We start from the raw sequence: 57,671 nt of genomic DNA, 5'->3' as shown, positions 1-57,671 counted from the left end.
GAGGCGCGCCTCCAGGCCGTCCAGGAACAGGGACAGCGCGCCCGGATAGGCGCTGGTCACCATCGTCGCGGCCAGCGGCGCCGCGCAGGCGCTGATGTGCGGGTGGGTGTCCGGGGCCAGCCGGGCGTAGGTGGCCGTCCATGCCGCGCCGTCGGCGGCGGCGGCCTCTGCGGGCAGCGCGTTCGCCGCCGCGTCCAGCGCCGCGAACCCGAGCGTGAGGTCGATGAACTGGTGGTAGTGGCGGGCCGCGAGCGCCGGCGGGAACCCGGCCTCGCGGAAGATGCCGAGGCCCGCCTCGACGGCGCGGATCTCGTTGGGCCGGCGGGTGACGCGGGACGCGGCGAGCAGCGCGACCTGCGGGTGCGCCACGTAGGTGGCGTGCAGGTGCTCGCCGATGCTGCGCAGCCGGTCGCGCCAGCCGCCGCCGGTGCGGGTGCCGGCGAGGGTGCGGCCGATCAGCTCGTCCGCGACGGCGAGCACGAGGTCGTCGGTGTCGCGGAAGTACCGGTAGATCGAGGACGGGTCGGCGCCGAGCGCGGTGCCGAGCCGCCGGACGGTGAGCGCGCCGTCGCCGCCCTGGCCGAGCAGCCGGATCGCCGTGGCGACGATCAGCTCGTGGGACAGCACGACCCCCGACCTGGTCGGACGGCGGCGGCGCTTGCGGGCGATGACGCGGTCGGGCTGCGGGGGAGTGCGGTCCATGGGGGCTCCCGGGGGCGGGGACGGGACGGCGACACCTTATGACAACACCATTGACCACAAAAGCGCACGCGCTATTTCATATGGACCCACCGGCCGCTCACCAGGGCGAACCGGTCAGTGCGTCGCCATCGCCACCGTCGTCCCGCGGGGCCCGTGTCCCCGCCCTCACGGATCGGGCAGCCCATGCACCCCACCCCCGCCCCGCCCGGCGCCTCCCTGAAACGGTCCCTCGGCGTCCTCGACGGCGTCGTCATCGCCGCGTCCAGCACCGCCGCGACCACCAGCATCGGCATCGGCACCGGCGTGATCGTCGGCGTCGTCGGGCTGCACGGGCCGATCCTGGCGCTGCTGGCCTTCCTGCCGGTGCTGTGCATCGGCGGCGCGTTCGCCCGGCTCAACCGGGTGGAGCCGAACGCCGGCAACGCCTACGTGTGGGTCGGGCGCGTGCTGAACCCCTGGCTCGGCTTCCTCGTCGGCTGGGTCAACATCGTCGGCACGATCGTCTTCCTCGCCTACACCACCACGGTCACCGGCTCGGCGCTGATACTGCTCGCCGGAGAGGCCCACGTGCACCGCCTCGGCGGGCTGGCCCTGGACCCCGACTCCAACCTGCAGGCCACCCTCCTCGGGATGGCGGTGCTCGTGGCGGTGACGGCGACGGCCATCGCCGGGGTGAACCTCGCCGCGCGGTTCCAGCGCTGGCTGCTGGTGTTCGAGTACCTGGTGCTGCTCGGCTTCTGCGGCTACGGCCTGGTCGTCGGCGACCACCCGTTCACCCTGGAATGGTTCAACCCGTTCGGCTTCCCGTCCCTGCACGCGCTCGCGCAGGGGATGGTGCTGTCGGTCTTCACCTACTGGGGGTTCGACGCGGTGTTCAGCGTCAGCGAGGAGGTCCGCGACCACCGCGACGCGTCCCGCGCCGGGCTCATCTCGCTGTTCACCATGCTCGCGCTGTTCCTGCTCGGCTCGCTCTCCTTCCAGCGGGTGCTGTCGGCCGACCAGATGGCCGACCACGGCGCGCAGGGCCTCACCTACTTCGGCGCGCAGCTCGCCCGGCAGCCGCTGGCCGTCCTGCCGCTGGTCGCGCTGACCTTCTCGGCCGTGGCGTCGCTGCAGGCCGGCGTCATCCCGACGGTCCGGGGCATGTTCGCGATGGGCCGCGACCGGACGCTCGGGCCGGTGTGGACGCGGGTGCACCCCCGGTACGGCACGCCCGCCGCCGGGACCGTGCTGATCGGCGCCATCGCCGCGCTGGTCGCCGGGTTCGCGCTGGTCATCCCGAAGGTCAGCACGCTCATCGAGGCGGCCGTCAACGCGATCGGCATCGTCGTCGCGCTGTACTACGGGCTGACCGCGCTGGCCGCCGCGGTCCGGTTCCGCGGACTGCTGCGCACCTCCTTCCGGGAGGGCGTGCGGGCGGTGGTGCTGCCGGTCGCGGGGGCGCTCACCCTGTTCGTCCTGGGCACGCTGCTGTGCGTGGACTTCGCCACCTCCACCGACCACTTCGCGCTGCGCGCCGACAACGGCTGGTTCGAGCTGTCGATGCCCGCGCTGATGCTCGGCTCGGGACTCGTCGCCGCGGGCTGGGCCAAGTGGGTGCGCCGGTCCCCGTACTTCGCCGGTGGACGCGGCACCGACGCCGACGCCCCCGACCTGCTGCCCGGACCCGCCGCCCGCACCGCCGAACCGTGACGCCCCGTCCCGCCCGCCGAAGAACCGTGACGCCCCGTCCCGCCGTTCCCGCCCGTCCGAGGGAGACCGCCTTCATGACCCGCAAGCCCGCCGACCTGCTGTTCACCGGCGGACCCGTGCTGACCATGGACCCGGCGCGCAGCCGGGCCACCGCGCTCGCCGTCACCGGCGGGCGGATCACCGCCGTCGGCCACGCCGAGGTCCACGACCTCGCCGGACCCGGCACCGAGGTCGTGGACCTGCGCGGCCGGCCGCTGCTGCCCGGCTTCCAGGACGCGCACGTCCACGCCGTCATGGGCGGCATCGAGCTCGGCGAGTGCGACCTCACCGGCACCGTCGACCCGGCGGAGTACCTGCGGCGCGTCCGCGCCTACGCCGGCGCCCACCCCGGCCGGGAGTGGATCACGGGGGGCGGCTGGTCGATGGAGAGCTTCGCGGGCGGCACCCCCACCCGCGAGGCGCTCGACGCGGCCGTCCCCGACCGGCCCGTCTACCTGGTCAACCGCGACCACCACGGCGCCTGGGCGAACAGCAGGGCGCTGGAGCTCGCCGGGATCACCGCGGACACCCCCGACCCGTCCGACGGGCGCATCGAGCGCGACGGCGCGGGCCGCCCCACCGGCATGCTGCAGGAGGGCGCGATGATGCTCGTCGGCCGCCTGCTGCCCGCCCGCACCCGCGCCGACCGGATCGCCGGGCTGCTGCGCGCCCAGGAGATGCTCCACGGCCTCGGCATCACCGCCTGGCAGGACGCCCTGGTGTGCGGCTCCGACGGCTACCCCGACGTGTCCGACGCCTACGCCGCCGCGGCCGGCGACGGGTCGCTGACCGCCACGGTCGTCGGCGCGCTCTGGTGGTCGCGCGCCCGCGGCGAGGAGCAGATCCCCGACCTGCTGGACAAGCGGGAGCGGCTCACCCGCGGCCGGCTGCGCTGCACCAGCGTGAAGATCATGCAGGACGGGGTCGCGGAGAACTTCACCGCCGCCATGACCGCCCCCTACCTCGACGGCTGCGGCTGCGCCACCGCCAACAGCGGCCTCAGCTTCGTCGACCCCGGCGCGCTGCGCGGGTACGTCACCGCCCTGGACGCCCACGGATTCCAGGTCCACTTCCACTCGCTCGGGGACCGCGCCGTCCGGGAGGCGCTCGACGCCGTCGAGGCCGCCCGCGCCGCCAACGGGTGGCGCGACACCCGGCCGCACCTGGCGCACCTCCAGGTCGTCCACCCCGACGACGTCGGACGGTTCCGCGCGCTCGGGGCGACCGCCAACATGCAGCCGCTGTGGGCCGCGCACGAACCGCAGATGGACGAGCTGACCATCCCGTTCCTCGGCTCCGAGCGCGCCGCCTGGCAGTACCCGTTCGGCGGCCTGCTGCGCGCCGGGGCGACGCTCGCGGCCGGCAGCGACTGGCCGGTCAGCAGCGCCGACCCGCTCGAGGGGATCCACGTCGCGGTGAACCGCGTCCTGCCCGGCGGCGGCGACGAGCCGTTCCTGCCCGAGCAGGCCCTCGACCTCGCCACCGCCCTCGCCGCCTACACCGCCGGCTCCGCCCACGTGAACCACCTCGACGACACCGGCTCGCTGCGCCCCGGCAACCGCGCCGACCTCGTCGTGCTGGACCGCGACCCGTTCGCCGGCCCCGCCGCGGCCATCGCCGAGACCCGCGTCCACCTGACCTACGTCGACGGCGCCCGGGTCCACACCGCCCCGGACGCCTGACCCCGGCGACGCGGAAGGCCCCCGGCGCGATGATCGCGCCGGGGCCTCCCGGTAGCACGCCGAGTCAGTATCAGGTGGGGGGACGACCCCCCACACCCCCCCGGCAAGAGACGCCTGACCGACGCCTTCCGCTCCGCTCCAGGCGCCGGTCAGGCGGAGGCGGGCTTGTAGACGGCGACGGCGCAGGCGCTGCCGAGGCCGATGTTGTGCTGCAGGGCGACGCGGGCGCCCTCGACCTGCCTGTCGCCGGCCTTGCCGCGCAGCTGCCAGGTCAGCTCGGCGCACTGGGCGAGGCCGGTCGCGCCCAGCGGGTGGCCCTTGGAGATCAGGCCGCCGGACGGGTTGACGACCCACTTGCCGCCGTAGGTGGTGGCCTTGTCGTCGACCAGCTTGTGGCCCTCGCCGACGCCGGCCATGCCGAGCGCCTCGTAGGTGATCAGCTCGTTGGCGCTGAAGCAGTCGTGCAGCTCGATGACGTCGACGTCCTCGATCGACACCTGCGCCTCGTCCATCGCCTTCCTCGCGGCGCGCTGCGAGACGCCGAACCCGACGACCTGGATGGAGGAGTGGTCGGCGAAGCTCTCGGCGGTGTCGGTGGCGATGTGGTGGCCGGCGATCTCGACGGCCTGGTCCCACAGCCCGTGCTCGTCGACGAACCGCTCGCTGACCACGACCGCGGCGGCGGCGCCGTCGGAGGTCGGCGAGCACTGCAGCTTGGTCAGCGGGTCGAAGATCATCGTGGCGTTCTTGACGTCGTCGAGCGAGTACTCGGTCTGGAACTGCGCGTACGGGTTGTTCACCGAGTGCTTGTGGTTCTTCCAGCCGATCCACGCGTAGTGCTCGGGGGTGGAGCCGTACTTCTCCATGTGCTCGCGGCCGGCGTTGCCGAACATCTGCGGCATCGGCGCCTTGTCCAGCTCCCACTCGCGGCCCGCGGTCATCGACCGCAGGTGGTGGTCGATGATGGTGACCTTGGACTCGCCGACGCCCGCGCCGAGCGAGCCCTTCTTCATCTTCTCCATGCCGAGCGCGAGCGCGCAGTCGGCGAGCCCGCCGCGGACGGCCTGCCGGGCCAGGAACAGGGCGCTGGACCCGGTGGCGCAGGCGTTCATGACGGTCATCACCGGGATGCCGGTCATGCCGGTCTCGTAGAGGGCGCGCTGCCCCATCGACCCGTACATCGAGCCGGCGTACGCCATCTCGATCTTGTCGTAGGGGACGCCGGCGTCCGCCAGCGCGTTGCCGACGGCCTCCTTGGCCATGTCGGGGTAGTCCCAGTCGCGGGAGCCCGGCTTCTCGAACTTGGTCATGCCCACGCCCACGACGAAGGTGCGGTTGGTCATCTCGGGCTCGCCCTCCTGATACCGAATCCAGTTCGGGGCCACGATAACCCGCCGGACCTAAGAAGCGTTCGCTTGCCTCCCGTTGATCGGGACGTCCCGGCCCGGCCGGGGGGACGCGTCGCAGGTCAGCCGTCCAGCTCCTCCGCGAGGGCCGCCGCGAACGCGTCCACGTCGCCCTCGGTGGTGTCGAACGAGCACACCCAGCGGACCTCGCCCGTCCGCTCGTCCCAGGTGTAGAACGCGAACCGCTTGCGCAGCCGCTCCGCCGCGTCCTTCGGCACGATCGCGAACACCGTGTTGGCCTGCACGTCCTGGGTGACCCGCACGCCGGGGAGCGCGCGCGCCGCGTCCGCCAGCCGCCGCGCCATCGCGTTGGCGTGCGCGGCGTTGCGCAGCCACAGGTCCCCCTCCAGCAGCGCGACGAGCTGCGCCGACACGTACCGCATCTTCGACGCCAGCTGCATGCTCGACTTGCGCAGGAACGCCAGCCCCTCGACGGCGTCCGGGTTCAGCACGACGATCGCCTCGCCCAGCAGCAGCCCGTTCTTGGTGCCGCCGAACGACAGCACGTCCACGCTCGCGTCGGTGGTGAACGCCCGCATCGGCACCCCGAGCGCGGCGGCGGCGTTGGCGATCCGGGCGCCGTCCATGTGGACGCCGAGGCCCCGCTCGTGCGCCGCGGCGGCGACCGCCGCGACCTCCTCGGGGGTGTACACGGTGCCGAGCTCGGTGCTCTGCGTGATCGACACCGCGGACGGCTGGCGGCGCTGGATGTTGCCGAACCCCGCCGCGTACCGCTCGACCAGCTCGGGCGTCAGCTTCCCGTCCGGGGCCGGAACCGTGATCAGCTTCAGCCCGGCGATCTTCTCGGACGCGCCGCACTCGTCGGTGTTGATGTGCGCCGACTCCGGGCACACCACCGCGCTCCACGGCTTCGACATCGCCTGGAGCGACACCACGTTCGCGCCCGTCCCGTTGAACACCGGGAACACCTCCGCCGCGGCGCCGAAGTGCCCCCGCACGACCTCGCGGAGCCGCGCGGTCACGGCGTCGTCGCCGTAGGCGGGCTGATGCCCCTCGTTCACCGCCGCCAGCGCGGCGAGGATCTCGGGGTGGACGCTGGCCTGGTTGTCGCTGGCGAAGCCGCGCCTGGGATCGGGAATGGCGAAGGTCATGCCCCCATTGTCCCGAATGCCGCGAGCGCGGGCACCGGCCGCCGGCTCAGGCGGGACGGTCGGCGACGTGGTCGGGGACGACCGGGGCGACGGGCGCCACCGCCGGTTCGGCCGCGGGCGGCTCGGCCGCGCGCAGCGCCGCCCGGGCGCGCAGCGCGTCCACCTCCTCGCCGAGCCGCGCGACGGTCGCCTGCAGGTCCCGCCACAGGCCCGTGCGCTGCTCCAGCTGCGAGAGCCTGGTGCGCAGGTCGCCGATCCGCCGCTCGGCCGCCTCGATCCGGGCGTCGTGCCCGGCGGTGTCGCGGCCGGTGCGGATCAGGCTGGTGGCGACCGCCGCCAGGTCGCGCTCGGTGTCGTCCATGCGCTCGTCGATGCGCGGCAGCAGCCGGTCGTTCAGCTGCGCGACCAGCGAGTCGAGCTCGGCGCGCAGCCCGCGCACCTCCTCATCGCGGGTGCGCAGCGCCGCGTCCTGCTCCCGGACGGTATCCTCCAGCAGGCGCACCCGCTCCCCGTGGACGGGCAGGAACCGTTCCAGTTCCGCCGACCGTTCCAGGTCCCGGCCGAATCTGACGAGCAGACCGGCACCGGCGCGCAGCCGGTGCTCCGCCTCGGTGGCGGCGCGGCGGACGAGACCCGGGATCACGGTCATGGCTCCCCCCAGGGGCTGTCGAGTGGTTCTCCTTAAACTCTAGGCGAACCGCCGGGAAACGGGAGATGTACTTCCGGTGTTGTTCACCGGTTTCGGTCCGGTTCCCGGGGTTTGAACGGTCGCGCTCCCGGGCGCCTCGGCGGGCGCGCCGCCCGTCCGCCGCCTGCGTCCGGGGCGGGCCGGCGGGGCGCCGCAGGCGCACAGGCCGCGGCGGACGATGAGCAGGGCACGGTCGGCGGTGTAGTCCGTCCGGTCGAGCGCCGGGCGCACCCGGTGACACGTCAGGCAGAGCATAGATCTCCATTCCCCCTCATCCGCGGGAGCGGCGCGCACGGGCCCGGCCCGCCGCCCCGTGCGCATTCCCCCCGGACGCGCTCGGGACGGCGAGGCCCACAGGATGGCCCTCGGCTCCCAGCGGGACGGAACGCTAGGCCCCTCCACGTTGCATGCACGTTGCGACCGACCGATCACGGACGGTGCCGTAACCTGCCCGTCCGGGTTCCCCCGAACCGGTTGCACGGCCCGCCCGATGGGCCGATCCTCAAACCCGTCGAGGTTGTCTCCGCAGGGGAAAGGCGCTGATGGTGGTGCAGAACCAGGTGGTCGCCGCGCGCCCGCCGATCGCCGAGTCGTGGCGGCGCTCGCGCGCCGCCGGCGTGGCCGCCGGGATCGCGGCGGCGCCGCTGGTGTTCGACCGCGACACCGTCGCCGACGCCCGCGGCGCCCACCCGCTCGACCCGCACCTGCCGCTGCTGCGCGACCTGCTGCGGCACGTCGCCGACGAGACCGAGCACCTGATGGTGATCACCGACGAGGCGGGGCGCGCGCTGTGGACGCAGGGGCCGCCCGCCGTCCGCCGGGAGGCCGAGCGGATCGGGCTGATGGAGGGGTTCTGCTGGTCGGAGGCGGCCGTCGGCACCAACGGCATCGGCACCGCCCTCGCCACCGGCCGCGCCGAGTACGTCTACGCCACCGAGCACGTCGCGCACGTCCTGCACCGCTGGTCCTGCGCCGGCGCGCCGATCACCGATCCCGACACCGGACGGATCATCGGCTGCATCGACGTCAGCGCCACCGTCGAGACGCTGCACCCGGCGACGGTCGCGCTGGTCGCCGCCGCCGCGCGGCTCGCCGAGGCGCGGCTGGAGGTCGACATGCGGCGCCGCGACGAGCGGCTGCGCGAGCGGTTCCTCGGGCACCTGCGCGGCGCCGGGGTGCTGGTCACCGCGTCCGGGCGGGTCCTCGCCGCCCGCCGCGAGGACTGGCGGGGCATGCGGCTGGCCGTGCCGTCCGAGGGCGGCGCCGTCACCCTGCCCGACGGCCGCGTCGCGCTCGCCGAGCCCCTCGGCGAGGTGTACCTGCTGCGGCCGCGGGCCGGCGCCGACTCCGGCGACGGGCGCGACCCCGCCGCGGACCGGCCCGTCCAGGACCGGCGGCCGCTGCTCACCCTCGCGCTGCTCGGCACCGACCAGCCGTCCGCGCGGCTCGACGGCGTCCACCTGCCGCTGTCGCTGCGGCACGCCGAGATCCTCGCGCTGCTCGCGCTGCACCCCGAGGGCCTCAGCGGCGACCGGCTGTCGTGGCACCTGTACGGCGACGACGGCAGCCCGGTGACGGTCCGCGCCGAGATCCACCGGCTGCGGGCGCAGCTCGGCGGCGTCGTCCGCGCCAAGCCGTACCGGCTGGACTGCGCGATCGACGCCGACTTCCTCACCGTCCGGCGGGTGCTGGACGAGGGCGACGTCGCCGGGGCCGTCCGGCTCTACGACGGCGAGCTGCTGCCCCGCTCGGACGCGCCCGCCGTGCGCGCCGAGCGCGACGAGCTGGCGGTGCGGTTCCGCCGGTCCGTGCTGGCCCGGGGCGGCGCCGACGCGCTGTGGACCTACGCCCAGACCGAGCAGGGCCGCGCGGACCTGGAGGCGCTGGAGCGGCTCAGGGAGGTCCTGCCGCAGGACGACCCGCGGCTGCCGGCGGTCGCCGCCCGCCGCGCCCTCCTGCTCGACGACTAGACCCGGAGCGAGCGGCCGGGGTCAGGGGGAGCCGACGCCGGCGTCGACCAGGTGCGTGCACTCGTTGTAGCAGACGGCGCTCAGCCCGCCGCCGTCGTGCCGCCACCGCGTCAGCGACGCGTTCGCGACCGGCTCCTTCTCCACTTCGAGCACCTGCTGCTCCGTCAGGCCCTCCACCAGGTACCGGGTCATCACCACGATCGCGTCGTGGGTCACCACCAGCGCCCGGCCGCCGGGGGCTTCGGCCTCCAGGTCGCGGTAGAAGCTGCGCAGCCGAAGCGCCAGGTCCGCCCAGGACTCCCCGCCCGGCGGCCGATAGTAGAACTTGCCGAGCCGCTTCAGCCGGTCGGCCTCGTCCGGGTACCGGCGCTGCACACCGATCCAGGTGAGGCCCTGCAGGATGCCCTGCTCGCGGTCGCGGATCCGCTCGTCCACCGTCATCCGCAGGCCGCCCGGGTCCTGCGGGCGGGCGTAGGGCATCTCGGCGAGCGCGAGGCGCGCGGTGTCGAGGGTCCGCAGGTAGGGGGACACCGCGACGTGCGTCGGCCGCTCGTCCTCGGGGAGCGCGGCGAGCCAGCGGCCCAGCGCCGCCGACTGTGCCCGGCCCCGCTCCGACAGCGGGACGTCCGCGTCGCGCTCGGGGATCCCCGTCTCCTCCGCGTCCGTGCCCTCCACGGCCTGGTAGGCGAGGTTGCCGGTGCTCTCACCGTGCCGGGTCAGGTTGAGCCACTGCAGCGCATTCACGGTCGCCATGCTGCCATGGCCGGAGCCGTGCGCGGACCGCGTGCTCTACAGCCGGTAGTACTCTCTAGGGCGTGACGACCGCCCTGGCCGCCGCGATCATCGCGGTGGCGCTCCTCATCGCCGTGTACGCGCTGGTGACGGCGCTGCGCGGGCGCGCGATGGGGCTTCCCGACCTGATCGGGCTCGGGGTGCTGGAGGTGCTGCTGATCGCGCAGGCCGTCGTCGGGTCCGTCAAGCTGTCGGGCGACGAGGGGCCGAAGCACCCCGCCACGTTCATCGGCTACCTGCTGGCCGTCCTGGTGATCCCGGTCGCGGGCGCCGTCTGGGGGCTGCTGGAGCGGACCCGGTGGGGCTCCGCGGTGCTGGTGGTCGCCGGCGTCGCCGTCGCCGTCATGATCGTCCGAATGAACCAGCTGTGGAGCGGCAGTGCCTGAGCCCGACACCGGCGTCACCGGCGAACCGGCCGCCGCCGCCCGTCCCGGCGGCGAGCGGGTCCGCACCGGCACCGGCAGCGGCCCCGGCCGGCTGCTCGTCGCCGTCTACGCGATCTTCGCGCTCGCGGCCGGCGCGCGCGCGGGCGTGCAGATCGGCACCAAGTTCTCCGACGCGCCGCTGGCCTACTCCCTGTCGGCGTTCGCCGCGGCCGTCTACGTCCTGGCGACGGTCGCGCTGGCCCGCGGCGGCCGGACGTCGTTCCGGGTCGCCGTCACGGCCTGCTCGGTGGAGCTGGCCGGCGTCCTGGCGATCGGCACGCTCAGCCTGGTCGACCGCGCGGCGTTCCCGGACGCCACGGTCTGGTCCGGGTACGGCGAGGGGTACGGGTTCGTCCCGCTGGTCCTGCCGGTGGTGGGGCTGCTGTGGCTGCGCCGCACCGCCCGCCGCGCGAGCGCCGGCGGCTGATCCTTCGAGCCGCCCCGCCCCGCCGGAGTGGAACCGCGCGCCCGCCGGTCCCGCGCCGGTCCCGGGGGGCGCGCGGAGCTCGTTCCTCTCCAACACGATCATCGGTTCTGGTCCCGTCGTCGGCGGGGCGGGTCAGGCCGCCGTGGTGACCGCGTCACCGCCACCGGCCTCACCGGCGGCGACCTCCGCGGGAGCGGCTTCCGCCGGGGAAGGGTCGGCGGGCTCGGCCGTCACGGGGCCCGCGGTCACAGGGTCGGCGGTCACGGGTTTGGCGGTCACGGGGGTGTCGGCCGCTGGTTTCGCGGCGACCCGCGACGGCGGCGGGGGAGCGTCGGTCATGGTGCGCCCGCCGATCGGCAGGCTGTGGACCGCGGCCCGCGCGATCGCCTCGACCTCCTCCGCGGAGTGCTCGGCGACCGGGTTGCGGCGCATCCAGCGCACCAGCCGCAGCGGCGGCGCGAACACGATCCCGTCCGCGGTGAACGGGGACCTGGCCAGCTTGCCGCCGTGCACCGCCAGGACGGGCGTCACCGTCACCGGAGCGCCGTACTTGCCGGAGATCAGCCGCGCCGCCTCCGCGGCCCGCGCGGTCAGCCCGCCCACCAGCTTCGACTGGGTGCGGCCGTCGATGAACAGGCGGCCGCCGTGATGGGAGATCTCCGCGTCCGGCGCCCACGCCTCGTTGTGCACCAGCCACACCCCGCCCGGCCCGACGACCAGCTCGTCCGCGGTCTCGTGCCCGGGCACGACCCGGCCGTGCAGCACCCGGTGGCCGCGCCGCTCCAGCGTGAGGCGCAGCGTCCGGTCCATCCGCTCGACGCCGCGCCGCCCGCGCCGCCACACCCGGGAGGCGTTGTACAGCCGCCAGTGCACCAGCGCGTCAGCGGACGCAAGCAGAACGGCCGCCACGACTCCGAAAACGGCGTTCACCAGCAGCCCGCACAACAGCAGCGCCGCGATCGCCAGAATTGCACGGGTCCGCAACCGGCCTTTTCGGCCGCGCTGCCACAGCTCCTCGTATACCGCCTGAGGCGATCCGCCGGTGAACGCCTCACGGCCGCGGATATAGATGGACTCGCCGAGCATCACCGAACCTCCAGCACCAGCGACGACGGCCTCATTATGGCGAAAGGCCGCCGATTGCCGCCACACGTGGCGAGGTGAGGGAAACCAAGCGGTAAAGCAACTTCCGGGTCCGGAGCATTGCTTACCTGGTGTTTTGCGGAGGTTGCTGGGCCGATTCCCGGGTAGAACTTTAGAGCGTTCTAGGCGTTTTATGAAATGCGCGATGCAACTATCACCGTAACCCGCACGCGGCCTTTCGGGGCGGTGGCATTTCTCACATGGACGATCACCCGCGGCCACCGGTACGGTCGTCTGCCGCCACACTGGACGGATGCACATCAGCGCCGCCGAGGGCCTGCCCGTCCGCCATGCCGTCCCCGGGCTGCGCGCCGCGCTGGCCGCCCGCGGCGCCGCCGTCCTCGCCGCGCCGCCCGGCACCGGCAAGACCACCCTCGTCCCGCTCGCGCTGGCCGGCCTCGCCCTCGCCGCCGACCAGGGAGCGGCTCAGTCTCCGGCGGGCAAGGTCCTCGTGCTGGAACCGCGCCGGCTCGCCGCCCGCGCCGCGGCCCGCCGCATGGCCTGGCTGCTCGGCGAGCGCGTCGGCCGCAGCGTCGGGGTGATCGTCCGGGGGGAGGCGAAGCCCGGCTCCCGCGTCGACGTCGTCACCACGGGCGTGCTGCTCCAGCGCCTGCAGGACGATCCCGGCCTCGACGGCGTCGGCACGGTGATCCTCGACGAATGCCACGAGCGGCACCTCGACGCCGACACCGCGCTGGCGTTCCTGCTGGACGTCCGCGCGGCCCTCCGCCCCGACCTGCGCCTGGTCGCCGCGTCCGCGACCGCCGACACCGGGCCGTGGGCCCGCCTCCTCGGCGGCGGCGACGGTCCCGTGCCGGTGGTGGAGACCGAGGCCGCGCTGCACCCCGTCGACGTCGTGTGGGCGCCGCCGCCGCGCCCCGTCCCGCCGCCGCACGGGATGCGGGTCGACCCCGCGCTGCTCGCGCACGTCGCCGCGACCGTCCGGCGCGTGCTCGCCGAACGCGACGGCGACCTGCTGTGCTTCCTGCCGGGCGTGGGGGAGATCGGCCGCGTCGCCGGGCAGCTCGCCGGCGTCCCCGCCGAGGTGCTGCAGGTGCACGGGCAGGCGCCGCCGGCGGTGCAGGACGCCGTCCTCGCGCCCGGCACCGGGCGCCGCGTCGTCCTCGCCACCTCCGTCGCCGAGTCCAGCCTCACCGTCCCCGGCGTGCGGATCGTCGTGGACGCGGGCCTGGCCCGCGAGCCGCGCACCGACCACGCCCGCGGGCTCGGCGCGCTCACCACCGTCCGCGCGTCCCGCGCCACCGCCGAGCAGCGCGCCGGCCGCGCCGGCCGCGAGGCGCCCGGCACCGTCTACCGGTGCTGGACGCGGGCCGAGCACGACCGGCTGCCCGCCCGCCCCCGCCCGGAGATCGAGCTGGCCGACCTCGCCGGCTTCGCGCTCCAGGCCGCGTGCTGGGGCGACCCGGACGCGAGCGGCCTCGCCCTTCCCGATCCGCCGCCGGCCGCCGCGATGGACGCCGCGCACGCCGTCCTGCACGCCCTCGGCGCCGTCCGCGACGGGCGGGTGACCCCGCGCGGGCGGCTGCTGGCGGGCGTCGGCCTGCACCCCCGGCTGGCCCGGGCCCTGCTCGACGGCGCCCGCGAGGTCGGCGCGCGCGACGCGGCCCAGATCGTCGCGCTGCTCTCCGAGCCGCCGCCCCGCGCGGCCGGCGACGACCTCACCGCGGCCTGGCGCAAGCTGCGCCGCCAGTCCCGGCCCGCCGACGGCCACGCCGCCCGATGGCGCGACGAGACCCGCCGCCTCGGCAGGTCCCTGCCCCCGGCGGCGGACCGGCCCGGCGAGCCCGCGCGCGGCGGCGACGACCGGGTGGCGGGGAGCGTGGTGGCGCTGGCGTTCCCGGAGCGGGTGGCGCGGGCGCGGCCGGGCGGCGGCGGGTACCTGATGGCGTCCGGGACCGGGGCGGTGCTCGCGGACGGGTCGGCGCTGGCCGGCGCGCGGGCGCGGTGGCTGGCGGTGGCGGCCGCGGACCGTCCGGCCGGGTCGGCGTCGGCGCGGGTGCGGCAGGCCGTCGTGATCGACGAGGACGTGGCCCGGGCCGCGGCCGCGCCCCTGCTGGAGACGGTGGACGAGGTGGCCTGGCGGGACGGGGATGTGGTGGCGCGGCGGGTCGAGCGGCTCGGCGCGATCGAGCTGGACGCGCGGCCGCTGCGCGACCCCGACCCGGAGCTGGTGCGCGCGGCGCTGCTGGAAGGCGTGCGGGCCGAGGGCCTCGGGCTGCTGGACTGGACGCCGGCGGCCGTCGCGCTGCGGGAGCGGCTGGCGTTCCTGCACGGCGCCCTCGGGGATCCGTGGCCGGCGGTCGGCGACGCGGCGCTGCTGGACCGCGCGCCCGAGTGGCTGGCGGGCGCGCGGCGGCGGTCGGACCTGCGGCGGGTCGACGTGGCGGCGATGCTGCGGGGGCTGCTGCCGTGGGAGGCGGCGGCGCGGCTGGACGAGTACGCGCCGGAGCGGATCGAGGTGCCGTCGGGGTCGCGGATCCGGGTGGACTACGGCGGCGAGCGGCCGGTGCTGGCGGTGAAGCTGCAGGAGCTGTTCGGCTGGGACGCGGCGCCCCGGCTCGCGGGCGGGCGGGTGCCGCTGGTGGTGCACCTGCTGTCGCCGGCGGGCCGGCCGGCGGCCGTCACCGCGGACCTCGCGACGTTCTGGCGCGAGGGCTACAAGGCCGTCCGGGCGGAGCTGCGCGGCCGCTACCCCAAGCACCCCTGGCCCGAGGACCCCACCACGGCCCCGCCGACCCGCCGCACCAACCCCCGCCGCTGACGGCCCGCCCTCCGCCGCCGGCGGTCAGGCGCGGGAGGCGATCAGGACCTCGATGCCGTCGAGGATGCGCGCGAGGCCGAACTCGAAGGCGTGCGCGGGGGCGACGGCGGCGTTGTGCTCCATCCCGGCGGCGGTGCCGACCCGGGAGCTGAGCGGGTAGTCCCGGCCGCCGGTGTCGATCTCCTCCAGCAGCGGTGCGAGGGCCTCCCACCACTGGGCGTCGGTCATGCCGCTGCGCCGCTCGGCCTCGGCGGCGTTGACCGAGACGCGCGCCGAGCTCTCGGCGAAGCCGGTGACGAGCGCGACGACGGAGTCCATCTCCAGGTCGGTGAGTCCGATGCCGTCGACGGCGCGCAGCTCGGCCTCGTACTTGGCGAACACGGCGGGGCCCATGGGCGGGCGGACGGCGGCGACGTGCAGCAGCCAGGGGTGGCGGTGGTACAGGTCCCAGTTGTCGCGGGCGATGTGCTCGAGCCGTGCCCGCCAGCCGCCGGGCACGCCGTCGGCGGGGGTGAGCTCGGCCATGGCGCGGTCGAGCATGAGGTCGATCAGCTCGGCCTTCCCGGGGACGTAGGTGTAGATCGACATCGGCGCGACGCCGAGCTCGTCGGCGATGCGGCGCATGGACAGCGCGTCCAGCCCCTCGGCGTCGGCGAGGGCGATCGCGGTGCGGACGATGCGCTCGGCGGTGAGCTTGGGCTTGGGGCCGCGCTTGGGCCGGTCGGGCACGCCCCACAGGAGCTCCAGGCTGCGCCGCGGGTCGCCGCCCCCGCTGTACTCGGTCGTCACGCCCGCATCCTCCCAGGGATGAAACTCTGTACGACGTACGTTATAGTCTCCGCGATGGTTAATCCGTATTGTGTACGGAGTTTCGGGAGACCCATGACAGAGCCACAGGCCGCGGTCGACGCGGCCGGACTGCGCAAGACCTACGGCGGGACCGCCGCCCTGGACGGGCTGGACCTGCGGGTGCCCGCCGGCACCGTGCACGGGCTCCTCGGCCCGAACGGCGCGGGCAAGACCACCTGCGTGCGCGTCCTCACCACGCTCGCCCGCCCGGACGGGGGCCGCGCCGCCGTCGCCGGGCACGACGTCGTCCGGGCCCCCGAGCTGGTGCGGACGCGGATCGGCCTCGTCGGGCAGCACGCCGCCGTCGACGAGGTGCTCACCGGCCGGCAGAACCTCGTCATGTTCGGCCGCCTCCACCACCTCGGCGTCCGCGGGGCGCGCCGAAGGGCGGACGAGCTGCTGGAGCGGTTCCGGCTCGCCGACGCCGCCGACCGCCCCGCCGGGACGTACTCCGGCGGCATGCGGCGCCGCCTCGACCTCGCCGCCGGGATGATCCTCGCGCCGGCCGTGCTGTTCCTCGACGAGCCCACCACCGGCCTCGACCCGCGCAGCCGCATCGAGGTGTGGGACGCGGTCCGCGCGCTCGCGGGCGGCGGCACCACCGTCGTCCTCACCACCCAGTACCTGGAGGAGGCCGACCGGCTCGCCGACGCCGTGTCCGTGATCGACCGCGGCCGGGTGATCGCCGAGGGCGCGCCGGACCGGCTGAAGGCCCGCCTCGGCGGCGACCGGCTGCGGATCGTCGTCGAGGACCCCGGCGCGCTCGGCGCCGCCGCCGCGATCGCGGGCCGGGTGTCGGGCGCCGAACCGGAGGTGGACGCCGGTGCCCTGGCGGTCGGCGCGCCCGTCACCGACCCGGTCGCCGCGCTCACCGGCGCCGTCCGCGCGCTGGACGAGGCGGGCGTGCGGGTCGCCGACATCGGCGTGCGCCGCCCCACCCTCGACGAGGTGTTCCTGCACCTCACCGGCGGCCCCGCCGCGGGACCGGGCGGGCCGGCGGGCGGAGGGCCGGCCCGCGACGAGCCGGCGCACGACGACAAGGAGGTCTCCGCGTGACCGCGCCACCGTACGTCCCGCAGGTCCCGCGCACCCCGCTCGGGCGGCTGCGCTGGGCGGCCGCCGACGGCTGGACGCTCACCCTGCGCGCCCTCACCCACTGGGCGAAGCGCCCCGAGCAGCTCGCCATGAGCCTGCTGTTCCCGGTGATGGTCGTGCTGATGATGGGCTACCTGTTCGGCGGCCAGATGGACGTCCCCGGCGGGGACTACCGGGCCTTCATCGTCCCGGGCATGTTCGCCATGACGATGGTGTTCGGCGTCGAGAGCACCTTCACCGCGATCGCCGTCGACGCGGCCCGGGGCGTCTCGGACCGGTTCCGGGCGATGCCGATGGCGCCGTCGGCCGTCGTCGTCGGGCGCGGCGCCGCCGACCTGGTCGACTCGCTGCTCGTGCTCGCGGTCATGGCGCTGTGCGGCGTGCTGATCGGCTGGCGCGTGCACGGCGGGCCCGGTGCGGCGCTCGCGGGCCTCGGCCTGCTGCTGCTCCTGCGGTTCGCGCTGATCTGGGTCGGGATCTACCTCGGCCTGGTCGCCAGGGGCCCCGAGTCGGTCATGATGATCCAGATCCTGGTGTGGCCGGTCGGGTTCCTGTCGAGCGCGCTCGTCGCGCCGAGCACCATGCCGGCCTGGCTCGGCGCGGTCGCCGAGTGGAACCCGATGTCGGCGACCGTCACCGCGTGCCGCGACCTGTTCGGCGACCCGTCGCGGGACGCGCTGGCGAGCGGTTCCTGGGCGGCCGGGCACAGCGCGCTCCTCGCGGTGGCGTGGCCGCTGGCGATCACGGCGGTGTTCCTGCCGCTGGCCGTCCGCCGCCACCGCGCGCTCGGCCGCTAGCGCCGCCGGTGCCCTGCCGCTAGCGAGCCCGGTGGCCGGCCTCTAGCGCGCCCGGCCGAGCAGTCCGGCGCGGTGCCGGGCCAGGGCCAGCGCGGGGTAGCACGCCTCGGGCAGCGGTTCCGCGCCGTCCAGCGCGGTGCGGAGCCGCTCGCCCACGGCCGCCGCGTCGTAGGGCTGGACGACGCACAGCTCGGCCTGCATCGCCTGCCGCGCCGCCGTCATCAGCGCCGGGACGTCACCGACGATCACGACCTCGGTGGGGGAGTCGCCGTAGGACAGCCGGACCGCCAGCGCGTGCATGCCCGCCGTGCCCGCGTCCTCGTAGCGGAACTCGCACACCAGCCGGTCGCCGTCCAGCGGCCCCTCCTGGATCAGCCACGCCTGCCCGGGGACGACGCGGCCGAGCGAGCCCTCCCACGGCGCCGCCGGGAGATCGCGCAGCGCGTCCGCCGCCTTGCCCGCGGCGGTGCGCCCGACGGACGGGCCGATCGCGGCGAGCGCGCGCAGGAACGTCCGGGCGCCGGGCGTCGCCGCGGCCCGCAGTGACATGATCAGGTCGCCGAGCGCGGCGCGCCGGCCCGCCTCGTGCGGGGCGGCGGCCTCCAGCGTCCCGAGCTGCGCGGACGTCCACACCTCGGCCTGCAGCGCCCCGGGCAGCGCGGGCAGCGCGTCCGCCTCCCGGACGAAGGCCGCGTAGACCTCGCGGAGGCCGGGAAGCATCAGCCGGGGGCCGGGGGACGGTCGGGTCCTGCTCATCCAGCCAGCCTATGGGACGCGCCTCCGTGGTCCCCGTCACGCCGTCCCCGTCACGCCGTGGCCCCCGCGCGCGGAGCCGAGGTCAGGCGGGGACGCTGAGCAGCGTCCGCCCGCCGGGGCCGAGCGTGCGGACCTCGAACCGCCTGATGTCGGCGGGCTTGATCGCGGCGCCGCCCTGCACGGTCAGCCGCGGCTGCGGGGAGCCGGGCAGGCCGTACCCCTTGGCGGGGACGGACCAGCCGGCGACGGTGTGGGCGCGGCCCGCGCCGTCCACCGCGACGAGCTCGCACTCCAGCGGCCCGCGGACCTTGCTGAGCTGCAGCGCGACCCGGCTGCCCCACGGGGTCCCCTGCGTCGCGACGGTCCCGGACGCCCCCGTCCCCGCGTCGGAGGCGGTCGTCCGGTGCCCGTCGCGCAGCAGCGCGGCGGCGCCGTCGGCGGCCCCCGGCGAGCGCGCGGGGGCGGGGGACCGGTCGGTGCCGGCGGTGTACCCGGCGCCGAGCGCACCGGCCAGCAGGACGAGCCCGGCGGCGGCGCCCACCAGCGCCCGCGCCGTGCGGCCGCGGCGCTCGCGCCGGATGCGGCGGTGCAGCAGCTCCGGAACCGGCGCCGGCTCGGGCAGGCCGCCCGGCGCCTCGGCGATCGGGCCGATGCCGTCCAGAGTCGCGGCGACGCCGCTGAGCGCGGCCAGCTCCTCGTGGCACGGCAGGCAGGACGACAGGTGCGCCTCGAACGCGCGCCGGTCGGGCTCCTCCAGCAGGCCGAGGGCGTAGGCGCCGACGTCGACGTGCGCGGCGGGCGCGGTCATGGCGTCACGCCTCTCTCCTCCAGGGCGACCCGCAGCGCCCGGAGCGCGTAGTAGACCCGCGACTTCACGGTCCCGACCGGGATGCCGAGGTGCCGGGCGGCCTCGTTCACCGACCGGTCCCGGAAGAAGGTCTCGTTGAGCACCTCGCGGTGCGCGGGCGACAGGGCGAGCAGGGCCTCGGAGACGACGACGGAGCGCAGCAGGTCCTCCAGCCCGTCGGGGACGCGCATGTTCTCCAGCGGCCCCTCGCCCGCCTCCTGCGGCCGGGCGTTCTTGCGGCGCTGGTCGTCGATGACGATCCGGCGCGCCACGGTCGCCAGCCACGGCAGCAGCGACGCCGCGTTCTCGTCGAGCTGGTGCGCGCTGCGCCAGGCGCGGATCATGGTCTCCTGCACCACGTCCTCGGCCCAGTGCCGGTCGCCGCCGGTGAGCCGCAGCACGAACGACAGCAGCGGCCGGCCGTACACCCGGTACAGCTCGGTCACGATCACCTGGTCGTCGACCGCGCCGGCGGGCCGCGGGCCGCGGAACCAGCTCCAGGGACCGGACGCGGCGGGAGGGCGGGCGCGGGACGGCGCCGCGGTGGACGATCTGTTGGCCATCGTGCTCTCCGGCGGGTGCGGGGGCGGGGACGCGGCGCACGGGACGGTGCGCGGTGCGCCGGGTGTGGCGTCGGGAGGCAGTACGCGACGGGGGCGACGGCCGGTTCAAGGGGTGCCGGAAACGGCATCGGACCGCCGTCCCGCTCGCCGTTTTGCGGTGGTTATTCCGGTAGCGCCCTTGCTTGTTCGCTAGGTATTACTTACTTGAGGGCGCCGACGGCGACGCCGTCCCGTCCAAGTGGCCGAAAAAGACGTCACACGAGAGCGGAGGAGGCGACGCACGGCCCACCTATGCCACCCGGACGACCGCGGCGATCCTCCATCAGGCAACACTCACTCCACAGTGGAGCGAATGCGGGGCAACCGGCCCTCTATTTGCTCGGAGGACGAGGGGCGGATTCGGAGTGGAAGGGAAAGAGCGACACGCGCTGCACTACCGCCTGCTCATGGCGGTGGACATCCAGGGGTACAGCAAGCGGGACACCAGCGAGCAGCTGCTCGCCCAGCGCCAGCTGTCGGAGGCGCTCGACCGCGCCGCGCGCGGCGTCGGGCTCGACCGGTCCCGCTGGGACAAGCAGGTCGGCGGCGACGGCGAGCTGGCCACGCTCCCGGACGGGATCGACCCCGCGCCGGTGGCGGGCGACTTCGCCATCGGGCTCGCGGGCGCGCTGCGCGAGATCAACCGCGCGGCGGCCGACGCGGGCGCCCGGTTCCGGCTGCGGGTGCGGCTCTCGCTGCACCACGGCACGCTGACCGCCGGGCCGTTCGGGCCCGCCGGCGACGCGCCCATCGTCGTCCAGCGGCTGCTGGACGCGGGGCCGCTGCGCCGCCTGCTGTCCGCCGACCCGGAGCGCGACCTGGCCTACGTGGTCTCGGACTCGCTCTTCGACGACGTCGTGCGAACGGGGTTCTGCGCGCTGCGCCCGGACGCGTTCCAGGCCGTCAAGGTCACCGCCAAGGGCGCGGTTTTCCGCGGCCACATCCTCACCGACCGGGCCGCGCTCGCGCCGGCCGGCGGCTCCGGCGGCGGGAACGACGGGAGCGGCGGGCAGGGCGGTGAGGGCCCGGCCGACGACGCCCGCGTGTTCGACTTCCCGGCGCTGGCGGCGCGCTGACGTGTCCGGGACCGTCCTCCGGGAAGTGATCGGAACCGGGCGCGGTTGTGCCCTGGAGACGATCACGACCCGGGAGGCGGACGATGGCGGACGACGCGGCACTGGTGAAGCTGCTGGAGGAGCGGGACCTCGGCGTGCTGGCCACGCTCAAGCGGGACGGGCGGCCCCAGCTGTCCAACGTCAACTACCACTTCGACGCGGCGTCCCGGCTGATCCGCGTCTCGATCACCGCCGACCGGGCCAAGGCCCGCAACCTGCGCCGCGACCCGCGGGCGAGCCTGCACGTCAGCGCGCCGGACGGCTGGTCGTACGCGGTCGCCGAGGGCACCGCGGAGCTGACCGCGGTGGCCGCCGACCCGCACGACGCGGCGGTGGAGGAACTGGTCGACGTGTACCGCGCCATCCGCGGTGAGCACCCCGACTGGGACGAGTACCGGCGGGTGATGGTGCAGGACGGGCGGCTGGTCCTCAAGCTGCACGTCGAGCACCTGTACGGGATGGCCCGCTCCTGACGCCGCGGGGCCGGGTGCGCGCGCCGCGCCCCGGCCCCCCGCGCCAAGTCCCGGCCCTCGCGCCCGGCGGCGACCGTCAGTGGACCTGGCCGGACGGGCGCAGCACGACGGAGTTGACCTCGACGCCCGCCGGCTGCGCCAGCGCCCACACGATGGACTCGGCGACGTTCTCCGCCGTCATGACGGGCCCGTCGGGCACGCCGTCCTGCCGGGAGTCCCAGAACGGCGACTCGACCCGTCCCGGCGAGACCAGCGTGACGCCGACGCCCGAGCCGGTGACGAGCACCCGGACGTTCTCCGCCAGCGCCGTCACCGCGAACTTGGTCACCGAGTAGAAGTTGCCGGGCGTGTTCTTCACGCCCGCGGTGCTGCCGACCAGCACGATCCGGCCGCCCGCCATGCGCAGCGCGGGCAGCGCCGCCCTGACCAGCAGCGCCGGGCCGAGCACGTTGGTCAGCAGCATCTCCCGCCACCGCTCGGGGTCGCCGTTCGCCAGGTCGTCGTGGGTGGAGAAGCCCGCGTTGGCGACCACGTGGTCGAGCCGCCCGAACGCGGCGACCGTCCCGTCCACCGCCGCGCCGACCGCCTCGGGGTCGGACGCGTCGCCGGGGAAGGTCAGCAGGGCGTCCCCGGCGCCGGCGTCGGCGGCGAACGCCTTCAGCCGGTCCTCGCCGCGCCCGGTGATCGCGACGCGGTGGCCGCGGTCGAGCAGGATCCGGGTGGTGGCCGCGCCGATCCCGCTGCCGCCCCCGGTGACCAGGGTGACCGGGGCGCCGTCCGCCGATGTGCTCATCGTGGGTCCTCATCCTCATCGTGGTGCCGCCGCCGGTGCGGCGAACGCGGACGATCATGAGCGTACGGCGCGCCGCCGCGTCCGGACCAGCGGGCGTGCCCTCGGCCGCCCGCCGGTCCGCCGTGCCGTCGCCCGCCGTGCCGCCGTGCCGTCGCCCGCCGTGCCGCCGGGCGCCGGCGCCGCTCAGCCGGGGAGGAGGGCGGCGAGCACGCGGTTGTCGCCGTGCTGCCAGAGGGTGCCGACCTCGCCGAACCCGGCCGCGCGCAGCGCGTCGGCGTGCGCCGACAGCAGCCGCGACGGCGAGCCGTGGTGGCCGGTCACCTCCTCCCCGCTCGCGCCGCGCAGCTCGGCGAAGGCGGGGTCGGCGCCGATCGCCTCCCACCACTCGGCCCAGTTCTCCGGGCGGGCGCCGGCGGCGCGGCGGGCCCGCCGCCGCTCGCGCAGCGCGGTGTCCAGCCCGGCCAGGCCGGGCGTGACGTCGTCGACCTGCAGGTCGTCGCCGTTGAGGAACAGCCCGCCGGGCCGCAGCAGGGTGGCCAGCTCGGCGTAGACGACGCGCAGATCGGCGGGGGAGATCCAGTGCAGCGCGGTGGTGGAGACGGCGGCGTCGGCCTGCCGGGGCAGCCGCAGCCGGGCCGCCCAGCCGGGCTCGCGCAGGTCGAGCGTGGTGAACGCGATGCCGTCGCGGCCGGCGTGCACGGCGCGGCCGAGCGACAGCAGGAGCGGGTCGGTGTCGATGGCGACGACGGTGGCGCCGGGCATCCGGTCGAGGATCCGGCCGGCGAGGGAGCCCGGACCGCAGCCGAGGTCGAGCACGAGCGGGTCGGGCCGCCCGGCGGCGGCCTCGACGGCGTCGATCATCGCGGTGAAGCGCTCCTCGCGGTCGGGCACGTAGCCCTCCTGCTGGGCGTCCCAGCGCGCGATCCAGGTGCCGGCGGTCTCCTGGTCGAGCAGCGTCATGACCCCTCCTGTGACTGTCATGTAGCCTTTGGACAGTTACACGCTAAACCGGAAAGGCGTAACTGGTCAAGTGAACTTCAACAGTCACACCGATGGCGTGGTGGCGGACACCGTCGCGCTGGTCAACGAGCTGACCGAAGGGGAGAGCCGCGGGCGCCCGCACCCGGTGCCCGACGTCGTCGCGGCGGGCGAGGCGTTCCTGGAGCGGGCCGGCTGGCCGCGCCGGCTCACCGCCGACCAGGCCGCGGAGCTGGCCGCCGTGGCCCGCGAACTGCGCGCCGTCTTCGAGGCCGTCGCCGCCGGCGACCTCGACGACGCCGCCGAGCGGGTCAACCGCCTGCTGGAGGAGACGCAGGCCAGGCCCCGCCTGGAACGCCACGACGGAGAGCCCTGGCACGTGCACTTCCACGGCGTCGGCGACACCATCACCGCCGACTGGGGCGCGTCCTGCGCCACCGGCCTCGCCGTCGTCCTCGGCGGGGAGCTGTACGACCGGCTCGGCGTGTGCACCGCGCCGCACTGCGACCGCGTCTACGTCGACACGTCCCGCAACGGCAAGCGCCGGTTCTGCTCGACCGCCTGCCAGAACCGCGTCAAGACGGCCGCGTTCCGTGCGCGCGCACACACGGCATGACCACTGCGGAGCGAGATTCATATACGCGGTGGTGCATTCCCTCGCCCGCGGTTGCGGCCGCCGTACCGGCGCCGGACGCGGCCCCTAGGCGGCGCACCGGTTCCGTGTAACGCTGGCGGTCCGCCACCACCGGGAGACGACGATGTGCGACGCCGACCCGACGTTACCGCCGGCGGTGGCGAGGGCCCTGGAGGAGTACCGCGAGCTGCTGCGCGAGCACGGCCCGACCTGGGGAGAGCCCGCCAACGGCTTCGTCCGGCAGATCGAGACGAGCGCCTTCCTGCTGGACGAGACCGACTTCTGGATCATCGGCCTCCAGCGGCTCCTGGCGCGGTACCCGGACGCCACGCCGGAGGAGATCGACGCGCGCGTCCCCGAACTCGTCGCCGCCGAGGTCGTCCGCGACGCCCTCGCCGGCCGGGTCCTGGACAACCTCGCCGCGCTGCGCCTCACCCCGGACGGCGCGTCGCTCGAGAGCGTCCCGCGGACCCTGCCGGACGGCCGGGACCTGCGCACCACGCTGCTCATCGACTCCTCGCGCGCGGCGCCCGCCACCGTCCGCGTGGACGGCGCCGACCACGACATCCCGCCCGGCGGCGTCCGGCTCGTCCCCCTCACCTCGGGAAGCAGCGTCACCGCCGACGGCACGCCGATCGCGCTCGACGGGCTGGTCAGGCGCGTCCCCACCGGACGGCTGCGGCTGCGCGCCGGGACCCCGTGCCGCTGGACGGTCATCGGCGCCGACGGCCAGGGCTGGTACCCCGGCGGCGCCCCCGAGCGGATCGACGCGCACCGCGCCCCCTACTTCCACGGCGACGACCTCGTCCTCGACGTCCCCGCCGAACCGCTGACCGTCCGCGTCACCCGCGGCATGGAGCACGGCACGGCGGAGAAGGCCGTCACCCCGGAGGCCGGCGCGGAGACCCTCGTCGAGATCGCCCCGGAGCGGCTCTACGACGCGGCCGCCAGGGGCTGGTACGGCGGCGACATGCACGTCCACATGAACTGGACGGGCGACACCGTCGGGACGCCCGCGCAGGCCGCCGCCGTCCAGCGCGGCGAGGACCTGCACGTCCTCAACCTCGTCGCCGGGAACGTGGCGGGCGAGCGCGTCTACGACCGCGAGGCCCTGGAGCACTGGGCCGGCGACGACCTGCCCTGGTCCGACGCGACCCACCTCGCCCGGCTCGGCGTCGAGTACCGCAACGACCTGCTCGGCCACCTGTACGCGTTCGGCGTGGACGTCCCGCCCGGCCGCTACCACACCGGGTTCGCCGGCGCCCCCGACTGGCCGCCGAACGGCGAGGGCTACCGCGAGCTGCGCGAACGCGGCGCGCTCATGGGATACAGCCACCCGTTCCACCTTCCGGCGGACGACGGCGACCCGCCCGCCGCGCTGCTGACCTCCGGCCGCAACTGCTCGGCACGCGAGATCGTCGCCGACGCCGCGCTCGGCCTCGTCGACACCCTCGACGTCGTCAACCACTCCTCGATCCAGGCGACCGCCGTCATGTACCGGCGGCTCCTCGGCGCCGGCAACCGGCTGGCCGCGACCGCCGGGACGGACGCGATGCTGTCGTTCCAGCGGCGCGGCAACCAGTCCAGCCCGCCCGGCTGGGGCCGCGTGTACGCCCGCGTCGACGGCCCTCTCACCGCCGCGTCGTTCGCCGACGCCGTCCGGCGCGGCCGCACCTTCGCCACCACCGGCCCCTGGCTGGAGCTGGAGGTGGACGGGCACGGCCCCGGCGACGTCCTCGACCTCGCGCCCGGCGACCGCGTCACCGCGACGGCCCGGACCGTCGGCCCCGAGGTGGCGAGCGTCCAGCTGCGGACCGCCGACGGCGTCATCGCCGAAGGGCCGCCCGGCGAGGTCACCGCCGAGCTCACCGTCGACCGCCCCACCTACCTCGTCGCCGTCGCCGCGGGGCCGCCGCACCCGCGGTCGATGAGCCGCGGCGGCGCGTTCGCCCACACCAGCCCCGTCCACCTGCACGTGGACGGCAGGCCCGCCGCCCGCGAGGACGACCTGCGCTGGTGCCTGGACTACCTCGACGGCCTGGAGGACATGATCCGCCGCGCCGCCCGCCTCGGCGGCCCCGAGCAGCTCACCGATCACCTCGGCCTCCTCGACCGCGCCCGCGCCGTCTACCGCACCCGGCTCGCCGGGACCTGAGCCGGGCGCGCCCGGACGTGAGCGCGGCGCGCGGGGAGGGAGTGCGGCGCGCCGGGAGTGCGGGGCTTGTGCGCCGGTACCCGGCTGGCTACCGTTCGGTAGTCCCGACGGGGAAAGGCCGACCATGCCCTACGAGATCGAGGCGACCGCCGCCACCACCGCCGCGCCCGGGGAGATCTTCCGGCACCTCGCCGTGCCCGAGGCATGGGGCGCCTGGGGCAGGTTCCCGACCCCCGCCAAGCAGACCCGCAAGGGCGACACCACCACCTACGGCGTCGGCACGGTCAAGTCGATCTGGCCCGCCGCGGAGCAGACCGTCGCCTACGAGCCCGACACCCACTTCGCCTACATCGCGCTCAAGGGCCTGCCCGTCCGCCACTACCGCTGCGACGTGCACCTCGACCGGCGCGGCACCGGCACGTTCATCCGCTGGCACGCCCACTTCGAGCCGCTGGTCCCCGGCACCGGCCCGGTGCTGCGCCTCGGCCTGAAGGCGATGATCGACGCCTTCACCCGCTGGCTGCCCGCGCACGCCGAGCACTGCCCGCCCGACTGCCCCGCCCGCCGCGCCGGCGACCTCTGACGCCTCCCCCCGGGCGGGCGGGACGCGGAGAAAAAGGTGCAGGCCGAGAGCACCCCGCAGTTCCCTCGGCCTGCACGTTCTGAGCCCCCCTCGGGCGATCAGCCCGGATGATCCGGGCCGTACACCTCCCACAGCTCGCCGGCGAAGAACCGGCCGAACCGCAGCAGCGTCCCCAGCCCGTCCGGGCCGGACGTGCGGAAGGTCGTCAGCTGCCGCGCGAAGTCCGACAGCTGGATGTGCAGGACGCCCGCCCCCGCGACCGGCGCCCCGTCCTCCGCGTCCTCCGGGACGTGACCCTCCAGCAGCCGCACGTACAGCGTGGAGGTGTCCGGCCAGATCCGCGTCGGCGGACCGTGCAGGACGTTCTTGTGCCCCGCGAGGGTCAGCGGGCGCCCGGCCCCGTCGGTGAAGTACAGCCGGTACTCCATCAGCCGGCGGTCCTCCCCGCCGTCCGGGACGAACAGGTTGAACCACCCCCGCTCCACCTCGCGGCGGCCCCCGTGCCCCGTCGCGTCGACCCACCCCTCGGCCGTCGCGGTGTGGCCCGGCTCGCTCAGGAACCGGTCCACGTCGTGCGCGGTGATCGTCAGCCGGAACGCCAGCGGGATCCGCCCGCCGGCCAGCTCCCCGATCCGCGCGTCGCTCTCCCCGTAGGTGATGAACCCCTTCATCTCCTCGGTGAACGACAGCGACGTACGGCCGGGCGCCGCGGCGGACGGTCCCCCCGGACCTCCGCGGCTCCCCGAGCCCTGGCCGTACGCCGAGTCGCGCCCCGCCCCGTCCGGCGAGCCGGCACCCCCGGCCGGCTCGGCCCCCGTGTCGGACGGGACGGTCCCCGCACCCTCCGGCCCGCCCGCGCCCCCGCGGCCGGGCAGGTCCTCCAGCAGCCGCGTCGCCAGCCGGTCGGCCTGCGCGGCGATCGTGAGCGAGGGGTTCGGGCCCACCGGACCCGGCATCGCCGCCCCGTCGGCGATGTACAGGCCCGGGAACCCGAACACCTCGCCGAAGGCGTCGCAGACGCCCTCGCCCGGGTGCGCCCCCATCGGGGCGCCGCCCAGCGGGTGCACCGTGACGATCCGCTTGCGGAACCACATCGGGTTGTCGGCGTAGTGCGCGCCGAGCACGTCCGCGATGCCCTGCATGGTCTTGCGGACGCGGGTGAACAGCGCCTCGCTGGTCTCGGTCGTCCAGTCCGCGGCGAGCCGGCCGCCCTTGAGGCGCAGCCGCCCGTCCGCGGTGTCGCGGCCCATGCCGAGCAGCGGCAGCGAGCTCACCGTCAGCGCCCCGTCCCCGATCAGCTCGGAGATCTCCTTGGACAGGTTGGTGTCCGGCGCGTCCTTGAAGAACTCGGTGAACCGGCCCCACAGGAACTTCACGGCGCGCTCGATCTCGTGGCCGGTGTCGAAGCCCTGCACGATCCAGTCGGCGAACGCCGGGTAGCCGCCGTCCTCGATGTAGGCGCCGCGGCCCGCGCCGGGCACCCCGTCCAGCTCGTCCGGCAGCCGGATCGCGGTGGTGATCACCGGGCCGCGCGCGGCGTCCAGCGGCCGGACGCGGTTGCGGTCCTTGGCGTTCAGCAGGAACGTCAGCAGGTCGCCGTTGCCGCTGAACCGGCTGCCGAGCGCCTCGCTCAGCCCCGGGAACGCCTCCCGCGACCTCAGCAGCAGGAACGTCGTCCCGTAGGTGCCGGCGCCGAGGATCAGCCGGTCGCAGGAGATCGTCGCGACCCGCGGCCGGCGCGCCTCGACGGTCAGGTCGGCGTGGTGGACGTAGTCGACCTCGTATCCGCCGCCCGGCCGCGGCCGGATCGCCTTCACCTCGTGCGAGGTGCGGATGTCGGCGCCGTGGTGCGCCGCCGCCGACAGGTAGCTGTGGTCGAGGCTGTTCTTGGCGCCCTCGTTGCAGCCGATGTCGCACTCGCCGCACAGCCGGCACGTCCGCCGCCCGACCCCGTGGACGTTGCCGTAGGCGGGGTCGGCGATCGGCAGGCTGATCCCGGGCGTGCCGCCCGGGCGGTCGGCGAAGCTCACCGCCAGCGGCGGCAGCGTGATGTCCAGGCCCAGCTCGGCCGCCGCGTCCTGCATCGCGTGCGTCTTCGGGGTGTCGTCGAACGGCGCCCGGTCCAGCGGGTACGGCGTCGCGCCCAGCATCCTCTCGACCGCGTCGTAGTGCGGGTCGAGGTCGGCGCGGGAGATCGGCCACGACTCGTACCCGCCGCCGCGCATCGGCTGGTCGTGCACGAACCAGTGCTCGTCCTTGCGCAGCAGCACGTTCGCGTAGATCAGCGAGCCGCCGCCGAGACCGGAGGACACGACCGAGTCGCAGCCCTCGAAGCTCCACACGTCGAACATCCCGTACAGCCCGGCCGCCGGGTCCCAGAACGCGCGGCCCATCTGCGCGGGGGAGCGGGGGAAGCTGCCCGGCGGGTACGGCTGCCCGCGCTCCAGCAGCACCACCTGCCGCCCGGCCTCCGCCAGCCGGTACGCGGTCACCGAGCCGCCGAAACCGGAGCCGACGACGACGGTGTCGGCGTGCTCGACGCTCTCGCGGGGGGCGCCCATGTCAGCCCGCCTTCCGCTTCAGGAAGTCCAGCACCCGCGGGAACACCTCGGCGGCGGACGCGGCGCCCATGAACGGGTCCTGGTGGCCGTATCCGGGCAGGATCTCCAGCTCGTGCAGGCCCGGCGCGACCCGTTCGAGCGTGCGATGGCAGACGATGTTGGAGTCGGTGAACACGTGGTTGCGGTCTCCGGTGAGGAACAGGATCGGGGTCGTGACGTCCGCGGCGCCCGACAGGTAGTCGGCGGGCAGTCCGGCGTGGCGGGGGTCGCGCGGGTCGAACTTCACCGCGCGGCCGGCCTTCACCATCCTGTGGACGTGCCGGTAGTAGTGGACGCCGACGGCGCCGAAGAGGTCCGGCAGGCGGCCGTGCGTGACCGGCGACATCTTCGCGTGGGTGAAGATCGGCTTGCCGCCGCCCCACATGAAGCTGAGCATGTGGCAGGCGGGCTCGTCGCAGGCCGGGTGGAACGGCCCGACCGCCTTGGCGATCATCCAGCCGCGGGTCAGCACCGGAGCGGCGCCGAACCGCGGGTCGAGGTGCGACGGGCCGAGCACGTACTCCAGGACCGCGGGCCCGTAGCCGAGCTTGATCCTCGACCAGCGCGACGTCCGCGGCGTGAGCGCGACGCTGTTGCAGGTCAGGCTGGCGATGCCGGTGACGGTTCCGGCGAACAGCGCCATCGCGAACGACACCGACCCGAGGCAGTGCGCGATCACGTGCACCCGGCGGTCCCCGATGTGCCGGCGCAGCTCGGCGATCGCCGCCGGATGGTCGTACTGGGCGACGTCGTCGAGGGTGAAGCGGTGCGTCTCGGCGTCGTAGGGGAACCGGCCGCTCATCCGGAAGTCGAGCGCCCACACGTCCCCGAAGCCGGAGTCGTGCAGGAAGTTCACCAGGTTCTCGTGCTCCGGCATGATGTACATGTCGCTGGAGGTCGTGAGCCCGTGCACCAGCAGGACGACGTCGTCGCTCTCGGCGCGGCGGAACCGGGTGAGGTTCAGGCCGAGCCCGTCCTCGGTCGCGAAGGGGTGCACGGAGACCTCGGCGTCGGCGACGCCCGCGAGCGTGAAGCGCGCGATCCGCTGGTCCATGGCATTTCCCTCCGGCTTCCTGACGCCCCAACCTTGCCAAACGCGGCCGTCCGCCCGGCATCGTGGAGAACCCGTACTTACGTGTGGTGGGGGACGGGAGGTCCCGTATGACTACGTACGTGCATTAAGAGGCCCGGCGGGCGCCGCCGGTTCACCGTCGTTCGCGCTCGTCAGGCGGGTAAGGCCCGCGGCGCCGTCCGTCGCCGGCTCATCCGGGCCGGTTCATGGCGGTCGCGACCCCGACCCGGGACGGGACGCCGATCTTGGCGAACACCCGGGACAGGTGGGTCTCGACGGTGCGGACGCTCAGGTAGAGCCGCTCGGCGATCTGCTGGTTGCTGCATCCCTCGGCGACGAGCAGCGCGATCTCGTGCTCGCGCGGCGACAGCCCGAACGGCAGGTCGCCCTTGCCGGCGCCCTTGCCGCGGCCCTTGGCGGGGGCGGTGCGGGCGCCGCCCGGCACCCGGACGCCGAGCCGCCGCTGCTCCCGGACGGCCTGCGCGTGCAGCCCGCGCATCCCGCACTCCTCGAAGACCTCCACCGCGGCCCGCAGCCGCTCGCGGGCCTCGCCGCGCTCCCCGGCCGCCGCGTGCGCGATCCCCGCGGTCAGGTCGGCGCGCGCGGCCTCCGGGCGGCGTCCCGCGTCCGCCAGCATCCCGGCCGCCTCCGCCGCGAGCCGCGCGGCGGCGGCCGGGTCGGTCACCCGGACGGCGTGCGCGCGCGCCAGCCGCGCCAGCCCGTTGTCGCCGGTCAGGGCCGGGTGCACGATGGCCTCGGCGATGTCGGCCCAGCCGGCGGCGCCCTCGCCGTCGCCGAGGGCGGCGCGCGCGCAGGCCAGCTGCTCGGCGCACATCACCAGCGTGCTGAAGTCGAGGCCGTTCGTGCCGTCCCCGCACGCCGCGACCAGTGCCTCGGCGCCCTCCTCGGTGCGGCCCGCGTTGATCATCGCGGTGGCGCGCGCGACGTGCGCCATGTGCGTCCACCACTCGCCCGACCCGGTGTCGCAGGAGACGGCCTCCTCGCCGGCCTGCAGCGCCCGGTCGTGGTCGCCGGTCCAGCTCGCCGTCAGGCACTGCTGGATCAGCCCGTACGCCATCACCTCGGGGGAGCGCAGTTCGCGGCCGACCGCGGTGGCCTCGTCGGCGGCGGCCGCCGCCTCCTCCAGCCGGCCCTGCAGCAGCAGCACCCGGGACTGCCCGGCCAGCATGTAGCCGAGGATGAACGTCTGCCCGGTCGCGCGGGTGATCGACACCAGCCGGGTCGCGTGCCGGAGCGCGCTGTCGTGCAGGCCGAGGAACGTCTCGGCGAACACCAGCCAGGTCATGTAGTCCAGGCAGTCGGCGAAGTCGCCGTCGGAGGCGGCGGAGAACCGCTGGTCGGCGGCCTCGGCGTAGGCGATCGCCTCGGCCACCTCGCCGCGCCCGTACGACACCATCGGCCGCATCGCCGCGACCGCCGCGATCAGCCCCGGGCCCCACTGCGGCGCGCTCTCGGGAATGGTCTCCAGGACGGCGTGCGAGCCGCGGGTGTCGATCCGCTGGATCCGGTCGGCGACCAGGCGGATGCGCAGCAGCACCGCCTCGGGGGTCTGCCGGTCGGTGATGCGGCGCAGCTCGTCCAGCACCAGGGCGCGGGCCTCGTGGATGCGGCCGAGCTGCCGGTCCATCACCGCGCACAGCTGCACCGTGCGGGCGCGCCTGACGGTGTCGTCCGGCGGCAGCAGGCTCAGCAGCGTGCGGGCCGTCTCGCGGCCCTCCTCGGCGTGCCCGCTGACCGCCTGCGCGTGGGCCAGCTCCACCAGCAGCTGGATCCGGTCGGGGTGGGCGCCGTCGCCGGCCGCCCCGCCGGCGGACGGGTCCGTGCCGTCCGGCATCAGGCGCAGCGCCGCCTCCAGCCAGTACGCGGCGGTGCCGGGCGCCTGGAGCGCGACGGCGCGGGCCGCCTCGACCAGCGTCCAGATCGCCTCCCGGTCGCCGAACCGCGCCGACCGCAGCACGTGGTGGGCGCGGACCGCCGCCGGGGCGCCCAGCGCGGCGAGCCGCGCCGACACCCGCGAATGCGCCGCGAACCGCCAGCCCGCCGCCGTCGAGGCGTACGCGACGTGCCGCACGAGCGGATGCCGGAACCGGAACCGGCCGCCCGTGGTCGGGCGGACCACGTCCGCGGCGGTCAGCGCGTCCAGCGCGGCGAGCGCGCCCTCCTGCGGCATCTCCGCGGCGACCGCCGCCAGCGCCGGCTCGAACACGTCCGCCGCGACGGCGGCGCCGCGCGCCATCAGCAGCGCCTCGGGCGGCAGCGCGCTCAGTTCCACCTGCAGGGCGGTCCGGACGGCGGGCGGCACCTCGGTCAGGTTCGCGACCCCGCGCTCCCACTCGTGCCGCTCGATGCCGTCCTCGCCGAGGAGGCGGTCGTCGCGGCGGCCCATCCTGGCCAGCGCCTCCAGGTAGAACGGGTTGCCGCCGCTGGCCTTGTAGAGCTGCTCGCAGCGGTTGCGGGAGACGTCCGGGCCGAGGAACTCCGCCACCTCGTCGAGGGTCAGCGGCTCGACCGGCACCCGGGTGCCGACGAGCCCCGCCGCGTCCGCCAGCGCCGCCAGCCGCGGCGACGCCTGCGCGGGCCGGTAGGCGACCGCGACCAGCACGTTCGCGCGCGGCGGGTGCCGGACGAGGTGGTCCATCAGCTCGATCGTGGCGTCGTCGGCCCAGTGCAGGTCGTCGAGGATCAGCACCAGCCCGGACGGCGCGGCCAGCCGCTCCAGCAGGTGCCGGACGCTGCGGTGGAGCTGGTAGCGGGCGACCGGGTCGGCGGCCCCGTCGGGGGCGTGCGCGGCGCCGGTGCCGGCGACGCGGTCGGCGAGTGCGGGGAAGACGGTGCCGAGCAGCCGCAGCGCGGTGGGCGACAGGTCGGGGACGTCGTCCTCCAGCCGGTCGTCGAGCGCGTCGACGACGGCGCCGAACGGCATCTCCTGCTCGAACTCGGCGGCGCGTCCGGCCAGGTAGGGCAGCTTGCGGGCGTTGGCGCCGTCGGCCAGCTCGTTCAGCAGGCGGGTCTTGCCGGCGCCGGGCTCGCCGACCAGCGCGAGGAAGCCGTATCCCGTGGCGGCCGCGTCCAGGGCGCGGTCCAGCGCGCCGAGCGCGTCCTGTCGCCCCACCAGCGGAGCACCGGCGTCGCTCATGTCACACCCCAACAGAGACAGGCGGCCGACACGCCGTGATCATGCTTGTCGTCGTTGTTCCCGGTCCTTCAAGCGGGTTTTACCTTATCGGGTCGAACGTCAATAGGAGCGGGACAACACGCCCCGCGCGTCCCTGCTATCAACCGCCGACACGCCCCCGGTGTCAACCGGGGGGAGCCAAACCGTCCCGGGAACGTGACATCCTCCGCCCTCGCCGGACGTCAGTGGTCGAGGCCGAGGCGGGCGGCGGCCTCGGCCCAGCGGGCGTCGTCGCCCGACGGCTCGTACCGGCGGAGGGGCTGCGTCGCGGCGACGAGCGCGCGCGACTCGGCGAGGGAGCCGGCGAGGCCGTGCGCGCGGGCCAGGGTGAGGACGTTGCCGAGCGCGGTGGCCTCGACCGGCCCGGCGACGACCGGCAGCCCGGACGCGTCGGCGGTCAGCCGGCACAGCAGCTCGTTGCGGCTGCCGCCGCCGACCAGGTGCACGACGTCGATCTCCTGCCCGGACAGCCGGGACGCCTGCCGGAGGGTGGCGCGGTGCGCGAGCGCGAGGCTGTCCATGACGCAGCGGACGGTCTCGGCGCGGGTGGCCGGCTCGGGGAACCCGCGGCGCCGGCAGTGCGCGGCGATCCGCGCGGGCATGTCGCCCGGCGGCAGGAACTCGGGGTCGTCGGGGTCGATGAGGCTGCGCAGGCCCGGCACGTCCGCGGCCTCGGCGAGCAGGGACGGCAGGTCGGGGTTCCCCCACGCGCGCATCGACTCCTGCAGCAGCCACAGCCCCATGACGTTGCGCAGGTAGCGGACGGTGCCGTCCACGCCGCCCTCGTTGGTGAAGTTCGCCTTGCGGCTCGCCTCGGTCAGCACGGGCTCGCTCAGCTCCACCCCGACCAGCGACCAGGTGCCGCAGGAGATGTAGGCGAACCGGCCGGTGGTCGCGGGCACGGCCGCGACGGCGGACGCGGTGTCGTGCGACCCGACCGCCACGACCGGGAGCGTCGCCGGGCGGCCGGTCTCCTCCGCCACGTCCGGGCGCAGCGTCCCGAGCACCTCGCCGGGCTCGCGGATCGGCGGCAGGATGCCGGCGGGCAGGCCGAGGCGGGCGAGCAGGTCGCGCGACCACGCGCCGTCCCGCACGTCCAGCAGGCCCGTCGTGGACGCGTTGGTCCGCTCGGCGCCGACCGCGCCGGTCAGCCAGTGCGCGAGCAGGTCGGGGACCATCAGCAGCGTGGCGGCGCGCGACAGGTCGTCGGCGGCGAGCTGGTAGACGGTGTTGAACGGCAGGAACTGCAGGCCGGACGTCTGGTACAGCAGGTCGTCGCCGACCTCGGCGCGGATCCGGTCCATGACGCCGTCGGTGCGGGCGTCGCGGTAGTGGACGGGGTTGCCGATCAGCCGCCCGTCCGCGTCGAGCAGTCCGTAGTCGACGGCCCACGAGTCGATGCCGACCGACGCGAGCCCGGCCGGCGCGGCGCGCAGCCCGTCGAGGATGTTGCCGTAAAGGCCCAGGATGTCCCAGTGCAGGGTGCCGTTGACGCGGACCGGGCGGTTCGGGAACCGCCGGACCTCCTCCAGCTCCAGCACGCCGGGCCCGACCCGTCCGGCCATCACGCGCCCGCTGGACGCGCCGAGGTCCACGGCGGCGAACGTCTCCGTCATTCGCGTCTCCTGTGGGGGGACGACCCCCCGCGCCCCCCGGTTCGCTTCGCTCATTCTGAGATCACGACTTCCAGAGTGCGGGGCCCGTGCACGCCCTCGACGCGCGACAGCTCGATGTCGCTGGTCGCGGACGGCCCGGACACGAACGTCAGCGGGCGGTGCGGGTCGAGGCGCTCCAGCGCCTCCGGCACGTCCGGCGCCACCTGCGCGGCGAGCACGACGATCAGGTGGTAGTCGGGAACGAGCGAAAGCGCGCGCGGGCCCTGCGCCGGGCCGTGGTCGAGGACGATCGTCCCGGTCTCGGCGATCGCGGCGGCGCAGCCGGTGACCGCGCCCGCCAGCCCCTCGAGCGCGGCGGTGTCCGGGCCGCGCACCAGGTCGCCGGCGACCCGTGCCGTCCACTCCTCGGGCAGGCCCGACGGGACCCCGTGGACGCCCGGTCGCGCGGCGAGGCGCTCGGCGACCGTCGCGGCCAGCTCCGGCGCCGGGACGCGCAGGACCGTCGCGCGGTAGTCGGCCACCCGCTCGGCGAACAGGTCCAGCACGCCGTCCTCGTGATGGCGGCGCAGGTACCCGCGGTCGATCGCGGCGTACCCGGCGGCGACCTCGGCCGCCGGACGCGCGGGCACGATCCGGTCGATCCGGCGGAGGATGTCCTCGCGCGCGTTCACTGCTCGTTCCCTTCGCTACGGCCGCCGCCGGTCCGCTTCCACCAGGCGCGGAACGACTCGGGCGGCGGGGCGGGCGCGTCCCGCGTCTCCGTCCAGGCGCTCAGCGGTCCGGGCAGCCGGCGGATCCGGCCGCGCGGCGCGACGATCCGGCGGCTCGCGGACGCGGCGCGCTGCGCGAGCGCGAGCCGGGTCGGGGAGCGCAGTGTCCATCCGGCCGCCGTCATCGCGGCCCGTTCGAGGGGATGGCGGGGGCCGCTCTCCACCGCGCGGGCCCGGAGGTGCACCAGCACCTCGGGGATGTCGATGGCGACCGGGCACGCCTCGAAGCACGCCCCGCACAGCGACGACGCGTACGGCAGCGACGCGTCCACCGCCGACCCGATTCCCCTGATCTGCGGCGACAGGATCGCGCCGATCGGGCCGGGGTAGGGCGAGCCGTAGGCGTGGCCGCCGGCGCGCTGGTAGACCGGGCACACGTTCAGGCACGCCGAGCAGCGGATGCAGCGCAGCGCCTGCCGGCCCACCTCGTCGGCGAGCGTGTCGGTGCGGCCGTTGTCCAGCAGCACCAGGTGGAACGTCCGCGGCCCGTCGCCGGGATGCACGCCCGTCCACGCGGACGTGTAGGGGTTCATCCGCTCGGCGGTCGACGAGCGGGGGAGCAGCTGGAGGAACACCTCCAGGTCCCGCCAGCTCGGCACGATCTTCTCCACGCCCATCACCGAGATCAGCGTCTCGGGCATGGTCAGGCACATCCGGCCGTTGCCCTCCGACTCCAGCACGACGAGCGTGCCGGTGTCGGCGACCGCGAAGTTCACCCCGGAGATCGCGACCTTCGCCGACAGGAACTTGGCGCGCAGATGGCGCCGCGCGGCCTCCGCCAGCGCGGCGGGGGAGTCGGTGAGCCCCTCCGGGACGTCCTCCATCTCGCGCAGGAAGATGTCGCGGATGTCGGACCGGTTCCGGTGGATCGCCGGGACGAGGATGTGCGACGGCCGGTCGTGCCCGAGCTGGACGATCAGCTCCGCGAGGTCGGTCTCGTACGCGGTGACGCCGTCCTCGGCGAGCGCCTCGTTCAGCCCGATCTCCTGCGTGGCCATCGACTTGACCTTGACGACCTCGGTCTCGCCGGTCGCCTTCACCAGGCCAGCGACGATCCGGTTGGCCTCGGCGGCGTCGCGCGCCCAGTGCACCGTCCCGCCCGCCTCGGTGACCTTCTCCTCCAGTTGCCGGAGGTAGTGCCCGAGGTTGGCGAGGACGTGGTCCTTGATCTGCTTGCCCGCCTCGCGCAGCGCGGACCAGTCGTCCAGCTCGGCGACGGCGGCGGCGCGCTTGTCGCGGATCGTGGTCGTGGCGTGCGCGAGGTTGCCGCGCAGCCGCGTGTCGGCCACCGCGCGGCGCGCCGCGTCGGGGAACGACGGCATCCCGACGTAGGTCGGCATCGCTTCGGTGCTCATGAGGGCTCCTCCTCGGTGGAGGCGAGGATCTCGGCCAGGTGGACCGTCCGCACCCCGGCGCGGGTGCGCGACAGCGCGCCCCCGATGTGCATCAGGCATGAGTTGTCGGCGGCGCACAGCACCTCGGCCTTCGTCTCCCGCACGGCGGTGACCTTGTCCGCGCACATCGCGGCCGACACCTCGGAGTTCTTCAGCGCGAACGTCCCGCCGAACCCGCAGCACTCGCGCGCGTCCGGCAGGTCGACCAGGTCGATGCCGCGGACCTCGCGCAGCAGCCGCTGCGGCCGGTCGCCGACGTGCAGCATCCGCAGCGAGTGGCAGGTGGGGTGGTAGGTGACGCGGTGCGGGAAGTAGGCGCCGACGTCGGTGACGCCGAGGACGTCCACGAGGAACTCCGACAGCTCGTACACGCGGGACGCGACGCCCGCGGTGCGCGGCGCCAGCCTCGGGTGCCAGTCGCGGATCATCGCGCCGCACGACGCCGACGGAGTCACGATCGCGTCGTAGGGCTCGAACGTCTCGGCGAAGCCCTTCACCATGTGCAGCGCCTGCGTGCGGTAGCCGGTGTTGAGGTGCATCTGGCCGCAGCACGTCTGGGCCTCGGGGAACTCCACCTCGTGGCCGAGCCGCCGCAGCAGCCGCACCATCGCGCGCCCGGTCCCGGGATACATCGTGTCGTTCACGCACGTCAGGAACAGTGCGACCTTCATGCTGGGTTGCTCTCCCGGTCGTCGGCGGCGGGCCGGCTGGACTCGCGGACCACCAGCTCCGGCTGGAACATGACCTGCTGGTGGGCGTGCCCGCCGGACTCGTCGCACTCCTCGAGCAGCAGCTCGGTCGCGATGCGGCCGAGCTGGTAGGTGGGCTGGCGCACCGAGCTCAGCGGGACGGCGGCCGCCGCCGAGAACTCGATGTCGTCGTACCCGATGAGCGCCACGTCAGTCGGCACCTTCACACCGGCCTGCTGCAGCACCCGCAGCACGCCGAGGGCCAGCAGGTCGTTGGCGCAGAAGATCGCCTCGGGCAGCGGGGCGCCGGACTCCAGCAGCCGCCGCGCCGCCTCCTGCCCGGCGCGGGCGTTCATCGCGCCGACGGACACCTCGCGCAGCGCCTCGCGGCCGAGGCCCGCGGCGCGCAGCGCCCGCAGCGCGCCGCGCCGCCGGTCCGCGCACTGCCGCAGGCCCGGCGGGCCCGTGACGAACCCGAGCGTGCGGGCGCCGTCGTCCAGCAGGTGCGTCACCGCGAGCTCGCCGCCCGCGACGTCGTCGACGGCGACCGAGCACTGGTTGGCGCGCGGCGTCGGATGGTCCAGCAGGACGACGGGCACGCCGCGGTCGCGCAGCCGGTCGGCGTTGCCGCCCTCGTCGCCCACCGGGGTCAGCAGCACGCCGCGGACCCGCTGCTCGGCGAGCACCCGCAGGTTGCGCTGCTCGCGCTCGTCGGACTCGCCGGACGACGACAGGATCACCGCGTAGCCGCGCTCGCTGGCGACGTCCTCGACGCCGCGCGCGACGTCGGTGAAGAACGGGTTGGCGAGGTCCAGCACCATCAGCCCGATCGTGCTGGAGTGCCCGGCGCGCAGCGTGGACGCCGACCCGTTGCGGACGAAGCCGAGCTCCACGATGGCCTGCTCGACCCGGGCGCGGGTCGCCGCGGCGACCCGCTCGGGCCGGTTGAGCACGTTGGAAACGGTGCCCGGCGAGACGCCGGCGTGCGCCGCGACCTGCTTGATGCCGACCGTGCGGCCGTTGCCGGCCGCGCCCGCCGTGAGGCCCGCAGCGGTGCCCGTCGCGGTGCTCGCCGCGGTGCCGGTCCCGGGGCGCCCGGTGTCGTCAGTGCTCAATCTGTGCCCCCGGGTCGCTCCGCTGGTGTGCCGCCGCTCACTTTGGGTCATGGGATTAAAACGTGTCAACCCCGATGTCGGAAGTCGCCGCGCGCAAACCCCGCTGTCCGGACCCGGACGGGAGGAACTTCGCAAACTCGCAGGCGCCCGGTGGCACAAGGGTTTTCGCAGCGTTCCGGGGGGTCCGGGCCGAAGTTCCCTCTTGACGGGTGCTCCGGCTCACATCTAGCGTCCTCCGCAACATCCCGTTAAAACGTTTTTCATCCATCCGTCACAGACTCCCCGTGCGAGGAGGGTGGCCATGAGTGCACCCGGCAGGTCGACGCCGCCGACATTGGCACTGGTCAACGTGAGTAAGTCGTTCGGCGCCGTGCGGGCCCTGCAGGGCGTCACCCTCGAACTGCACGCCGGTGAGGTGCACGCCCTCGCCGGCGAGAACGGCGCGGGCAAGTCGACCGTCGTAAAAACGTTCGCAGGCGTGCACCGCCCCGACGCGGGCGAGGTCCGCGTCGACGGCGAGCCCGTGGCCTTCAACGGCCCCGCCGACGCGCAGGCCGCCGGCGTCGCCGTGATCTACCAGGAGCCCACCCTGTTCCCGGACCTGTCGGTCGCGGAGAACATCTTCATGGGCCGCCAGCCGCGCGCCGGACTCGGCCGCATCGACCGCCGCACCATGCACGCCGAGGCCGCGAAGCTGTTCCGGCGGCTCGGCGTCGCGCTGGACCCGCAGCAGCCCGCCCGCGGCCTGTCCATCGCCGACCAGCAGGTCGTCGAGATCGCCAAGGCCATCTCCCGCGACGCGCGGGTGCTGATCATGGACGAGCCGACCGCCGCGCTCACCGGCCAGGAGGTCGAGCGGCTGTTCAACGTGACCCGCACGCTGCGCGAGCAGGGCTGCGCGATCCTGTTCATCTCGCACCGGCTGGAGGAGATCTTCGAGATCTGCCAGCGGGTCACCACGCTGCGCGACGGCACCTACATCGGCACCGACATGGTCGCCGACCTCACCGCCGACGACCTCGTCCGCCGCATGGTCGGCCGCGACCTGGACGCGCTCTACCCCAAGCAGGACGTGGCGCCCGGCGAGGTCGCGCTGAAGGTCAGCCGGCTCACCCGCGAGGGCGCCTTCACCGACGTCTCCTTCGAGGTGCGGCGCGGCGAGATCGTCGCGCTGGCCGGGCTGGTCGGCGCGGGCCGCAGCGAGGTCGCCCGCGCGATCTTCGGGGTCGACCGCTGGGACGCCGGCGGCGTGGAGGTGGCGGGGGAGAAGCTGCCGCCCGGCAGCCCGACCGCCGCGATGTCGGCCGGCCTCGCGCTCGTCCCGGAGGACCGCCGCCAGCAGGGCCTGGTGATGGACATGTCCATCGAGCGCAACATGGGCCTCACCCAGCTGCGCTCGCTGCGCAAGGAGACCGGGCGCGGCCCGCTCATCTCCCGCAAGGTCGAGCGCAGCCGCGCCGCCGACTGGGCGCTGCGGCTCCAGCTCAAGTACGCCCGCCTCAGCGACACCGTCGGCGTCCTGTCGGGCGGCAACCAGCAGAAGGTCGTGCTCGCCAAGTGGCTCGCCACCGAGCCGACCGTGCTCATCGTGGACGAGCCGACCCGCGGCATCGACGTCGGCACCAAGGCCGAGGTGCACCGGCTGCTCTCGGAGCTGGCCGCGCAGGACCTCGCGGTGCTGATGATCTCCTCCGACCTGCCGGAGGTGATCGGCATGGCCGACCGCGTCCTGGTCATGCACGAGGGCCGGCTCACCGCCGAGATCGCCCGCGCGGACGCGACCGAGGAGACCGTGATGGCCGCCGCGACCGGGCGCGCCGGAACCGGAAAGGCGGCCTGACCCATGACCGTGCTCACCCAGTCCCCGGCCAAGCCGGGCTCCGGCGGACCGCCCGGCGGCGGCCGCCGCCTGGTCGAGCTGGTGCTGCGCGCCCGCGAGCTGAGCATCCTCGGCGCGCTCGTCGTGCTGGTCCTCGGCACCGAGCTCGCGAACCACCGGTTCCTGTCCGGGCAGGGCGTCAAGGACATCTTCCTCAACGCCTCCATCCTGGCGCTGCTCGCCGTCGGGCAGTCGATGGTGGTCGTCACCCGCAACATCGACCTGTCGGTCGGCTCCGTCGTCGGGCTCGTCGCGTTCACCACCGGCAAGTTCGCCTCCGGAGGCGACCGCAACGTGGTGCTGGTGGTGCTGCTCGGCATCGCCATCGGGCTCGCCTGCGGGCTGGTCAACGGCCTGCTCGTCAGCTTCTGCAAGGTGCCCGCCCTGGTCGTCACGCTCGGCACCCTCTACGTCATCCAGGGCCTCGACTACAAGATCGCGCACGGTGAGCAGATCGGCGCCGCGGACCTGCCGTCCTCGGTGCTGTCGCTCGGCAACGACTCCGTCCTCGGCGTCCCGTACCTGCCGGTCATCACCGTCGTCGTGATGCTGCTGATGGGCTACTACCTGCGCTCCTACTCCTCCGGTCGGGAGTTCTACGCGATCGGGTCCAGCCCCGAGGCGGCGAACCTCGCCGGCATCTCGCTGCGCCGCCGGGTCCTCACCGCCTACCTCGTCAGCGGCGCCCTCGCCGGCCTCGCCGGGGTGCTGTGGCTGGCCCGGTTCGGCACCGTCGTCGCCGACGCGGCGCACGGCTGGGAGCTGAAGGTCGTCAGCGCCGTCGTCGTCGGCGGCGTCGCGATCACCGGCGGCGTCGGCACCGTCTACGGGGCGGCGCTCGGGGCGCTGCTGCTCACCACCATCGGCAGCGTGCTGGTGGTGCTCAAGGTCAACTCGTTCTGGCAGGACGCCATCACCGGCGTCCTCCTGCTGCTGGCGATCAGCGTGGACCGGCTGCTGGCCCTGCGCGTCACCAAGGCGCTCAAGCAGCGGTCGCTGGAGTCCGGGGCGCACCGCGACGACGGCCCCGCCGCCCCGTCCACCGGATCCTCCGCGTCCTCCGCCGCGACCGCGCCGGCGACCGGGGACGAGGCGCCGAAAGGAAAGGTGTCGTGAGCACTGACACGAAGAGCGCCCCGCGCGGGATGGCCCTCGGCCGGCTGCTGCGGTGGGAGACCGCCGTCACCGCGCTGCTGGTCATCGTCTTCGCCGGCGGCGCCGGGTTCTCGCCCGACTTCGCCAACACCGACAACCTGTCGTTCGCGCTCGGCGACCTCAGCGAGATCGCGCTCATCGCGCTGCCGATGACGCTGCTGGTGGTGTGCGGGCAGGTCGACCTGTCGGTCGCGTCCGTGCTCGGCCTGTGCAGCGCGCTCACCGGCAAGATGTGGGACCACGGCATGGCGATCGAGACGATCATCCCGGTCGTGCTGGTCGTCGGCGTCGTCTGCGGCCTGGTCAACGGGCTGCTGGTCACCCGGCTCGGGCTGCCCTCGCTCGCGGTGACGATCGGCACCATGACCCTGTACCGGGGCCTGGCGTACGTGGTCCTCGGCACCGAGGCGATCTCGGAGTTCCCCACCCGGTACACGAACCTCGCCACCGAGTCGATCCCCGGGACGCCGATCCCGTACCCGATCGCGCTGTTCGCCGTCCTCGCGGTCATCACCGCGGTGGTGCTGCACGCCACCGGCGTCGGGCGGTCGCTGTTCGCGATCGGCTCCCAGGAGGACGCGGCGTACTTCGCCGGCATCCGGGTCAAGCGCCTCAAGCTGGTCCTGTTCGTGGTGTCCGGGCTCGTCGCCGGGTTCGCCGGCATCGTCTACACGCTCCGCTACGGCAGCGCCCGCGCCGACAACGGCCTCGGCCTGGAGCTCACCGTCATCGCGGCGGTGCTGCTCGGCGGCATCGACTTCGACGGCGGCAAGGGCACCCTCGGCGGCGTCATCGCCGCGGTGCTGCTCATCGGCCTGCTCCGCAACCTGCTGATGCTCAACGACGTCTCCACCGAGGTCCAGTCGATCGTCACCGGGCTCCTGCTCATCATCAGCGTCCTCACCCCGCGGCTGATCGCCGTGGTACGCGAGGCACAAGGCCGGCGGCGGGGCGCGCGACCCGCGGTCCCCGCCGCCGCACCATGAACCCCGGCGAAGCCGTCCGGGAGGTGCGGGGGGTCGTCCCCCTCGAGAAACGCTGAGCCCGCCTCCGCCCCCTGCCGCGTCCGAAAAACCCACCCCAGAGCACGACCTGGAATCTCGAAAGGCACTCGTGATGACCCTTCGTTTGCGCGCCCCGCGCCGCCTCGTGGCCGTCGCGTCCGCGGGCGCACTCGCCCTGTCCCTCGCCGCGTGCGGCGGCACCACCAAGGACTCCTCGTCCGACTCGGGGAACAAGGCCGCCGCGGGCGACGGCAAGGCGGACCCGAACGCGCCCCTCAAGAAGGGCCTGAAGATCGCGTTCCTGCCCAAGCAGGTGAACAACCCCTACGAGACGATCGTCGACAACGCCGGCATCGCCGCCGCCAAGGAGTACGGCGGCGAGGCCAAGGAGGTCGGCCCGTCCGACGCGTCGGCGTCCTCGCAGGTGTCCTACATCAACACGCTGATCCAGCAGCGGCACGACGCGATCCTGATCGCGGCCAACGACCAGAACGCGGTGTGCGGCCCGCTCAAGCAGGCCATGGCCAAGAAGATCAAGATCGTCGCCTACGACTCCGACACGGCCCCCGAGTGCCGCAACGTGTTCATCAACCAGGCCAGCTCGGAGGAGATCGGCCGCAGCGAGGTCAAGCTGCTGGCCGACCAGATCGGCGGCAAGGGCGACATCGCGATCCTGTCGGCGACCGCGAACGCCACCAACCAGAACACCTGGATCAAGTACATGCAGGACGAGCTGAAGAAGCCGGAGTACTCCGGCATGAAGCTCGTCAAGATCGCCTACGGTGACGACGACGACCAGAAGTCGTTCCAGCAGACGCAGGGCCTGCTGCAGGCGTACCCGAACCTGAAGGGCATCATCTCGCCCACCACGGTCGGCATCTCCGCCGCCGCCCGCTACATCGACGGCTCCAAGTACAAGGGCAAGGTCACGCTGACCGGCCTCGGCACGCCGGACCAGATGCGCAAGTTCATCAAGGACGGCACGGTCAAGTCGTTCGAGCTGTGGGACCCGAAGAACCTCGGCTACCTGGCGTCCTACGCCGCGGCGGCGCTGTCGTCCGGGCAGATCACCGGCAAGCAGGGCGAGACGTTCAAGGCCGGCAAGCTCGGCGAGCGCACCATCGGCGCCAACGGCGAGGTCATCCTCGGCCCGCCGACGGTCTTCGACGCCAAGAACATCGACCAGTACCACTTCTGATCCGCCGGGGACCCGATTTCCGATGGCATCCGAAGGCACGAAGCGCGTCTGCTTCCTGCTGAAGGTCCGGCAGGACCGCCTGGAGGAGTACAAGGTACGCCACCAGGCGGTCTGGCCGGAGATGCGGGACGCGCTGCGGGCGACGGGCTGGCACAACTACTCGCTGTTCCTGCGCGAGGACGGCCTGCTCGTCGGCTACCTGGAGACCGACGACTTCGCGGCCGCGCAGGAGGCGATGGCCCGCACCGACGTCAACGCCCGCTGGCAGGCGGAGATGGCGCCGTTCTTCGAGGACCTCGACGGCCGCCCCGACGAGGGGATGCGGCCGCTCCCCGAGGTCTTCCATCTCGACTGAGGGCCGCCGCCCCCACCCGGCGGCGGCCCCGGACAGCAGAAACGTGAGGTTACATCCGTGAACGACACCAGCGCGGTGAAGGACGCCCTGCGCCGCCAGCAGATCGAGACTCCCTCCTGGGCGTACGGCAACTCGGGGACCCGGTTCAAGGTCTTCGCCCAGCAGGGGGTGCCGCGCACCCCGCAGGAGAAGATCGACGACGCCGCGCAGGTGCACCGCTTCACCGGTGTCGCGCCGAGCGTCGCCGTGCACATCCCGTGGGACAAGGTGGACGACTACGCCGCGCTGTCCGCGCACGCCGAGGACCGGGGGGTGCGGATCGGCGCGGTGAACACCAACGTCTTCCAGGACGACGACTACAAGCTCGGCAGCGTCACCAACCCCGACCCGAAGGTCCGCCGCAAGGCCCTGGACCACCTGCTCGAATGCGTCGACATCATGGACGCGGTCGGGTCCAAGGACCTGAAGCTGTGGTTCTCCGACGGGACGAACTACCCCGGCCAGGACGACATCCGCACCCGGCAGGACCGGATGGCCGAGGCGCTCGCCGCCGTCTACGAGCGGCTCGGCGACGACCAGCGGTTCCTGCTGGAGTACAAGCTGTTCGAGCCGGCGTTCTACATGACCGACCTGCCGGACTGGGGCGCGTCCTACGCGCACTGCCTCAAGCTCGGGCCGAAGGCGCAGGTCGTCGTGGACACCGGGCACCACGCGCCCGGCACCAACATCGAGTTCATCGTGGCGTTCCTGCTGCGCGAGGGGAAGCTCGGCGGGTTCGACTTCAACTCCCGCTTCTACGCCGACGACGACCTGATGGTGGGCGCCGCCGACCCGTTCCAGCTGTTCCGGATCATGTACGAGGTGGTGCGCGGCGGCGGCTACGACCCGGCGACGGGCGTGGCGTTCATGCTCGACCAGTGCCACAACATCGAGCCGAAGATCCACGGCCAGATCCGCTCGGTGATGAACGTGCAGGAGGCCACCGCGAAGGCGCTGCTGGTGGACGGCGACGCGCTGCGCGCCGCGCAGGAGTCCGGCGACGTGCTGGCGGCGAACGCGGTGTTCATGGACGCCTACAACACCGACGTGCGGCCGCTGCTGGCGGAGCTGCGCGAGGAGATGGGCCTGCACCCGGACCCGGTCGCCGCCTACAAGGCGTCCGGCTACTTCGAGCGCGTCGTCGCCGAGCGCAAGGACGGCCAGGCGGCCGGCTGGGGCGCCTGACCGACGCCGAACCGGCGGGCCGCCGACCCCGACGGGCCGTCCCGCCTCCGACAAGCCGCCGACTCTGACAAGCCGCCGACTCCGGCAAGCCGCCGAATCCGATAGGAGAGAGCACCGATGACCACTCCACCCGAGGTGGAGCAGCTGCTGGAACGGGCCAACACGCTCGGCTCGGACCCGCGCAACACCAACTACGCGGGCGGCAACGCCTCGGCGAAGGGCACCGTCACCGATCCCGTGACGGCCCGCGACGTCGAGCTGATGTGGGTGAAGGGCTCCGGCGGCGACCTCGGCACGCTCACCGAGAAGGGCCTCGCCGTCCTGCGCCTCGACCGGATGCGCGCGCTCGTCGACGTCTACCCGGGCGTCGAGCGCGAGGACGAGATGGTCGCCGCGTTCGACTACTGCCTGCACGGCAAGGGCGGCGCGGCGCCGTCCATCGACACCGCGATGCACGGCCTCGTCGAGGCGGCGCACGTCGACCACCTGCACCCCGACTCCGGCATCGCGATCGCGACCGCCGCGGACGGCGAGGAGCTGACGCGGCGGATCTTCGGCGACCGGGTCGCGTGGGTGCCGTGGCGGCGCCCCGGCTTCCAGCTCGGCCTCGACATCGCCGCGATCAAGGAGGCGAACCCGCAGGCCATCGGCGTGATCCTCGGCGGGCACGGCATCACCGCGTGGGGCGCGACGAGCGAGGAGTGCAAGGCCAACTCGCTCGACATCATCCGCACCGCCGAGGCGTACATCGCCGAGCACGGCAAGGCCGACCCGTTCGGCGCGGTGATCCACCCGACGCTGCCGCAGGACGAGCGGCACGCCCGCGCCGCCGCGCTGTTCCCGCTGCTCCGCGGCCTGGCGTCCACGGACCGGCCGCAGGTCGGGCACTACACCGACTCCGAGGCCGTCCTCGACTTCGTCTCCCGCGCCGAGCACCCGCGGCTCGCCGCGCTCGGCACGTCCTGCCCGGACCACTTCCTGCGCACCAAGGTCCGCCCGATGGTGCTGGACCTGCCGCCGGACGCGCCGCTCGAGGACGTCAAGGCCCGGCTGAAGGAGCTGCACGCCGCCTACCGCGAGGAGTACGCGGCCTACTACGACCGGCACGCCGCGCCGGACTCGCCGCCGATGCGCGGCGCCGACCCGGCGATCGTCCTGGTCCCGGGCGTCGGGATGTTCTCGTTCGGCGCGAACAAGCAGACGGCGCGGGTCGCCGGCGAGTTCTACGTCAACGCGATCAACGTGATGCGCGGCGCGGAGGCGCTGTCGTCGTACGCGCCGATCGACGAGTCGGAGAAGTTCCGCATCGAGTACTGGGAGCTGGAGGAGGCGAAGCTCCGCCGGATGCCGAAGCCGAAGCCGCTCGCGACCCGCGTCGCGCTGGTCACCGGCGGCGGCTCCGGGATCGGCGCGGCGACCGCCCGCCGCCTGGCCGCCGAGGGCGCCTGCGTCGTCGTGGCGGACCGCGACCTCGGCGCCGCCGAGAAGGTGGCGGCCGAGATCGGAGCGGGCGCGCTGCGGGCCGCGGACGTCGCCGTCGCGGTGGGCGCGGACGTCACCTCCGAGGACGAGATCGCCGCGGCGGTCCGGGACGCGGTGCTGGCGTTCGGCGGCGTCGACCTCGTCGTCAACAACGCCGGCCTGTCGATCTCCAAGCCGCTGCTGGACACCACCGTCGCCGACTGGGACCTCCAGCACGACGTCATGGCCCGCGGCTCGTTCCTCGTCTCCCGCGAGACGGCCCGCGTGATGATCGAGCAGGAGATGGGCGGCGACATCGTCTACATCTCCTCCAAGAACGCCGTGTTCGCCGGCCCGAACAACGTCGCCTACGGCGCGACCAAGGCCGACCAGGCGCACCAGGTCCGGCTCCTGGCCGCCGAGCTGGGCGGGCACGGGATCCGGGTGAACGGGATCAACCCCGACGGCGTCGTCCGCGGCTCCGGCATCTTCGCCGGCGGCTGGGGCGCCAAGCGCGCCGCCGTCTACGGGGTGGAGGAGGAGAAGCTCGGCGAGTTCTACGCCCAGCGGACGCTGCTGAAGCGCGAGGTGCTGCCCGAGCACGTCGCGGCCGCCGTCTTCGCCCTCACCGGCGGGGACCTGACCCACACCACCGGACTGCACATCCCCGTGGACGCCGGAGTCGCCGCAGCGTTCCTGCGCTGACCCCGCGTCCCGACCCGGCGACCCGACCCCGCGTCCCGACCCCCCGTCCCGACGACGAAGTTCGGGCCGGCGGCCCGGACCGCGCGCCGGCGCCCGGCACTCCACTGCCGGGCCGCCGCGCCGTCCCCACCCGGACCGCCGGCCTTCCCTCCATGGGCCCGCTCGACCAAGTGAACCCGAAGGGATAACGATGCCCCCGGCCGAGAAGTTCGCACGAGCACGCGTGTCCACCGTCACCTCCCTCGCCCTCGCCGCCGCCGTCCTCGTCGCCGCCCCCGCCGGCGCCGCGTCCGCCTCCGCATCCGCATCCGATCCGCTCGGCCTGCCGTCACTGTCGCGCGCGGGCCACTACGTCCTCGCGCCGTCCGGCCGGACGGTCCGTCCCGCGCGGGTGGGGGAGGCGTACGGGGTCAACGGCGACTACGTGTCCGCCGACTCCGCCGCGTCCGAGACCGGCGGCCACGGCCTGGAGCCCGGGACGTCCACGACCGGCAAGGCCGACGGCGTCATGGTCCGCCGGACCGGCGGCGCGGCCGGCGCGGGCTTCGCCTACACGATGCGCGCCGGGAGCGGCCCGGTCACGCTGCGGGTCGAGGAGGCCGGCAGCGCGACCGCCCACTACGACGTCCTGGTGAACGGCACGGTCGTCCACGAGCGCACGCCCGACCCGAAGCAGGCCGGGGTGTGGAGCGGCGACAAGGACGGCCTCGTCCACTACGAGGTGAACGTCCCGGAGCGGCTCACCGGCTCGTCCGAAACGATGAAGGTCGAGTTCCGCAACGCCGACGACCCCGGGCAGGGCGCCCGCATCCACGCCGTCTGGACGCTGGCGCGGCAGGGCCGCGCGTCCGCCGCGCCGTACGGCGCCACCGTGCGCAACCCGGCGGGAGCGTTCCACGGCGGGACGACCACGCTCGCCTCGAACGCGTACGGCCGCCCCTACGTCGTCTACGACTTCGGCAAGGAGGTCGGCGGGCAGGTCCAGGTGACCGCCGACGTCCGCAAGGGCACGCCGAGGCTCGGCCTGGCCTTCAGCGAGAGCGACCAGTACCTCACCACCGCGTCCGACTACAGCCAGGACCCGGTCGGCCTCGCCACCGAGACCCACTACCTCGACACCGGGAGCGGGCGCACCGCGATGACCGACCCGGTCATCCGCGGCGGGTTCCGCTACCTGATGGTGTTCCTGGACGGCCCCGGCGAGGTGCGGCTGTCGGACCTGCGGCTGAAGTTCACCGCCGACCCCGCCAACCCCGACCTCGACGGGTACAAGGGCGCGTTCCTGTCCAGCGACGACACGCTGAACCGGCTCTGGTACGCGGGCGCCTACACCGTGCAGATGTCGACGATCGACCCGAAGACGGGCCGCCCGTACCCCGGCCAGGAGGGTCCCGTCCGCAACGACGCGATCGTCGGCGAGGGCGACAGCGTCATCAGCGACGGCGCCAAGCGCGACCGGATGATCTGGGGCGGCGACAACGCGGTCTCCGACGCGGTGTCCTACCTGACCACCGGGCAGAGCGGCCCCGCCGCCAACGCCGTCGCGTTCATGGCGAAGGGCCAGTCGCCGCAGGGCCAGATCCCCGGGCTCTACCTGACCGACAAGCTCGGCTACAACATGGGCTGGGGCGAGTACGCGGCCTGGTGGGTCGGCAACTACTGGACGCACTACCTCTACACCGGCGACAAGGCGTTCTTCGACAAGTGGTACGACGCCATGAAGAAGAACGTCGCGTGGATGCAGTCCAAAGTCGGCTCCGACGGGCTGCTCGACATGAAGGGCGCGGGCGGCACCTGGGGCTACGGCAACGAGGGCAAGGGCACCTACGTCTCGTCCCTGTACGTCCACGTGCTGGGCCAGGCGGCGCAGGCCGCCGAGGCGCAGGGCGACGCGGCGCTCGCCAAGACCTACCGCGACGCCGCCGCGCGCACCGCCAAGGCCGTCAACGACGAGCTGTGGGACCCGGCAGCCGGCGCCTACAAGGTCGGTCCCACCGACGGGAACCACCCGCAGGACGGCAACGCGATGGCGGTCGTCGCCGGAGTCGCCACCGGGGACCGCGCGAAGTCCGTGCTGAGGTTCTTCGGCGACCGGCTCGCCGACCAGCACGGCGACCTCACCGTGGACAAGGCCGGCGGCGTCGTCCCGCAGTACATCAGCCCGTTCGTGTCGGGCCAGTCGCTGCTGGCGTACGCCTCGCAGGGCGACATGGCGGGCGCGATGTCCGTGCTGGGCCGCACCTGGTACCCGATGCTCGGCAAGGACACGCCCGGCACCCTGTGGGAGAACGTCAGCACCGCCGGCGCGCCGCAACTCGGCTCCTACACCAGCCTCTCGCACGGCTGGGCGACCTCGCCGACGTCGTTCCTCACCAACCAGGTCCTCGGCGTCACGCCGACGTCCGGCGGGTTCTCGACCTTCACCGTCCTGCCGCACCCGGCGAGCGGGCTGAGCTGGGCCGAGGGCAAGGTGCCGACGCCGCACGGCGACATCACCGCCGCCTGGAAGCGGCGCGGCACGACCTTCACGCTGCGCGTCGCCGCGCCGGGCGGCACGGCCGCCACGGCGGGGGTGCCCGCGTCCGGCGCGTCCGAGGTCCGCGTGAACGGCTCGGTCGTCTGGCGGAACGGCACCGCCGTGAAGCCGGGCGTCACCGTCCGCGACGGCCTCGTGCAGGTGCCCGGCCTGACCGGCTCGTCCGTCCTGACCGCCTCCCGCTGACCTGGAGTGATGATGGTTCCCCCCACCGCTCGCCGCTCCCTCGCCCGCGCCGCCGTCGCCGCCGCCCTGGCGGTGTCCGGCACGGCCGCCCTCACCCTGCCCGCCTCGGCGTCCCCGCACCCGCGCGGCCCCTGGCAGGACGCGTCCTACAGCCCGGAGCACGGCCAGTGGCGCCCGTACGTGCTGTCGCCGTCGAGCCGCACCGTCCGCCCCGTCGCGATCTACAAGGCCGACCCGCGCCAGGGCGGGATCGACGGATCGCCGGACGCCGTCCTGCGCGACGGCGGCGGTTCGGTCCGGCTCACCGGCGCCGCCGACCGCACCGGCTCCCCGCTGCTGGTCGTCGACTTCGGCAAGGAGGTCGCCGGGCACCTCCAGGTCCGGGTGAAGGGCGCCTCGTCCACCCCGCCGAAGCTGCGCGCCTGCTTCTCCGAGTCGATCCGGTACGCCGCGCTCACGCCGGACGCCAACGACGGCGAAGGCAAGATCGCGCCAGGCTGCGACACCGCGAACATCTGGAACGGCTTCCCCGGCCAGCCCTACACGCAGGACACCGACAGCCACGCCCTGCCGCTCGACGGGAAGACGCTGCCCGCGACGGTCCGGGACGGCGTCCTGCGCGGCGGCTTCCGCTACGCGACGCTGTTCCTCGACGGCCCCGGGAGCGTCGACATCGACGGCGTGTCCGTCGACTTCACCGCCGCCCCGAACCAGCGCGACCTGGACGGCTACCAGGGCCACTTCCTGTCCAGCGACAACGAGCTGAACAAGATCTGGTACGCGGGCGCCTACACCGTGCAGGTGAACACCGGCGCGTCCAACACCGCCAAGAGCTGGCCGTACGCCGCCGGCGAGGGCGACCACGCGGACGCGCAGGTACCGCATGCCGACCCGGACAGGTCCGTCATCTACGACGGCGGCAAGCGCGACCGGATCGTCTGGCAGGGCGACCTGGCCGTGCAGGCGCCCGTCACCTACCTGTCGACCAACGACCTGGAGGCGGTCGACAACTCGCTGTCGTCGCTGGCCGCCCAGCAGCTCCCGGACGGGTTCATGCCCGCCGAGAGCCAGGTCGGCCAGCACAACGCCGACGAGCTGCGGACCTACGGCGAGTACGTCACCTGGTTCGTCAACAACATGTACGAGCACTGGCTCTACACAGGCGACCGCAACTACCTCGACGAATGGTGGCCGCAGCTGACCAGGGCGACGGCCTGGCTGGAGTCGGTCCGCGCCCAGGACGACAAGGGCCTCATCGCGTTCGGCGCCGTCGGCTCCTGCGGCCACTACGGCTACTCCGACTGCGGCCACGAGACCTACGTCAACGCCCTGTACGCCCGCAACCTGACGCAGATGGCCGCGATGGCGAAGGCACGCGGCGACGCGCCCGCCGCCACGACCTACGGCGACCGGTCCGCGGCGGTGAAGAAGGCGATCAACGACCAGCTGTGGGACGACCAGGCGGGCGCCTACCGGCTGTCGCGGGAGATCCCCGGCGCCTACCCGCAGGACGCCAACGCCACCGCCGTCCTCGCCGGCGTCGCGGGCGGCGACCGCGCCACCCGCGCCCTCGCCTACCTGCGCAAGAACAACTGGTCGCAGTACGGGTCGCTGACGGTCTCGCAGTCCACGCCGAACGCGAGCCTGCCGCCGTTCTACGCGCCGCTGCCCAGCGCGTTCGAGTCCGACGCGCGCCTGGACACCGGCGACGCGTCCGGCCTCGACCTGATCCGGACGTTCTGGGGCCACCAGCTCCGGCAGGACCCCGGCTCGACGTTCTGGGAGCACATGCAGCCGGACGGCACCCCGAACCTCAAGCAGTTCTCCAGCCTCGCGCACGGCTGGGCGAGCGGCCCGACCGTCACGCTCACCACCCGCGTCCTCGGTGTCCGGCCGACCGGTCCCGGGTACTCGTCGTGGTCCGTCGTCCCGTTCACCGGCGGGCTGACGTGGGCGGAGGGAACGGTCCCGACACCGCGCGGCGCCATCGCCGCGTCGTGGCGGACGACCGGCCACGGGTTCCGGCTCGACGTCACCGCCCCGCGCGGCACGTCCGGCCGGCTCGCCGTCCCGGTCACCCCGTCGACGTCCCGCGTCGCCCTGGACGGCCGGACGGTCTGGGCGCACGGCAAGGCGACGGCGCGGGGCGTGTCCGGAGACGGGAAGTACGTGTACGTGGACGGTGCTCCGTCCGGCCGCCACACCCTGACGGCCGGCTAGCAGGGACGGCCAGACAACAGGAGGAGACAGGCATGACAGGCAACACCGGGACGCCACCGCCCGTGAAGGTCGGTCTCGTGGCCGGCGGGCTCGGCGCGTACTGGCCGCAGTTCCCCGATCTGCTGCCGCAGCTGAAGCGGTCGGCGGAGCGGGTGTCGGAGCGGATGCGCGGGCTCGGCGCCGAGGTGGTCGACGTCGGATTCATCTCCGACGCGCAGGAGGGCGCGGCGGCGGCCGAGAAGCTGCGCGCGGCGGGCTGCGACGTCATCGTCGGGTTCCTCACCACCTACATGACCGCGACGATGCTGGTCCCCGTCGCGCAGCGGGCGGACGCCCCGGTGTTGCTGATCAACCTGCAGCCGACCGAGTCGATGGACCACGCCACGTTCGACACCGGGCAGTGGCTCGCCTACTGCGGCGCCTGCCCGCTGCCGGAGATGGCGAACGCGTTCGCGCGGTGCGGGATCCCGTTCCGCTCGGTCTCCGGCTACCTGGAGGACGAGCGGGCCTGGGCGAAGATCGGCCGCTGGGTGCGGGCCGCCGGGGTGCGCGCGGCGCTGCGCCGCGGCCGGCACGGCCTCATGGGCCACCTGTACCCGGGCATGCTGGACGTGTCCACCGACCTGACGCTGGTCAGCGCGAACTTCGGCGGGCACGTCGAGGTGCTGGAGTTCGACGACCTGCGGGTCCGGGTGGAGAAGGTCACCGACGCCGAGGCGGCCGCGAAGAAGGCCGAGGCGGAGAAGATCTTCGAGCTGGACGCCTCCGTCAACGACGACGACCTGGCCTGGGCGGCGCGCGTGTCGGCGGGCCTGGACCGGCTCGTCGAGGACTTCGAGCTGGACAGCCTCGCCTACTACCACCGGGGCCTGGACGGTGAGATCCACGAGCGGCTCGGCGCGGGGATGATCCTCGGCGCGTCGCTGCTCACCGCCCGCGGGATCCCGGCGGCCGGCGAGTACGAGCTGCGCACCTCCCTCGCCATGCTGATCGCCGACCGGCTCGGCGCGGGCGGCTCGTTCACCGAGTTGCAGGCGCTCGACTTCCTCCGCGGCCACGTCGAGATGGGCCACGACGGGCCCGCCCACCTGGCGATCAGCGCCCGGCGCCCGCTGCTGCGCGGCCTCGGCGTCTACCACGGCAAGCGCGGCTACGGCGTGTCCGTGGAGTTCGACGTCAAGCACGGCCCGGTCACCGCGTTCGGCGTCATCCAGCGCCGCGACGGCCGGTTCGCGTTCGTCGCGTCCGAGGGCGAGACCGTGGACGGCCCGCTGCTGCAGATCGGGAACACGACGTCCCGCGTGGACTTCGGCTGCGACCCCGGCGAGTGGGTCGACGCCTGGAGCGCCACCGGCATCTCCCACCACTGGGCCCTCGGCACCGGCCACCGGATCGCCGACCTGAAGGCCCTCGCCGACCTCCTGGAGATCGAACTGGTCACCGTGAACCCCTGACGGCCCCGCGAGACACCACGACCCTGCCGGACTCGAACTCTCACTAGGCGCGATCGGGGGATCCGTCCCTAGGCGATGACGGGCGCAGGCCCGCGACCGTGCGACCCGCCCGCACGGCCACGGGCTCTGTTCCGCATGCCCGGAAACGGACGACGCGCCGTCCCCCCACCCCACAGCGCAGCTCCGAGAGGACGCCCCGTCCATGCGCACCATCCCCCCACGACGGCCCTGGCGAGGCCGCGGCCCCGTGCTGGCCGCGGTCTTCGCGCTGCTGCTCGGCGCCCTGGTCGCACCGGCCGCGCCGCCCGCGCAGGCGGCGACGGTCACCCCGATCACCAACACCGGGCCGGACGGCGAGCAGACCGTCCGGTTCGACACCGACGGCAACGCGGTCGACGCCCACGACGGCGCGATCCAGCGGTTCGGCGACACCTACTACCTGTACGGGACGAGCTACGACTGCGGCTACCAGTGGACGGTCAACAGCACGTTCTGCGGCTTCAAGGTGTACTCCTCGCCCGACCTCGCGCACTGGACCGACCGCGGCCACGTCGTGAAGGCCCGCTCCTGCAAGTTCTGCTTCCGCCCCCACACCGTGTACGACAAGGCGACCGGCAAGTACGTGATGTGGGTGAACGACCAGGAGGCCGCGGACAGGTTCCGCGTCTATACCGCTGACCGCCCGACCGGCCCGTTCACCGAGCAGCCCGTCCCCGACCTGCCCGCCGGGACGCACTGCACCGCCGACCTCGACGTGTTCGTCGACGACGACGGCACCGGGTACCTGGCGTGCAGCAACGCCGGCTGGCACATCGCCGTCATCCAGCTGACCCCCGACTACCTGCGCGCCGCCGGCCCGTACGACGTGACCGGCGTGACCCGCGTCGAGGCGCCGTCGATCTTCAAACGGAACGGCGTGTACTACCTGACGATGTCGGACCCGAACTGCGGGTACTGCACCGGCACCGGCACGTCCTACCTGACCGCGGCGAGCCCGCTCGGGCCGTGGAAGGGCCGCGACGCGTGGACGGCCGAGGACGATGCGCTCACCGCCCGCGGCGGCCTGTACGGCCTGTCGCAGCAGGGCGAGGACTGGTCGGACTACACCTTCTCCTTCGACGTCGCGCCGCTGCCGACCGCGTCGGGCACGTCGGCGCAGGCCGGGTTCTCCGTCCGGATGAACCAGGACGACCACGGCTACCTGTTCCTGCTGACCGGCTCCGGCACGGCCGACGGGAAGCTGAGCGTGCTGCGCCGCGCCGGCGCCACCACCGCCAGCCACGTCGTCCAGCTCGACGAGCCGATCGTGGCGGGGGAGTGGCACCACGTGTCGGTCACCGCGTCAGGCTCCACGCTGACCACGTCCGTCGACGGCGTGCAGGTGGACAGCTACACCGACGCGACGTACCCGGCGGGCAAGGTCGGGTTCCGCGAGTGGAACGGCGCGAACCTGGAGTCGGCGAAGTTCGACAACGTCCGGGTGACCTCGGCGGACGGGCGGGAACTGCTCGCCGACGACTTCTCCGGCGGCCTGGCGAAATGGGTCGTCCCCACCGCCGGGACGAGCATCACCGCGAACTCCTGCGGCGGGCAGCCCGCGCAGGTCGCCACGCTCCGCCAGCGCCACGGCGCACCGATCTACATGTACTTCAGCGACCTGTGGGACGGCCACACCAACGAGGCCCTCGCCAACTACCAGTGGCAGCCGCTCACCTTCGGCGCCGACGGGTCGATCACCCCGATCCAGTGCGGCAACCCGACCGTCCGCCTCGACCCCGGCCGCCCGGGACGGCAGCGCACCGTCCCCGGCCTCGACCAGAGCAGCGGGGCCGCAGGCTTCCGCACCGGCTGCGACGTCGCCGGGGACGTCCGGCGCGAGCAGTCGTTCACCGCGGGACGCGGCGGCCGCCTCGCCTCCCTCGCCGTCACCGCGTTCAAGGACGGCACCGAGCAGGGGCGGGTCGAGCGCACCCCGCCGTCCGCGCCGCTGACCGTCGAGGTCACCGACGGGACCCGGACGCTCTGGTCCGGATCCGTCCCGGCCGAGGAGATCGGCTGGTCGGCGCGGAACGTGACCGTCCACCCGGACGTCCGGGTCCGGCGCGGCGCGCACTACACCGTCCGGATCTCCTCCACCACCACGACGGGCTGCTACGGCGTCGCCTACAACGACCACGACCCGTACCGGGGCGGCGCGTCCGCCGTCAGCCATGACGGCGGCGCGACCTTCACGCCCGAGCCCGGCCGCGACCTGAAGTTCTTCACCACCAACGTCCGGGGAGCCTGAATGCGAACATCCGCGACACGCGTCGCCCTGCCCGCCGCGTTCCTCTCGCTGCTGGTCGGGGCCGCCTTCACGGTCCCGGCGCGCGCCGACGCGTCCGGCCTGCGGGCCTTCGGGCTGCGCACCGACGCGCTCGACGCCCCGCTCGGCATCGACGACACGGCGCCGACGCTGAGCTGGCGGCTCACCGCGCCCGGCCGCGACGCCGCGCAGGCCGCCTACCAGGTGGAGGCCGCCACCTCCCGGAGCGGGCTCGGCCACGCCGACCTCTGGGACTCCGGGAAGGTGGCGTCCGGCACCGCGAACGCCGTCTACCGGGGCACGGCGCTCACCTCCCGCCGCCAGGTGTGGTGGCGGGTCCGCGTCTGGGACGGCTCCGGGCGGGCGTCCGCCTGGAGCCCCCCGGCCCGGTTCGAGATGGGACTGCTCGGCAAGGACGACTGGTCCGGGAAATGGATCACCGACGACCGGTGGCTGAACCGGGTGCCGAGCCCGGTGACGGTCGGCCTGCCCGCCGGGACGAAGGCCCGCCACCTGCGGATCGACGTGTCCAAGCTGGGCCTGCCGATCAGCGAGAGCGGGTCGCTGCTGTCCCGGCTCCAGCTCGCCGAGATCGAGGCGCTCGACCCGTCCGGGAACAACGTGGCGAAGGGCGCGGCGGTCACCGCGTCCGAGGTCCGCGAGTACCCGGGCAAGTGGATGCCGGAGTTCCTCACCGACGGGTCGCTCACCACCCAGACCGCGCCGTTCGGCTACACCAGCAACGCCTACAAGTCGCAGGACCCGGGGCACCACATCTGGCTGCAGCTCGACCTCGGCGCCGCCAAGGACGTCGCGTCGGTGAAGCTGTACCCGCGCACCGACGTGATGACGAGCGACGGGAAGACCCCGAACTTCCCCGTCGACTACACCGTGCAGACCTCGGACGCGGCGGACGGCCCGTTCACCGTGGTGAAGACCGTCACCGACCAGGCCCCGCCGCCCGCCTACCAGACGTCCACGCCCGCGCTGCCGCTGCTGG

At 74.3% G+C, this 57,671-nt stretch carries 45 protein-coding genes (2 of these 45 cut by a window edge); 25 read left to right on the top strand and 20 right to left on the bottom strand.

The window, feature by feature from the left end; translation table 11 throughout:
* Window positions 1–702, bottom strand: the 5' portion of a protein-coding gene (locus J4557_RS00660) for a TetR/AcrR family transcriptional regulator (RefSeq protein ID WP_208264321.1). It extends 33 nt beyond the left edge of the window; only the first 702 of its 735 coding nucleotides appear in the window; its start codon is at window positions 700–702; the stop codon falls past the left edge of the window.
* A gap of 183 nt (window positions 703–885) precedes the next feature.
* On the opposite strand from J4557_RS00660, the gene J4557_RS00655 reads away from it, so the two are divergent.
* Together J4557_RS00655 and J4557_RS00650 are read left to right on the top strand one after the other, a co-directional pair.
* The gene (locus J4557_RS00655; protein ID WP_208264320.1) at window positions 886–2,394 is read left to right on the top strand and encodes an APC family permease; all 1,509 of its coding nucleotides are present in this window, start codon (window positions 886–888) and stop codon (window positions 2,392–2,394) included.
* 74 nt (window positions 2,395–2,468) lie between these two features.
* Entirely contained in the window at window positions 2,469–4,115 is a 1,647-nt protein-coding gene (locus J4557_RS00650; RefSeq protein WP_208264319.1) for an amidohydrolase, read from the top strand.
* 149 nt (window positions 4,116–4,264) lie between these two features.
* On the opposite strand, the gene J4557_RS00645 is transcribed toward J4557_RS00650, so the two are convergent.
* The 3 genes from J4557_RS00645 to J4557_RS00635 all read right to left on the bottom strand — a co-directional run bounded on the left by J4557_RS00645 (window position 4,265) and on the right by J4557_RS00635 (window position 7,282).
* Window positions 4,265–5,458, bottom strand: a complete 1,194-nt coding sequence (locus tag J4557_RS00645; RefSeq protein WP_208264318.1) for a thiolase C-terminal domain-containing protein — start codon at window positions 5,456–5,458, stop codon at window positions 4,265–4,267.
* Between the two features lie 125 nt (window positions 5,459–5,583).
* Window positions 5,584–6,633, bottom strand: a complete 1,050-nt coding sequence (locus tag J4557_RS00640) for a threonine aldolase family protein (RefSeq protein WP_208264317.1) — start codon at window positions 6,631–6,633, stop codon at window positions 5,584–5,586.
* A gap of 46 nt (window positions 6,634–6,679) precedes the next feature.
* Window positions 6,680–7,282 carry a hypothetical protein gene (locus J4557_RS00635; protein ID WP_208264316.1) on the bottom strand — a complete coding sequence of 201 codons (603 nt, stop codon included), beginning with the start codon at window positions 7,280–7,282 and terminating at the stop codon, window positions 6,680–6,682.
* Between the two features lie 581 nt (window positions 7,283–7,863).
* Here J4557_RS00635 and J4557_RS00630 point away from each other — a divergent pair.
* On the top strand, window positions 7,864–9,291 hold the full coding sequence (locus tag J4557_RS00630; RefSeq protein ID WP_208264315.1) for a helix-turn-helix domain-containing protein: 1,428 nt from the start codon (window positions 7,864–7,866) through the stop codon (window positions 9,289–9,291).
* Between the two features lie 21 nt (window positions 9,292–9,312).
* Here the strand turns inward: J4557_RS00630 and J4557_RS00625 are convergent, their stop codons facing one another.
* Complete coding sequence (locus J4557_RS00625) at window positions 9,313–10,044, bottom strand: histidine phosphatase family protein (RefSeq protein WP_208264314.1); 732 nt, start codon at window positions 10,042–10,044, stop codon at window positions 9,313–9,315.
* 62 nt (window positions 10,045–10,106) lie between these two features.
* Here J4557_RS00625 and J4557_RS00620 point away from each other — a divergent pair, with 62 nt between their 5' ends.
* On the top strand, window positions 10,107–10,469 hold the full coding sequence (locus J4557_RS00620) for a hypothetical protein (protein WP_208264313.1): 363 nt from the start codon (window positions 10,107–10,109) through the stop codon (window positions 10,467–10,469).
* A gap of 91 nt (window positions 10,470–10,560) precedes the next feature.
* The gene (locus J4557_RS00615) at window positions 10,561–10,935 is read left to right on the top strand and encodes a hypothetical protein (protein WP_208264608.1); all 375 of its coding nucleotides are present in this window, start codon (window positions 10,561–10,563) and stop codon (window positions 10,933–10,935) included.
* 132 nt (window positions 10,936–11,067) lie between these two features.
* On the opposite strand, the gene J4557_RS00610 is transcribed toward J4557_RS00615, so the two are convergent.
* A complete protein-coding gene (locus J4557_RS00610) occupies window positions 11,068–12,021 on the bottom strand; it encodes an NERD domain-containing protein (protein WP_208264312.1) in 954 nt (317 codons plus the stop codon).
* A 310-nt stretch (window positions 12,022–12,331) separates the two neighbouring features.
* On the opposite strand from J4557_RS00610, the gene hrpB reads away from it, so the two are divergent.
* A complete protein-coding gene (gene hrpB / locus J4557_RS00605; protein WP_208264311.1) occupies window positions 12,332–14,860 on the top strand; it encodes an ATP-dependent helicase HrpB in 2,529 nt (842 codons plus the stop codon).
* Between the two features lie 24 nt (window positions 14,861–14,884).
* Here hrpB and J4557_RS00600 read toward each other — a convergent pair whose 3' ends face one another.
* Entirely contained in the window at window positions 14,885–15,649 is a 765-nt protein-coding gene (locus J4557_RS00600; protein ID WP_208264310.1) for a TetR/AcrR family transcriptional regulator, read from the bottom strand.
* Window positions 15,650–15,742: 93 nt separating this feature from the next.
* Here J4557_RS00600 and J4557_RS00595 point away from each other — a divergent pair, with 93 nt between their 5' ends.
* The gene (locus tag J4557_RS00595) at window positions 15,743–16,765 is read left to right on the top strand and encodes an ATP-binding cassette domain-containing protein (protein WP_208264309.1); all 1,023 of its coding nucleotides are present in this window, start codon (window positions 15,743–15,745) and stop codon (window positions 16,763–16,765) included.
* Window positions 16,762–17,601, top strand: a complete 840-nt coding sequence (locus J4557_RS00590) for an ABC transporter permease (protein ID WP_208264308.1) — start codon at window positions 16,762–16,764, stop codon at window positions 17,599–17,601. The genes J4557_RS00595 and J4557_RS00590 overlap by 4 nt, the downstream gene beginning before the upstream one ends.
* Before the next feature lie 42 nt (window positions 17,602–17,643).
* On the opposite strand, the gene J4557_RS00585 is transcribed toward J4557_RS00590, so the two are convergent.
* The 3 genes from J4557_RS00585 to J4557_RS00575 all read right to left on the bottom strand — a co-directional run bounded on the left by J4557_RS00585 (window position 17,644) and on the right by J4557_RS00575 (window position 19,767).
* On the bottom strand, window positions 17,644–18,357 hold the full coding sequence (locus J4557_RS00585; RefSeq protein ID WP_208264307.1) for a hypothetical protein: 714 nt from the start codon (window positions 18,355–18,357) through the stop codon (window positions 17,644–17,646).
* Window positions 18,358–18,439: 82 nt separating this feature from the next.
* A complete protein-coding gene (locus J4557_RS00580) occupies window positions 18,440–19,165 on the bottom strand; it encodes an anti-sigma factor family protein (protein WP_208264306.1) in 726 nt (241 codons plus the stop codon).
* Complete coding sequence (locus J4557_RS00575; protein ID WP_151545513.1) at window positions 19,162–19,767, bottom strand: sigma-70 family RNA polymerase sigma factor; 606 nt, start codon at window positions 19,765–19,767, stop codon at window positions 19,162–19,164. Before J4557_RS00575 ends, J4557_RS00580 begins: the two co-directional genes overlap by 4 nt.
* A gap of 404 nt (window positions 19,768–20,171) precedes the next feature.
* Here J4557_RS00575 and J4557_RS00570 point away from each other — a divergent pair, with 404 nt between their 5' ends.
* Complete coding sequence (locus tag J4557_RS00570) at window positions 20,172–20,882, top strand: hypothetical protein (protein ID WP_208264305.1); 711 nt, start codon at window positions 20,172–20,174, stop codon at window positions 20,880–20,882.
* Window positions 20,883–20,965: 83 nt separating this feature from the next.
* Complete coding sequence (locus J4557_RS00565; RefSeq protein ID WP_208264304.1) at window positions 20,966–21,394, top strand: PPOX class F420-dependent oxidoreductase; 429 nt, start codon at window positions 20,966–20,968, stop codon at window positions 21,392–21,394.
* Window positions 21,395–21,470: 76 nt separating this feature from the next.
* Here the strand turns inward: J4557_RS00565 and J4557_RS00560 are convergent, their stop codons facing one another.
* The gene (locus J4557_RS00560) at window positions 21,471–22,187 is read right to left on the bottom strand and encodes an SDR family oxidoreductase (protein WP_208264303.1); all 717 of its coding nucleotides are present in this window, start codon (window positions 22,185–22,187) and stop codon (window positions 21,471–21,473) included.
* A 183-nt stretch (window positions 22,188–22,370) separates the two neighbouring features.
* On the bottom strand, window positions 22,371–23,147 hold the full coding sequence (locus J4557_RS00555; RefSeq protein WP_208264302.1) for a class I SAM-dependent methyltransferase: 777 nt from the start codon (window positions 23,145–23,147) through the stop codon (window positions 22,371–22,373).
* Between the two features lie 70 nt (window positions 23,148–23,217).
* On the opposite strand from J4557_RS00555, the gene J4557_RS00550 reads away from it, so the two are divergent.
* The 3 genes from J4557_RS00550 to J4557_RS00540 all read left to right on the top strand — a co-directional run bounded on the left by J4557_RS00550 (window position 23,218) and on the right by J4557_RS00540 (window position 26,537).
* A complete protein-coding gene (locus J4557_RS00550) occupies window positions 23,218–23,781 on the top strand; it encodes a CGNR zinc finger domain-containing protein (protein ID WP_208264301.1) in 564 nt (187 codons plus the stop codon).
* A gap of 142 nt (window positions 23,782–23,923) precedes the next feature.
* Window positions 23,924–25,954 carry a CehA/McbA family metallohydrolase gene (locus J4557_RS00545; protein WP_208264300.1) on the top strand — a complete coding sequence of 677 codons (2,031 nt, stop codon included), beginning with the start codon at window positions 23,924–23,926 and terminating at the stop codon, window positions 25,952–25,954.
* Window positions 25,955–26,078: 124 nt separating this feature from the next.
* Window positions 26,079–26,537, top strand: a complete 459-nt coding sequence (locus J4557_RS00540) for an SRPBCC family protein (RefSeq protein ID WP_208264299.1) — start codon at window positions 26,079–26,081, stop codon at window positions 26,535–26,537.
* Window positions 26,538–26,635: 98 nt separating this feature from the next.
* Here the strand turns inward: J4557_RS00540 and J4557_RS00535 are convergent, their stop codons facing one another.
* The 8 genes from J4557_RS00535 to J4557_RS00500 all read right to left on the bottom strand — a co-directional run bounded on the left by J4557_RS00535 (window position 26,636) and on the right by J4557_RS00500 (window position 38,989).
* Entirely contained in the window at window positions 26,636–29,098 is a 2,463-nt protein-coding gene (locus J4557_RS00535; RefSeq protein WP_208264298.1) for a GMC oxidoreductase, read from the bottom strand.
* Between the two features lies 1 nt (window position 29,099).
* Window positions 29,100–30,191: an alpha/beta hydrolase gene (locus J4557_RS00530; protein WP_208264297.1), complete on the bottom strand. Its 1,092-nt coding sequence runs from the start codon at window positions 30,189–30,191 to the stop codon at window positions 29,100–29,102.
* 208 nt (window positions 30,192–30,399) lie between these two features.
* Entirely contained in the window at window positions 30,400–33,366 is a 2,967-nt protein-coding gene (locus J4557_RS00525) for a helix-turn-helix transcriptional regulator (RefSeq protein WP_208264296.1), read from the bottom strand.
* 221 nt (window positions 33,367–33,587) lie between these two features.
* Window positions 33,588–35,021 (bottom strand): rhamnulokinase, encoded by a 1,434-nt coding sequence (locus J4557_RS00520; RefSeq protein WP_208264295.1) that lies wholly within the window; start codon window positions 35,019–35,021, stop codon window positions 33,588–33,590.
* Window positions 35,022–35,071: 50 nt separating this feature from the next.
* A complete protein-coding gene (locus J4557_RS00515) occupies window positions 35,072–35,692 on the bottom strand; it encodes a LutC/YkgG family protein (RefSeq protein ID WP_208264294.1) in 621 nt (206 codons plus the stop codon).
* On the bottom strand, window positions 35,689–37,146 hold the full coding sequence (locus tag J4557_RS00510) for a LutB/LldF family L-lactate oxidation iron-sulfur protein (protein ID WP_243775074.1): 1,458 nt from the start codon (window positions 37,144–37,146) through the stop codon (window positions 35,689–35,691). Before J4557_RS00510 ends, J4557_RS00515 begins: the two co-directional genes overlap by 4 nt.
* Entirely contained in the window at window positions 37,143–37,856 is a 714-nt protein-coding gene (locus J4557_RS00505; RefSeq protein ID WP_208264293.1) for a (Fe-S)-binding protein, read from the bottom strand. The genes J4557_RS00510 and J4557_RS00505 overlap by 4 nt, the downstream gene beginning before the upstream one ends.
* Complete coding sequence (locus tag J4557_RS00500) at window positions 37,853–38,989, bottom strand: LacI family DNA-binding transcriptional regulator (RefSeq protein WP_243775073.1); 1,137 nt, start codon at window positions 38,987–38,989, stop codon at window positions 37,853–37,855. The genes J4557_RS00505 and J4557_RS00500 overlap by 4 nt, the downstream gene beginning before the upstream one ends.
* A gap of 301 nt (window positions 38,990–39,290) precedes the next feature.
* Here J4557_RS00500 and J4557_RS00495 point away from each other — a divergent pair, with 301 nt between their 5' ends.
* From J4557_RS00495 to J4557_RS00440, 12 genes are all read left to right on the top strand, one after another.
* Window positions 39,291–40,829: a sugar ABC transporter ATP-binding protein gene (locus J4557_RS00495; RefSeq protein ID WP_208264291.1), complete on the top strand. Its 1,539-nt coding sequence runs from the start codon at window positions 39,291–39,293 to the stop codon at window positions 40,827–40,829.
* A 3-nt stretch (window positions 40,830–40,832) separates the two neighbouring features.
* Window positions 40,833–41,984, top strand: a complete 1,152-nt coding sequence (locus J4557_RS00490) for an ABC transporter permease (RefSeq protein ID WP_208264290.1) — start codon at window positions 40,833–40,835, stop codon at window positions 41,982–41,984.
* A complete protein-coding gene (locus tag J4557_RS00485) occupies window positions 41,981–43,009 on the top strand; it encodes an ABC transporter permease (RefSeq protein WP_307799232.1) in 1,029 nt (342 codons plus the stop codon). Before J4557_RS00490 ends, J4557_RS00485 begins: the two co-directional genes overlap by 4 nt.
* 130 nt (window positions 43,010–43,139) lie before the next feature.
* Window positions 43,140–44,225, top strand: a complete 1,086-nt coding sequence (gene rhaS, locus J4557_RS00480) for a rhamnose ABC transporter substrate-binding protein (RefSeq protein ID WP_208264289.1) — start codon at window positions 43,140–43,142, stop codon at window positions 44,223–44,225.
* Between the two features lie 22 nt (window positions 44,226–44,247).
* Complete coding sequence (locus tag J4557_RS00475) at window positions 44,248–44,580, top strand: L-rhamnose mutarotase (protein WP_208264288.1); 333 nt, start codon at window positions 44,248–44,250, stop codon at window positions 44,578–44,580.
* Window positions 44,581–44,637: 57 nt separating this feature from the next.
* On the top strand, window positions 44,638–45,804 hold the full coding sequence (gene rhaI, locus J4557_RS00470) for an L-rhamnose isomerase (RefSeq protein ID WP_208264287.1): 1,167 nt from the start codon (window positions 44,638–44,640) through the stop codon (window positions 45,802–45,804).
* A 117-nt stretch (window positions 45,805–45,921) separates the two neighbouring features.
* Entirely contained in the window at window positions 45,922–47,970 is a 2,049-nt protein-coding gene (locus J4557_RS00465) for a bifunctional aldolase/short-chain dehydrogenase (protein WP_208264286.1), read from the top strand.
* A gap of 223 nt (window positions 47,971–48,193) precedes the next feature.
* Window positions 48,194–50,692, top strand: a complete 2,499-nt coding sequence (locus tag J4557_RS51455; protein ID WP_208264285.1) for an alpha-L-rhamnosidase-related protein — start codon at window positions 48,194–48,196, stop codon at window positions 50,690–50,692.
* Window positions 50,693–50,701: 9 nt separating this feature from the next.
* Window positions 50,702–52,912, top strand: a complete 2,211-nt coding sequence (locus J4557_RS00455) for an alpha-L-rhamnosidase-related protein (protein WP_208264284.1) — start codon at window positions 50,702–50,704, stop codon at window positions 52,910–52,912.
* A 32-nt stretch (window positions 52,913–52,944) separates the two neighbouring features.
* Complete coding sequence (locus tag J4557_RS00450; RefSeq protein WP_208264283.1) at window positions 52,945–54,366, top strand: L-fucose/L-arabinose isomerase family protein; 1,422 nt, start codon at window positions 52,945–52,947, stop codon at window positions 54,364–54,366.
* 202 nt (window positions 54,367–54,568) lie between these two features.
* A complete protein-coding gene (locus J4557_RS00445) occupies window positions 54,569–56,653 on the top strand; it encodes a family 43 glycosylhydrolase (RefSeq protein ID WP_208264282.1) in 2,085 nt (694 codons plus the stop codon).
* Window positions 56,654–57,671: the 5' portion of a family 78 glycoside hydrolase catalytic domain gene (locus J4557_RS00440; RefSeq protein WP_208264281.1), read on the top strand. The gene runs 2,945 nt beyond the window's last position; the window shows 1,018 of its 3,963 coding nt (coding positions 1–1,018); its start codon is at window positions 56,654–56,656; its stop codon lies beyond the right edge, outside the window.

Origin of the sequence: Actinomadura nitritigenes (assembly GCF_017573545.1) — a bacterium.
In the GTDB taxonomy this organism is placed as follows: Bacteria; Actinomycetota; Actinomycetes; order Streptosporangiales; family Streptosporangiaceae; genus Spirillospora; species Spirillospora nitritigenes.
This window is presented reverse-complemented; position numbering and strand designations above follow the sequence as displayed.

Bases quoted from the DNA above. Each gene is read 5' to 3' on its own strand.
- J4557_RS00495 (WP_208264291.1), top strand. From the start codon at position 39,291: ATGAGTGCACCCGGCAGGTCGACGCCGCCGACATTGGCACTGGTCAAC.
- hrpB (WP_208264311.1), top strand. From the start codon at position 12,332: ATGCACATCAGCGCCGCCGAGGGCCTGCCCGTCCGCCATGCCGTCCCC.
- J4557_RS00625 (WP_208264314.1), bottom strand. From the start codon at position 10,044: ATGGCGACCGTGAATGCGCTGCAGTGGCTCAACCTGACCCGGCACGGT.
- J4557_RS00475 (WP_208264288.1), top strand. From the start codon at position 44,248: ATGGCATCCGAAGGCACGAAGCGCGTCTGCTTCCTGCTGAAGGTCCGG.
- J4557_RS00565 (WP_208264304.1), top strand. From the start codon at position 20,966: ATGGCGGACGACGCGGCACTGGTGAAGCTGCTGGAGGAGCGGGACCTC.
- J4557_RS00545 (WP_208264300.1), top strand. From the start codon at position 23,924: ATGTGCGACGCCGACCCGACGTTACCGCCGGCGGTGGCGAGGGCCCTG.
- J4557_RS00595 (WP_208264309.1), top strand. From the start codon at position 15,743: ATGACAGAGCCACAGGCCGCGGTCGACGCGGCCGGACTGCGCAAGACC.
- J4557_RS00645 (WP_208264318.1), bottom strand. From the start codon at position 5,458: ATGACCAACCGCACCTTCGTCGTGGGCGTGGGCATGACCAAGTTCGAG.
- J4557_RS00520 (WP_208264295.1), bottom strand. From the start codon at position 35,021: ATGACGGAGACGTTCGCCGCCGTGGACCTCGGCGCGTCCAGCGGGCGC.
- J4557_RS00450 (WP_208264283.1), top strand. From the start codon at position 52,945: ATGACAGGCAACACCGGGACGCCACCGCCCGTGAAGGTCGGTCTCGTG.
- J4557_RS00455 (WP_208264284.1), top strand. From the start codon at position 50,702: ATGATGGTTCCCCCCACCGCTCGCCGCTCCCTCGCCCGCGCCGCCGTC.
- J4557_RS00630 (WP_208264315.1), top strand. From the start codon at position 7,864: ATGGTGGTGCAGAACCAGGTGGTCGCCGCGCGCCCGCCGATCGCCGAG.
- J4557_RS00640 (WP_208264317.1), bottom strand. From the start codon at position 6,633: ATGACCTTCGCCATTCCCGATCCCAGGCGCGGCTTCGCCAGCGACAAC.
- J4557_RS00560 (WP_208264303.1), bottom strand. From the start codon at position 22,187: ATGAGCACATCGGCGGACGGCGCCCCGGTCACCCTGGTCACCGGGGGC.
- J4557_RS00530 (WP_208264297.1), bottom strand. From the start codon at position 30,191: ATGGACCAGCGGATCGCGCGCTTCACGCTCGCGGGCGTCGCCGACGCC.
- J4557_RS00650 (WP_208264319.1), top strand. From the start codon at position 2,469: ATGACCCGCAAGCCCGCCGACCTGCTGTTCACCGGCGGACCCGTGCTG.
- J4557_RS00555 (WP_208264302.1), bottom strand. From the start codon at position 23,147: ATGACGCTGCTCGACCAGGAGACCGCCGGCACCTGGATCGCGCGCTGG.
- J4557_RS00525 (WP_208264296.1), bottom strand. From the start codon at position 33,366: ATGAGCGACGCCGGTGCTCCGCTGGTGGGGCGACAGGACGCGCTCGGC.
- J4557_RS00540 (WP_208264299.1), top strand. From the start codon at position 26,079: ATGCCCTACGAGATCGAGGCGACCGCCGCCACCACCGCCGCGCCCGGG.
- J4557_RS00655 (WP_208264320.1), top strand. From the start codon at position 886: ATGCACCCCACCCCCGCCCCGCCCGGCGCCTCCCTGAAACGGTCCCTC.
- J4557_RS00535 (WP_208264298.1), bottom strand. From the start codon at position 29,098: ATGGGCGCCCCCCGCGAGAGCGTCGAGCACGCCGACACCGTCGTCGTC.
- J4557_RS00505 (WP_208264293.1), bottom strand. From the start codon at position 37,856: ATGAAGGTCGCACTGTTCCTGACGTGCGTGAACGACACGATGTATCCC.
- J4557_RS00445 (WP_208264282.1), top strand. From the start codon at position 54,569: ATGCGCACCATCCCCCCACGACGGCCCTGGCGAGGCCGCGGCCCCGTG.
- rhaS (WP_208264289.1), top strand. From the start codon at position 43,140: ATGACCCTTCGTTTGCGCGCCCCGCGCCGCCTCGTGGCCGTCGCGTCC.
- J4557_RS00510 (WP_243775074.1), bottom strand. From the start codon at position 37,146: ATGAGCACCGAAGCGATGCCGACCTACGTCGGGATGCCGTCGTTCCCC.
- J4557_RS00610 (WP_208264312.1), bottom strand. From the start codon at position 12,021: ATGCTCGGCGAGTCCATCTATATCCGCGGCCGTGAGGCGTTCACCGGC.
- J4557_RS00490 (WP_208264290.1), top strand. From the start codon at position 40,833: ATGACCGTGCTCACCCAGTCCCCGGCCAAGCCGGGCTCCGGCGGACCG.
- J4557_RS00585 (WP_208264307.1), bottom strand. From the start codon at position 18,357: ATGAGCAGGACCCGACCGTCCCCCGGCCCCCGGCTGATGCTTCCCGGC.
- J4557_RS00465 (WP_208264286.1), top strand. From the start codon at position 45,922: ATGACCACTCCACCCGAGGTGGAGCAGCTGCTGGAACGGGCCAACACG.
- J4557_RS00575 (WP_151545513.1), bottom strand. From the start codon at position 19,767: ATGGCCAACAGATCGTCCACCGCGGCGCCGTCCCGCGCCCGCCCTCCC.
- J4557_RS00580 (WP_208264306.1), bottom strand. From the start codon at position 19,165: ATGACCGCGCCCGCCGCGCACGTCGACGTCGGCGCCTACGCCCTCGGC.
- J4557_RS00635 (WP_208264316.1), bottom strand. From the start codon at position 7,282: ATGACCGTGATCCCGGGTCTCGTCCGCCGCGCCGCCACCGAGGCGGAG.